Source organism: Glycomyces dulcitolivorans (assembly GCF_003265355.1).
Taxonomy (GTDB): domain Bacteria; phylum Actinomycetota; class Actinomycetes; order Mycobacteriales; family Micromonosporaceae; genus Glycomyces; species Glycomyces dulcitolivorans.
On sequence record NZ_QFRW01000331.1, the window covers coordinates 1 to 56,889 of the forward strand.

Sequence of the window (56,889 nt, forward strand, 5' to 3'; positions counted from 1 at the left end):
AGCAGGGGCCGGTCGCCGATGCCGAGCTCGTCGCGGACGGCGCGCGGCTCGCCGGTGGCGCGGCGCGGCGGGGCGGCGACGGGGGCGAGGCGGGCGTCCTTGGCGCCCAAGGCGACCAGGTGCTCGTGGAGGTCGGAGGAGGCGGCGAGGGCGACGTCGACGCCGCGGGCCAGGCGCTTCTCGATCTCGTCGGAGACGCGGCGCTTGACACCAGAGGTGATGAGCTGGTTGTGCCAGGTGGTGACGAGCGCGGCCCCCTGCGGGCGGGCGGCGAGGGCGGTCAAGCCGGCGGTGAGGCCGTGGGCGTGGACGACGTCGACGCCGCGGCCGGTGATGCCGCGCAGGGCGTTGCGGGCGGCCCACCAGGCGAGCGGCAGTTCGGGCGAGGGCTTGGCGGTGATGGGCGCGGGGGCGAAGCGGGCGCCGCGGGCGCGGAAGCCGAAGCGCTCCTCGGTCTCGGGCGGGCCGACGACCAGGACGGCGTCGCCGCGTGCGACCAGGCCCTCGGCGACCGAGGCGACGTGGGTCCCGATGCCGCCGGTCGAGGGGCCGAGCACCAAGGCGATACGGCGGTGGCTCACTGGTCTGCTCCGTCTTCGTCGGGTTGCTGTGCTTCTGACGACCGTATTCTGCCAGCGCGTCGCAGGACCGGGCGCACGACACCTGAACCGCCGATGAGGGCGCCGACACCGAGGTAGACGACGCCGGTGGCGGCGCCGACGACGACGCCTTGGATGAGTGCGGCGTAAATCGTGTCGGCGTGGCCCCACAGGACGATGAGCTCACGGGCGGCGAGAACGGCGACGACCGAGGCGATGACTGCGGCGAGGGCGGCCCTGGGGATGCCGCGGAGGCTGGCGGCGCCGGTGTGGCGGGCGATCGCGGCGGTGAGGGCGAGGCCGATGACGGTCATGCCGATCGACCAGGCGATCGCGAGCGCGAGCGTCCGGTCTTCGAGGGGCATGGCCTGGGAGAGCAGGATCGCGGCAGCGGCGGCGGCCGCCCATCCGACCGAGGTGGCTCCGGCGGCGTACTTGTTGCGGCCGATGGCGTACAGGCCGCGGGAGTAGATCGCGAACATCGAGTAGCCGAAGAGACCGAAGGCGAGGCCGGTGAGGGTCTCCTGGAGGTGGATGTCGGCGTTGTCGTTGCCGCCGGCGGCGACCGAGGCGAGGACGGTCGAGATGGGCTCGGCCAGTCCGGCGAGGGCGGCGACGCCCAGGCCCGACAGCAGCAGAACCGCGCGGCCGGTCTGGGCCAGGCGCCACTGGTAGCGGTCGTGCTCGCCGAGGGAGAACGCTTCGGCGAGAACGGGGTAGGCGGCGGTCGCGAGGGGGACGGCGAGCACGGCCCACGGCAGTAGGAAGAACGTCTGGGAGACGGTGAAGATGGCCACGGGGCCGTCGCCGGCGTTGTTGGCCAGGCGCATGAGCAGGGCCTGGCACAGCTGCTGGGCGCCGACGGTGATGGCCCCGGCGATGGCCAGGGACTTCAGGCCGGAAGCGACATGGGTCTCCATGCGCCAGGTCAGACGGATCTTCAGGCGCAGGCCGCGCAGGGGGAAGATCAGGCAGCCGGCGAGGGCGAGGACGCCGGCGGTGGTGCCGAGGCCGAGGAGGAGGATCTCGCCTTGGCCGAGCCCTTCGGCCTTGTTGGCGCGCCCCGAGCTGAGGCCGTAGGCGACGTAGACCGCGGCCATGACGACGCTGGAGAGCAGCGGTGCGAGTGCGGGCCAGGCGAAGCGGCGGTGGGACTGGAGGACGCCGGTGAGCACGACCGCGACACCGTAGAGCGGCAGCTGCGGGGCGAACAGGACCAGCAGTTCGGTGGCGACGTCGATCGTGGCCGGGGTGACCCGGTCACCGGCGATGAGGCCGATGAGCGGTCCGGCAAAGACGGCCACGGCCAGACCCACCGGGACCAGGATCGTCAGGGCCCAGGTCAGCAGCGCCGAGGCGATCCGGCTGACCTGCGCGGGGTCGTGCCGGGCGAGCGGAGCGGCCAGCAGCGGGATCACCAGGGCCGAGAGCGCGCCTCCGGCGACCAGTTCGAAGATGATGTTGGGGATGTTGTTGGCGGTCTGGTAGGCGGTTGCGAGCGTGAAGTAGCCGACTGCCCAGGTGAAGACCATCGTGCGGCCGAATCCGGCCAGGCGGGAGGCGACGGTGATCGCACCGATGACCGAGGCGGCACGACCGACTTCGCGTCGGGTCTCGGTCAAGACTTCGTCCGACCCAGCTCGTCCAGCTGTCGCAGTACGGGCGTCTCGGCGATGACCTTGGTGAAGCTGACCTTCTCGGAGGCGGCGATGAGTGCCGCGACGCCCGCGAGGGCGACGTGGCGCCCGATCATGCCGGTGCGGGCGATGTAGGCGAGGCCGAGAAGGGCGCCGAGGGCGTTGGCGCCGCCGTCGCCGAGCATGGTCTTGCCGTCGAGGTCTTCGGCCATGGCCGCACCGGCGGCCGCCGAGACGGCGAGCGCGGTGTTGGCCCCGCCCGCGGCGGTGGCGCGGCGGGACTTCGGTCCGGTCGGGCGCGAGAGCGGCGCGGAGAGGAGGGTGACGACCTTGAGGGCGCGGCCGGGGCGCAGGTCGAAGAGGTTGACGACGTTCGCGGCGCCGGCGATGACGCCGCCGCCGACGCCGACGTTCCACACGCGGCGGATCCAGTGGCGGCGCCGGTCGGTCAGCTCGCCGTTCTGGAGGTCGATGAGGGCCGCGGAGGCGAGGCCGGCCCCGGAGATGCCGAGGATCTTGACCAGGCCGGCGGAGACGCGTCCTTTGAGGAGGGCGCCGACGTGGCCTTTGAAGCCTTTGGCCTTCTCGCCCTTGGCGTCGGCGATGTCGTCGTAGAGCCCGACGGCGCCGGCGGTGAGCCCCGCGGCGGCCGCGGCGGCGGCGTAGGCCGGGGAGTTCGCCCCGAGGACGGCTCCGACGGTGGCGCCGGCGGTGATGCCGGGGCCTTCGGCCAGGCTCACGGTGTCGCCCTTGTGGTTGATCCGTTCCAGGTCGGCGGCCCACTTGGAGCGTCGGATGATGCCGATGGCGGCGATGGTGCCGCCCGCCGCGACCCCTCCGAGGAACGCCCTACCGACGGTGCGCGTCAACTGGCTCATGGGCGCGATACTAGGCGGCGTCGGGAAGCAGGCCGGAAGCGCCCTCCCCGATGCCGAGGTGGTCCACGGTGCCGGAGTTGACGAAGTCGCCGAGCGCGGCGACCGCGGCGATCTGCCCCTGGGTGAACTGGGCGTTGTCGACGGTGGCGACGGTCCCGGCGTCGTCGGAGCGGATGGTGGCGATGGGGTTGCCGTCGCCGGTGGAGGTCATGGCGCCGTACACGGTCGGGGCGTCGGCCGCGAACTCGTTGGTGGTGGTGACCATGCCGGTGTTGCGCGCCTCGGCGTCGGAGTCGGTGGCGCCGGACCCGGCGAGGACGAGGACGCCGTCGGCCAGGCCGGTGGGGGCGGTCTCGACGGTGAGCATCGACAGGTCGCTGAGCGCGGTGGTGACGGTGGTGATGTCCCCGGGCGTGATGGCCACGGCGGTCCCGGCGACCTTGCCGGTGGTGACGGCGGCCAGGACGTAGCTCATGGCCTGGACCCCGTCGTAGGTGACCGGGGTGGTGACGGTCGCGGGAGTGGCGGTGTCGACGAGGTCGACGAGCTGGTCGGCGTTGGCCGGGTCGAAGAAGTCGTCGAGGACCGAGACGCGGCCCGAGACGGTGGCCCCGGCGTAGCCGAGCATCTCGACGGCGCCGTCGACGGCGTCGGTGGTGGCCCCGGGCAGGACCACGACGAGGATGTTCTTGCCGGTCAGGCGGTTCTGGAGGTACGCGGGGGCGACCTCGGCGGCGAACTCCTGCTCGTCGCCGAGCTGGTCTTCGAGGCGCGTGACCTCGGCGCGCAGCTGCTCGTTGGAGTCGCGCAGGCCCTGGCTGGTGGACTCCAGCGCCTCCATGGCGGGGCCGTTGAGCGCGGCCGTGCCGAGGATGAGGCCCACGGTGAGGGCGAGGAAGACCGCGGTGAGGCTCACCAGGTGGTAGCGGAAGTTGATCACGAGAACAGCCTTTGGATCTGGAAGAGCAGCCCGTCCCACCAGTCGGCGACGACGTCCACGAAGGAGCGGCCGACGGTGGAGATGGCGACGGCGGTGGCCATGGCGGCGAGGCCGGAGACGATGAGCAGCAGGAGGGCGGAGATCGACATGTCCTGGCGGTACAGGCGCGAGACGCCCTTGGCGTCGACGAGCTTGCCGCCCACGCGAAGTCGCGTCAGGAACGTCGAGGCCATGCCGCCGCGCCCCTTGTCGAGGAACTCGACCATGGTGACGTGGGTGCCGACGGCGCAGATGAGCTCGGCGCCCTTCTCGTCGGCCATGAGCATCGCGATGTCCTCGGAGGTGGCGGCGGCCGGGAACGGGATCGCGGGGACGCCGAGCTTGTTCATGCGCTCCATGCCGGGGGCGCGCCCGTCGGCGTAGGCGTGGACGACGATCTCGGCGCCGCAGCGCAGGGCGTCGTCGGAGACCGAGTCCATGTCGCCGACGATCATGTCGGGGGTGTAGCCGGCTTCCAGGAGCGCGTCGGCGCCGCCGTCGACGCCCACGATCACGGGCTTGAACTCGCGGATGTAGGGCCGCAGGACATCGATGTCCTCTTTGTAGTTGTAGCCGCGGATGACGATGAGGGCGTGGCGGCCGTTGAAGGAGGTCTTCACCTCGGGGACGCCCACGCCGTCGAGCAGGAGGTCCCGCTCGCGCTTGAGGTACTCCATGGTGTTGGCGGCGAAGGCCTCCAACTGGATGGACAGGCCCTCTTTGGCGGCCTCCATGGCCTCGGCGACGGAGTCGGGCGTCAGGACGACACCCTCGGCGATTACCTCGTTGCCGAGATATATCTTTCCGTCCTCGACGGCGACGGACTTGCCCTCGCGGACCCTGTCGAAGATCGCGTCGCCGACGTCGTCGATGAGGACGATCCCGGCCTTGACGAGCACTTCAGGGCCGAGGTTGGGGTAGCGCCCGGAGATCGACCGGGAGGCGTTGACGACCACCGCCACGCCGGTGCCCACGAGGGTGTCGGCGGCGACCCGGTCGAGGTCGACGTGGTCGATTATGGCGACGTCGCCGGGTTCGAGCCGGCCGCACAGCCGCTTGGTACGGCGGTCGAGGCGGGCGGTGCCGACCAACCGTCCGTCGGCGGGGTCGCCCCCCTGGTTCCGCCCGGGCAAACGCAAGCTAGGTACACGCATCGTGCATCATCATGCCATCCAGTTGCCGCGCCCCGGACGACGGCGCGCCGCATGGACGCGCGGGGCGGGGACGCGGTTCGGTCTGGGCCGCTCGGCCTCAGGACTTCATCTTCGCAGCTTCGGCCAGGAGCTCTTCGGCGTGGGCGACGCCCAGGTGGGAGTCGGGCATGCCCGCGAGCATGCGAGCAAGCTCACGCGCCCGGGCCGCATCGTCCACCACGCGGACACCTGAGACGGTGACCGCGCCCGAGGTGTCCTTGGAGACGACCAGGTGGCGGTCGGCGAACGCGGCGACCTGCGGCAGGTGGGTGACGACCAGGACCTGGTGGCGGCGGGCGAGCTTGGCCAGGCAGCGGCCGATCTCGATGGCCGCGCCGCCGCCGACGCCGGCGTCGACCTCGTCGAAGACCAGGACCGGCGGGCCGCCGATCTCGGCGAAGACGACCTCGATCGCGAGCATCACGCGGGAGAGCTCGCCGCCGGAGGCGCCCTTGTGCAGGGCCGCGGGGAGCGAGCCGGGGTGGGGGCGCAGGAGCAGTTCGACCTCGTCGGCGCCGTCCTCGGTGGCGCCCGAGACCGCGGTCTCGACGGCGAGGTCGACGCTGCCGCGTCCGGCCGGGCGCGGTTCGACGGCGGCCACGACCTCGGCGTGCGGCATGGCCAGGCCCTTGAGCTCGGTCGAGACCGACTCGGAGAAGCGGGCGGCCGCGGCGCGGCGCGAGGCGCGCAGCTGGGTGGCGAGGTCGGCGGCGCGGGCGGTGAGCTCGGCGTGCTGGGATTCGAGTTCGGCGACGCGCTCGTCGGAGACGTCGAGCTCCCCGAGGCGCTTGCTCGCGTTCTCGGCCCAGGCCAGGACGCCGGGGAGGTCCTCGGCGTACTTGCGGTACAGGGTCTTGAGGGCGGCCTGGCGCTGGTAGATCTCTTCGAGGCGGCGCGGGTCGGCCGTGAGGTCGTCGAGGTAGGACGAGAGGTCCACGGCCGCTTCGGCGAGGAGGGCGCCGGCTTCGGCGAGGCGCTCGGCGAACTCGGCGAGCTTGGGGTCGGAGTGGGCGTCGTGCTCCAGGGCGCGCGCGGCGGCGCCGACGGTGTCGGTGGCCCCGCCCTCGCCGGTGGCCGGGTCGCCGCTGATCGCGCCGTGCGCGGTGGCGGCGGCCAGGCGCAGGGCCTCGGCGTTCTCCAGGCGCAGGGCCTCCTCGGCGAGTTCGGACTCCTCGCCGTCCTGGGGGTCGACGGCGGTGATCTCGTCGAGGCCCAGGCGCAGCAGGTCGGCTTCGCGGGCCATCTCGCGGGCGCTGGTGCGCAGGCGGGACAGCTCGGCGGCGCAGGCGCCGAGTTCGTGGAAGACGGCGCGGTAGGCGTCGAGGACCTTGCCGTGGTCGGCGCCGGCGAAGCGGTCGAGGGCGGCGCGCTGCTCGGCGGGCTGGAGCAGGCGCATCTGGTCGGACTGGCCGTGGACCGAGATGGCGAGTTCGCCGAGTTCGGCCAGGACGCCGACGGGCGCCGAGCGGCCGCCGACCCAGGCCTTGGACCGGCCCTCGGAGGACACGGAGCGGGCCAGGAGCAGTTCGCCGTCCTCCAGGTCGGCTCCGGCCTCGATGGCGCGCTCGCGAAGTTCGAGCGCGGCCTCGGCCACGGCGAAGCGGCCCTCCACAAGGGCCCGATCGGCACCGAGGGGGGCACGGGAGGCACGACCGCCGAACAGCAGACCCAGACCGGCCACGACCATGGTCTTGCCGGCGCCGGTCTCACCGGTGATGCAGGTCAGGCCGGGATCGAGCGGCAGGGTGGCGTCAGCGATCACGCCCAGGTTCTGGATGCGAAGCTCCTCCAACACGCTTCAGAGCCTAGCCTGCCCGACCGACAATCGGCCGTTCAGTAGGAGAAGGTGCGAGCTAGATTCGCCCGTGGCGCCAACCGTCAACGGGCAGAGACAGTTTCGACACCAGGCGGGAGGCGAAGGGCTGACCGGACATGCGCACCAGGCGCACCGGGCGCTCGGAGCGGCGGATGGTCACGGTGGAGCCGGCCGTCAGGCGGGTGAGCTCCTTGCCGTCGGCGATGAGCGCGCCCTCGGTGCCGACCGACTCCACGCCGATGCGGATCAGCGAGGAGGAGTGGACGACCATGGGCTTGGCGAACAGCGCGTGGGCGTTCATGGGGACGACGACCAGGGCGTCCACATCGGGCCAGACCACCGGGCCGCCGGCCGACATCGCGTGCGCGGTCGAGCCGGTCGGGGAGGCGACGGCGACGCCGTCGCAGCCGTAGCGGGAGATGCGGGTGCCGTCGATCTCGATGAACAGTTCGAGCATCCGGGCCGGTTCGGCCTTCTCCACGGCGATGTCGTTGAACGCCCATGACCGGTGCAGCTCGCCGTCGGTGCCGATCGCCTCGACCGAGAGCGCGGTGCGCTCCTCGACCGAGTAGTCGCCTTCGAGCAGGCGGGAGACGACCGTTTCGAGTTCGCCGGTCTCGGCTTCGGCGAGGAAGCCGACCTTGCCGAAGTTGACTCCCAGGAGCGGGATGTCGGCTTCGGCGGCGAGGCGGGCCGAGCGCAGGACGGTGCCGTCGCCGCCGAGGGCGAGGACGAGGTCGGCGGTGGCGGAGGTCTCCTCGCCGGGGCCGCACGCTTCGTCGATGATGAGGGCGTCGGGGCGGCGGAGGGTGCGCATCTCCCCGGTGAGGATGCGGACGGCGACGCCGGCGGAGCGGAGTGCGGCGGCGAGCTTCTCGGCGAGTTCGGCGACGTCCTCGCGGAGCGGGTGCGTCACGACCAAGACGCGGCCGGGCTTTTCCTGCGACCCCACTCGCGCTCCTTCACAGACGGCTACAGGGCCTCGAACTGTACACCGCACGCGAACACGGGCGGTATCGGTGAGCATACCGAAGAGAACGCTTTCCGATCGCGGTTCCGGCCCGAACGGCTGAAGTTCGCCTTCGCTTGGGAGACAGGCCGCTCACCGCTCTGGAGAATGCGGTTTCCTTGGGGCACAATGTGTCCCCAATGCCAACCAACCGCATTGGAGCGCCCATGGCGACACGACGCCAACTTCTCGGATACTCGGCCCTCACCGCGGCCGCCGCGGCCGGGCTCGCCACCGTCGGGCCCAAGGCCGCCGCCGCGAACGGCGCGACGGTCCCGGCCCTGGTGATCGGCACCGGCTACGGCGCGGCCGTCTCGGCCCTGCGCCTGGCCGAGGCCGGCATCCCCGTCACCATGCTGGAGATGGGCCGGCTGTGGAGCGAGCCGGGCGAGGACGGCAAGGTCTTCTGCTCGATCACCGCCCCCGACAAGCGGAGCATGTGGTTCCGCGAACGCACCGAGGCGCCCCTGGCGAGCTTCCTGTGGCTCGACGTGGTCAACCGCGCCATCGAGCCCTACCCGGGCGTGCTCGACCGCGTCGACCACGGCGACATGGCCGTCTACGTCGGCCGCGGCGTCGGCGGCGGCTCGCTGGTCAACGGCGGCATGGCCGTCGTCCCCCGCCGCGACTACTTCGCCGAGGTCCTCCCCGGCGTCGACGCCGACGCGATGTACGACCGGTACTTCCCGCTGGCCCAGACCGAGCTGCACGCCACCTCGATCGACCCGGCGTACTACGCCGAGTCGGAGTACTACCGGTTCAGCCGCGAGGCGGCGGCCCAGGCCGAGCAGGCCGGGTTCAAGACGGTGTTCGTGCCCGGGGTCTACGACTTCGAGTACATGAGGCGCGAGGAGGCCGGGGACGAGCCGGCCTCGGCCCTGGCCTCGGAGGTCATCTACGGCAACAACCACGGCAAGATGAGCCTGCCCAAGACGTACCTGGCGAAGGCGCTGGGGACCGGCCTGGTCACGATCGCGGCCCGCCACGAGGTGCGCCGCATCGAGCAGGACGCGGACGGGAACTACCTGGTCACCGTCGATCACCGCGACGACGCCAACGAGCTCATCGAGACCAAGCGGATCACCGCCGAGCGCCTGTTCCTGGGCGCGGGGAGCCTGGGGACGACCGAGCTGCTGCTGCGCGCCCGCGACACCGGCGACCTGCCCGACCTCGACGACGCGATCGGCCAGGGCTGGGGACCCAACGGCAACGTCATGACCGCCCGCGCCAACCACGCGTGGGAGCCCACCGGCTGCAAGCAGTCCACGATCCCGGTCACGGGCATCGACGCCTGGGACGACAAGCGCGTCTTCGCCGAGATCGCCCCGATGCCCGCCGGGCTGGAGACGTTCGTGAGCCTGTACCTGGCGATCACCGACAACCCCGAGCGCGGGCACTTCACCTACGACGCCGCGGCCGACCGGGCCCTGCTGCACTGGACCGCGGCGCAGTCGGCCACGGGCACCGCGAAGGCGAAGTCCCTGTTCGACGCCATCAACCGCGTCCACGGCACCACGTACCGGCGCGACCTGTTCGGCGGCAACCGGGCCTTCGCCGACGACTTCTGCTACCACCCGCTCGGCGGGGCGGTCCTGGGCGAGGTGACCGACGAGTTCGGGCGCCTCAACGGCTACGACCGCCTCTACGTCACCGACTCGGCGCTCATCCCCGGCTCGATCGGCGTGAACCCGCTGGTGACGATCACGGCCCTGGCCGAGCGCAACCTGGAGGCGATCATCGCCGCCGATCTGTCCTAAGCGGACTGGGGACCGGCGGCGACCACGGCGTCGACCGTCTCGCGGGCGACGGGTTCGCCGCCGGTCTGCATGCGGCAGAAGAACTCCACGTTCCCTTTGGGGCCGGGGAGGGGGCTGGCGGCGACGGCGGTAGTGGTCCAGCCGAGGCGGGCGGCGGCCTCGACGACGTTCCAGACGGCCCCGGCGCGCTGCGCGGGGTCGGCGACGACGCCCCCGGCGCCGACCTGGCCCTTGCCGACCTCGAACTGGGGCTTGACCATCGGGAGCATGAGCCCGGTGGGCTTGGTGCAGGCGGCGAGGGCGGGCAGGACGAGTTCGAGGGAGATGAACGACAGGTCCCCAACCGTCAGGTCCACCGGGCCGCCGAGCTGCTCGGGGGTGAGGTGGCGGACGTTGGTGCGGTCGTGGACGACCACGCGCTCGTCGGTCTGGAGCTTCCAGGCGAGCTGGCCGTAGCCGACGTCGACGGCGAGGACCTCGGCGGCGCCGCGGCGCAGCAGGACGTCGGTGAAGCCGCCGGTGGAGGCGCCCGCGTCGAGGACGCGCAGGCCCGCGGGATCGACGCCGAACGCGTCGAGGGCCCCGATGAGCTTGTGGGCGCCGCGGGAGACGTAGTCGTCGGTGTCGCCGACCAGGCGGATCGAGTCGTCACCGGTGACGCTGGTGGCGGCCTTGGTGGCGGGGATGCCCCGCAGGTGGATGCGCCCGGCGGCGATGAGTTCGCGGGCGTGCTCGCGGGAGCGGGCGATCTTGCGGCGCACGAGTTCGGCGTCGAGTCGGTAGCGCGTCGGCATGGCGCGGTCGCAGGCTTTCTAAGGATTCGTGGTCAGGCGTCGTCGACGTTGCTGAGGATCTCCGAGAGGCGCTGCTGGACGCCTTCGAAGACGGCCACGTGCTCGGTGACGGGCAGGTCCGGGAGCGCTTCGAGGCGCCCGAGGGCGGCTTCGACCTCGGCCTCGACGTCGTCGGTGTCGCCGTGCGGTTGCAGGCGGGCCGCGACGGCCCCCGGGTTCGGTGCGTCGGTCATGCGTGCCCTTCGTCGTCGTCGCTGGTCGGCGGGGCGGCGGCGGGGGTCTCGGGTGCGGGGGCCTCGGCGGGGGCGGGCTCGGCCCGCTTGGCGGCGGCGTCGGACGCCTCCGCGAGCTTCGCCGCGGTGGCGGCGGCCTCGGCTTCGGCGAGGCGCACGCGGAGCTCGCGGATCTGCTCCTCGGAGTGCTCCAGGCGCAGGTTGAGGTCGTCGAGGTCGGCCTGGGTGGCGACGCCCATGCGGGTGAGGCCGTTGTCGAACTCGGCGCGGATGAGGCGGCGCACGTCGTGGACGGTGCGGCCGCCGTGCTCGCGGAGCCGCTCGGCTCCCGAGCGGGCGCTCTCGGAGCCCGAGCGCAGGTCCTCGCGGACCTTGCCGGCGAATTCACGGGCGCGGCGGGCGGGCTCGCCTGCCAAGCCGAAGACGGTGTCGAAGTTGGCGCGGGCGCTTCCGGACATGTGGTCCCACTCCTTTCGGGGTCTGCCAGGTTCCCGGGACGGGGTCGTCTGCCTCCAACGGTACTGCCAAGCTACCTGTGACCGGTCGCGACCGACGTGTCGTACTGGTCGGTAACATACTGGGGGGCGCATTGCCGCGCCCGCGCCGACGAAACAGGAGGGCCCCATGGCCACCATCGACGAATGCCGGACCGCCCTGGAGCAGTTCGCGGACAACCTCGCTTCGAACCCGAAGACGGTCAAGAAGCTCACCGGGTTCGAGCGCGGCCTCGCCGCCGACATCAAGGACCTGGACGTCTCGTTCAACGGCCGCTTCGAGGGGGGCAAGCTCGTCGGCATCACCGACGGCGACAACCCCGACGCCGAGATCCGCATGATCGTCGGCTCCGACGACCTCCTCAAGCTCGTCGCGGGCGAGCTCGACTTCATGAAGGCGTTCACCGGCGGCCAGGTGAAGATCAAGGCGCCCATGATGGACCTGATGAAGCTCCGCCAGGTTCTGTAGGGCCGCATCGCCCTCCGGGGGAACGCGACCGCTCTGCGGCGTAGGGTGCGCGGGCGCGGGCCGTGAGGCCCGCCCCGCCCCCTGCGGCCCGCGGACGGTCAAATGCGTCCCGGTCGGACGCAACAGCATTCAGGCCACGTTGTAATCTCTGCGCAGCCGACCATGCAGCCGAGCGGGTCGAGCTTCGTATGCACTATCGGGAGGACCGCATGGCCACTGTTGACGAAGTCCGCAACGTGTTGGAGAAGCTGGCGGGCAAGGTCGCCAGGAAATCCGACGAGCTCAACCTTGAAGACGACTTCGAACGCACGCTGGCCGTCGAAGTCACCGACCTGGGCCAGGCGTTCAGCGCCAAGCTCGCCGGCGGCAAGCTGACGGACCTGCTCGACGGGGACGCCCCCGACGCCGAGGTCCGCATCATCATCGGCTCGGACGACCTGATCGCCCTGTCCAAGAAGGAACTCAAGCCCGCCAAGGCGTTCCTGACCGGCAAGATCAAGGTCAAGGCGTCCGTCAAGGACCTCGCCAAGCTGCGCAAGGCCCTCAAGGTCGACTAGTCCCCCAGGGCCTGCCGGCCTCAAGAGACGACAAAGCCCGGACCACGGCAGTCCGGGCTTTTCGCTTGCCTTGGAACGGGTTCGGGTCAGTCGGCCAGGAGCTTGTCGGCGGCCTCGCCGACCGGGACGGGGGCGCGCGTCGGGTCGTAGCCGGTCATGTCGGCTGCGGCCCAGCTCAACTCGCACAGGGCCCGCCACGCGTCCAGCTCGCCGCCGGAGCCGCTGAGGCGGATCACGCCGCCGTCGAGGGCCGCGGTCCAGCCGCCGCACTCGATGCGGTCGACCGCGTCGTTCCAGTCCGGTTCCGGGTGCGGCTCGGTCAGTGCCGCGAGGCTCCAGCCGAGGTAGGTCGGGCGCTCCTCGGGCGGCAGGCGCAGCGCCAGGCGCGGCGAGACCACCCCGGTGAACACCAGCAGCGAGTCGAGCCCGGCCCGGTTGGCGCCGGCGATGTCCGAGTCGGGGCGGTCGCCGACCATGATCGCGCGGGCGCCTGGCTTGCGCGCCATGGCGAGCCGGTAGATCGGCTGCTCGGGCTTGCCGGCCACGAAGTCCGGGCCGTGCCCGAGCGCGGTCTGCACCGCGCCCACCAGAGCGCCCATGCCCGGCAGCGGACCGTCCGGAGTGGGCAGTGTCGCGTCGAGATTCGCCGCGGCCCAGTAGGCGCCGCCGCGGACGGCGATCGTGGTGTCCGCGAGCGAGCGCCACGTGGTCTGCGGCGTGTACCCGAAGGCCACCGCGCCGGCGGCCTTCGGGTCTTCGACGGGGACGAGCCCGGCCTCGACGACCGCGGTGCGCAGTGCGTCGGAGCCGGTCACGAGGACCTTGCCGCCCTTGCCGATCCGGTCGAGGATGCCCGAGGCCACCACCTGCGCTGAGGTGAGGACCTGGTCGGCCTCGGCGGGGATGTCCATGCCGCGCAGGGACTCCGCCACCGTCTCGGGGCTGCGGGAGGCGTTGTTGGTGACGAACACCGGGTCGCAGTCGAGGCCCGGAAGGGCCGCGAGGGTCGCGGCCGCTTCCGGGATGGGCTCGTGCAGCAGGTACACGACGCCGTCGAGGTCGAGCAGCGCCAGGTCATAGGCGCTCGCGAGTGCCTCAGCGGCGCCTTTCAATCGGGTCATCGGACTCCTCAGCGTCGGGGTTCGCCTGGTCGGCCGCCGGCTCGGACCGCTCCCGCTCCTCGCGCGGGGCCTCGGGCTCGTCGCCCTCGGCTTCGTCCTCGCCGTCTTCGTCCTCGTCGTCCTCTTCGTCTTCGAGGTCGTCGTCTTCCTCGTCGTCCTCGTCGTCGTCGTAGTCATCGTCGTCAAGGTCGTCGCGGTCGTCCTGGTCGCGGACGTCGAGGTCGTCGTCTTCTTCGTCCTCGTCGTCGTCGAGGTCGTCTTCGTCGTCCTCGTACTCGTCGTCGAGCTCGTCCTCGATCTCCTCGAAGTCGATGCCCTCCAACTGGAGGAGGCGCTCGGCGGCGCCGGTCTCGCCCTCGGCGTCGGCGGCGACGGCCTGGGAGAGCCACTCGCGGGCCTCGTCCTCGCGGCCGTCGGCCAGCAGGCCCTCGGCGTAGGCGTAGCGCAGGCGCGCGACCCACGGCTCGGCCTTGGGCGAGTTGAGCGCCCCGACCTTGAGCATCGCGGTCGCGGCCTCGCCCATGCCCATGTCCCGGCGGGCGCCGGAGGCGACGATGAGCAGCTCGACGCGGACCTCGGGGTCGACGCTCTCGTCGGAGCCGAACTCGCGGTACAGGTCGATCGCGCGCTCGGGGTGCCCAAGGGCGCGTTCGCAGTCGGCGATGAGCGCGACGTGGTCGTGGGTGCCGCCCAGGCGCTGCGCGGCGCGCAGCTCGTTGACGGCCAGCTGCCACTCCTCGGCGCCGTACGCGGCCACACCGGTCACCTCGCGCACGATCGCCACGCGGGACGCCTTGCGGCGGGCGTAGCGGGCCTGCTCCAGGGCGCCCTCGATGTCGTCCTCGGCCAGGAGCGCGGCGGCGGCGAGGAGGCGGTTGCCCACGGCCTCGGCCAGCTGCTTGTTCAGGCTGCGCAGCCCGTCCTTGGTCTCCTTGTCGAGCTGGTCGAAGCCGTACTCGATGCCCTCGGGCAGGTTCGGGGCCTCGTCGGACTCGCCGAGGCGGATCGGACCCTCGTGGCCGGCCTCGCGCTCCTCAAGGGGGCGCAGGTTGTCCTTGCCGCGACGCTCCTTGCCGTCGCGGCCGAAGCGGTCGTCCCGGTCGTCGCGGTTGCCCTCGTAGCGGCGGGGGCCGCGGTCGTCGCGGTTGCCGTAGCCGCCGCGGCTGCCACCGCGGTCGTCACGGAAGCCGCCGCCGCGGTTGTCGCCGTCGCGGCGCGGACGGTCGTCGCGGTTGCCTTCGAAACGGCGGGGGCCGCGGTCGTCACGGTTGAAACCACCGCGGCTGCCGCCCCGGTCGTCGCGGTTGAAGCCGCCGCCGCGGTTGTCGCCGTCGCGGCGCGGGCCGCGGTCGTCGCGGAAGTCGCGGCGGGGACGGTCGTCCCGGTCGAACGTGCGCGGGCCGCGGTCGTCGCGGTTGCCTTCGTAGCGACGGGGACCGCGGTCGTCGCGGTTGAACCCGCGGTTGCCACCGCGGTCGTCGCCGTCGCGGCGCGGGCCGCGGTCGTCGCGGTTGCCTTCGTAGCGGCGAGGTCCGCGGTCGTCGCGGTTGAAACCACCACGGCTGCCGCCCCGGTCATCGCGGTTGAACCCGCCACGCTGGCCGCCGCGGTCGTCGCGGTTGAAGCCGCCGCCCCGGTTGTCGCCGTCGCGGCGCGGGCCGCGGTCGTCGCGGTTGCCGAAGCTGCGCTGGCCGCCCCGGTCGTCGCGGTTGCCCTCGTAGCGACGGGGTCCGCGGTCGTCACGGTTGAAACCACCGCGGTCGCCGCCGCGGTCGTCGCGGTTGAACCCGCGGTTGAACCCGCGGTTGCCGCCACGGTCGTCGCCGTCGCGGCGCGGCCGGTCGTCCCGGTTGCCCTCGTAGCGACGGGGACCGCGGTCGTCACGGTTGAAACCACCGCGGTTGCCACCGCGATCGTCGCGGTTGAACCCGCCACGCTGGCCGCCCCGGTCGTCGCGGTTGCCCTCGTAGCGGCGAGGTCCGCGGTCGTCACGGTTGAAACCACCGCGGTCGCCGCCGCGGTCGTCGCGGTTGAACCCGCGGTTGCCGCCACGGTCGTCGCCGTCGCGGCGCGGCCGGTCGTCCCGGTCCTCGTACCGCCGCGGACGGTCGTCGCGGCCTTCACTGCGGCCGTAGCCGCCCCGGTTCCCGCCTCGATCATCGCGACGGTCGGAACCGCCCCGGTTCGAACGGTCGCCGTAGCCGCCGCCCTCGCGACGGCCGTAGCCGCCTCGTCGGTCTTCTCCACCCTTGCGGGCGCGGCCGTCTTCAGCCACTTGCTTCTCCCCCTCGATTCACCGCGACAAAACCAATCAAGTGTAGGCCTCAGCCGATGACCTCGACCCCGGCGACGGTCTTCTTGCCGCGCCGGATCACTCCATATTTGCCGTGAAGCAGGTCAGAGGGGTCGATAACGGCCGCAGGGTCGGTGACGCGGACGTTGTTCAGGTACGCCCCGCCCTCTTTGGCGGCGCGGCGCGCCTCGCCGAGGCTGGCGACGACGCCGGCCTCCTTCATCGCCTCGGCGACGGTGACGTCGGGCTTGTGGATCTCGGCGAGGCCAGCCTCCACGAGCGCGGCGCGCAGGGTCGGCTCGGGCAGCTCGGCGAGCTCACCGCGGCCGAACAGGGCCTGGGAGGCGGCGATGACGTTCGCGGTCTCCTCCGCGCCGTGCAGGAGCGTCGTCAGCTCCTCGGCGAGGGCCTTCTGCGCCAGGCGCGCGGCGGGCTTCTCGGCGGTCGCGGCCGCAAGCTCCTCGATCTCCTCGTGCGACTTGAACGAGAAGTACTTGAGGTAGCGGACCACGTCGGCGTCGCCGGAGTTGAGCCAGAACTGGTAGAACGCGTACGGGCTGGTCAGCTCGGGGTCGAGCCAGACCGCGCCGCCCTCGGTCTTGCCGAACTTGGTGCCGTCGGCCTTGGTCACGAGGGGGGTGACGAAGGCGTGGACGTGCGCGCCGGTGCGGCGGCGGATGTAGTCGACGCCCGCGGTGATGTTGCCCCACTGGTCCGACCCTCCGAACTGGAGGGTGCAGCCGTGGCGCTGATTGAGCTCGAAGTAGTCGTGGGACTGGAGGAGCTGGTAGGAGAACTCGGTGAAAGAGATCCCGGCGTCCAGGCGGGCCTTGACGACCTCCCGGGCGAGCATCTTCGAGATCGGGAAGTGCTTGCCGACGTCGCGCAGGAAGTCGACGACGCTCAGTTCAGAGGTCCAGTCGAGGTTGTTGACCGGGATCGCGGCGTTGTCGCCGTCGTAGGAGACGAACGGGGAGACCTGGGCGCGGATCTTCTCGACCCAGCCGGCGACGACCTCCGGCGGATTGAGGGTCCGCTCCCCCGCCTCCTTGGGGTCGCCGATCTGGCCGGTGGCGCCGCCGACGAGCAGCAGCGGGCGCAGCCCGGCCTGCTGGAGGCGGCGGGCGGTGAGCACCTGCATCAGGTGGCCGACGTGCAGGCTGACGGCGGTGGGATCGAAGCCCACATAGAACGTGAGCTGCCCGGCGTCGATGGACTCGCGAAGGGAGTCGATGCCGGTGGAGTCCTGGATGAGGCCGCGCCATGCGAAATCGTCGAGAATATGCACGCCCTCATTGTGCCCTAGCGGCCGAAACGCTTTTCGCGGTGCGCTCGCGCGGGTGGCGGGGCCTACGCCGGGGAGCGGCTCCCGGTCTCCCCGAGTGCGAGCCCGGCCTCGATGAGGACGCGCAGCTCGACCGAGGCGGCGGTCTTGGCGGCCTGCTTGGTCGGGCCTTGGCCTTCGACGGCGACGTGCTCGCTGGCGGCGCGCAGGAAGCCCTCGCCGCGGCAGGTGAAGACCCGCTCGTGGGAGGGGCCGTCGACGCTGAAGTCCCAGGCCAGGCCTTCGATGATGCCGCGGGCGGCGTAGATCTGGACGGCTTCGGCGGGGTTGACCGCGGCGTCGACCAGGAGCTTGCGCTGGACGTCGGCGCGGGGCTTGACCTCGATGTCGGAGGAGAGGTCCGGCAGGCCCGCGAGCATCGCGACGAGCGCCAGCGCGGCCTGGTTGCGGGCGTCCTTCTTGTTGCGCTGCAAGCGTTTGGGCGATTCGATGCGGGTGTCGTCGAAGGTGAGGGCGACTTGGGCGCCGAAGAGGGGGCCTTCGTAGCCGGGTTCGGGTTCGACGGTCCAGTGGACGTTGGTCTCGTTGCTGACGGGGCCGCCGAGGCGGTCCTGGAGGTAGACGTTGGCGACGGACTGGGCCTGCTGGGGTTCGCGGGCGAGGCGGCGGTTCATGCGTTCGCGCAGGGGCGCGAAGTCGGCGGGGCCGTAGAGGTAGACGGTGGCGAATTCGCGGAGTTGGAGTTCGCGGTCGTCGAGGCGGCGGGCGGTGTCGGCGGCGAGGCCGGGCGGGGCGTCGCCGCGTTCGACGGCGAACTGGAGGACGCGGGCGAACTGCTTGTAGGGGAGGGCGGCGAAGTCGGCGGCCTGGATCTGGCGGGCGGTCTCGGCTTGGGCGCGCTGTTTGAAGTACTCGGCTTTGGCGCGGCGTTCGGCTTCGAGGTGCTCGTTGACGTGGTCGGCGATCTGGGCGAGTTCGGCGGAGGTGTAGGGGCTGGGGTGGCCGAGGGCGGCGGCGAGGAGGATGCGCTGGGTGACCAGGTCGGGGTAGCGGCGGATGGGGCTGGTGGCGTGGGTGTAGACGGGGAGTTGGAGGCCGTGGTGGCCGTGGACGGTGGGGCCGTAGGTGGCGGCGCGGGAGACCATCTTCATGCGCGAGCGGAGCATCTCGAAGGCGGCGCCGTCGCCTGCGGCGGCGACGGCGTCGAGTTCGTCGCGCAGTTCGGCGGGGTCGCCGGCGACGGCGGCGAGGCGGTGGTTGCGGAAGAGGACGGGGAGGTCTTCGCGGACGGCCCAGGCGGCGATCTGGGAGTTCGCGGCGATCATGAACTCCTGGACGATGATGTAGCCGGAGTTGCGTTCCGCGGAGTCGATGCGGACGATCTGGCCTTCTTCGTTGGTGGCGAAGCCGGAGAGCAGGTCGTAGAAGGCGAGGGCGCCGGCGTTGCGGCGGGCGGCGAGCATGGTCTGGGCGAAGCGCAGGGCCAGGGCGAGGGTGTCGTGGAGGGGGTGGGTTCGGTCGCCTGAGGCGGCGGCGGCTTCGGCGTGGGTCATGATCCAGGAGCGGGTGAGGCGGCCGGGGCCGAGTTCGGCGTCGACGACGCGTCCGGCGGGGTCGATGCGGAGGTGGACGGCGAAGGTGTCGCAGGGGCGGTCGGGGGTGAGGGTGGCGGCCTCGACGACGGGGGCGGGGAGCATGTGGCGGGTGTGGTCGGCGCGGTAGCGGGTGTGGACCCGTTGGCGCGCTTCGGTGTCGACGGGTCCGCCGACGGGGACGTGGTCGGCGGCGCGGGCGATGTGGATCCAGACGTCGAAGCCGTCGCCGGCCGGTTCGATCCAGACCGCGTCGTCGCGGTCGACTGTGGTCGCGGCGTCGATCATGATGCCGCATTCCGCCGGGTTGTGGTCGACCAACTGCGCTCCTTCAAGTCCTGCGCCATCGTAGCGGGAGCGACACGCTGCGAGTGCATATGCACGGGGCCGGGCGTTCACTTGGCGAACACCCGGCCCTGATGCGTCTAGTGGGTCAGGGGCGCAGGTCCCAGGTTTCGAGGCGGCCGCACATGCCCCACTTGCCGACGGCGTCGCCGGCGGAGCCGACGTGGGCGTCGCACAGGTGGGCCGATTCGGCTCGGGCGAGGGCGTCGAGGTGGGCGCCGGTGGCGTCGGCCTGGGCCTTGGGTCCGTCGGCCCAGAGCCCTCGCCACGTGTCGGTGCGGTCGGCGACGATGCGGGCGGCGCGGTCCCACAGCGGCTGCATGGCATCGGCGCCTTCCTTCTCGACGCGTTCGCGCAGGGCGAGGTAGCCCTCGACGGCGAGGTCGCGGCGCTTGCGGGTGGCTTCGCCGCGTTCGGGCTCGGTGAGGCCGGGGGCGGCGGGTGCGGTCGCGGCGGCGTTGTAGGCCTTCGGGTCGGCGAGGACGTCTTCGGGGAAGGTGAAAACGGCGTCGCCGGCCTCGGGGATGCCCGCGTTGGACATGACCACGACGAGCTGGAGGTCCCCGGAGCCGTTGACGAGGCGGTGGACCGTGCCGGGGGTGAACCACAGGACGGTGCCGCGGGCGAGGTCGCGCCGCTCGTAGCCGTCGCCGGAGAGCGTCTCGACCGCGCCGGTCCCGGCGGTGACGACGTAGCCCTCGGTGGAGGCGGTGTGCAGGTGCGGGGAGCCGCCGGCCTGGCCGTCGACGGCCGGCCAGTCGTAGACGGTGACGAGGGAGACGGCGGTGCCGCCGGGGAATCCGGCCACGGCTAGTCGAGTTTCGCGAGTTCGGCGGCGGCGAGCGCGGCGGTCTTGGCGGCGCCGTCGACTCCGGTGTCACCGTTGACGATCGCGACGGCGTGGCGCAGGGTCACGGTGTCGCCGGGGGCCATCGGCAGCTCGGTGTCGAAGAAGGGGGCGGGGCAGACCGCGGCGAAGGGCGTCGAGCGGACGAACCACTTGACGGGGGCGCCGGGGTTGGCGGGGTGGTCGGTGAAGACGAGGGTGGAGGCGGCGTCGACGGAGTCGTGCGCGCCGCGGAAGGCCATCCAGTCGCCGCGGACGCCCATGAGCTCGTCGCCGCCTTCGCCGTCGGCGGTGTAGACGCGGCCTTCGGTGAAGGAGCGCGGTCCGCGCCAGAAGAAGCCGCCGTAGCCGGCGTTCTCGCGCCCTTCGGTGGTGGGGCTGCCCATGACGACGGTGTCCTTGGTGTCGTTGGTGAACGCGGTCGAGAACGACAGTACCCAGGTGTCGTCGGACAGGACGGTGATCGCGAAGGCGCGGGTCTCGGAGAAGAAGTGGCGCCCGTCCTCGGTGATCCAGTCGAGGCGCTCGACGGCCTTGACGCCGGTCTCGTCGGCGGTGAGCTGCGTGAACTCCTGGTGGACCATGGCGCCGTCGTTCTTCTCGTCGACGTAGCCGAGGTCGCGGCGGAAGGTGCGCCCGCCCCAGAAGTTCTCGGGTCCGGCGTTGGGCAGGGAGAGGGCGATGCCCTTGTGCCACACGTGGTCGTGGGGGCGGTAGAGGCTGACCTGGCGTCCGGCGAGGTCGCGGAGGGGCTCGAAGTAGGGGCGGGGGGATTCGAACTGGTCGTTGTCGGGTCGGTAGACGTAGCGCAGGATCTCCAGGTCGCCCTTGGTGATCGAGAGCGCGGTGCCGTTGTCGTCGAGTTGCAGCGTCATCGATGTCTCTCCGGTGTGGTCGGTACGGTCGGTCACTTGAGGTCGGGCCAGGGGGTGCCTGAGCCGTCCATGCGCTGGTAGAACGGGGAGGTGGGGTCGATGTCGCCGGCCCGGACGCGCTTGCCGGTGAACGCCGAGGCGTAGATGGCGGCGAGCAGTTCGAGGGTGCGGCGGGCGTCTTCGAGGGTGACGGGCGGGGTGCCTCGGCCGTCGAGGGCGTCGGCGATGCGCTTGAACTGGGCGCCGTGGCCCGAGCCCTGGCCGCGCGGTTCGCCGGCCCAGGCGCGCTGGACGTCGTCGGCGGCCGATTCGATGGGGTGGATCTTCCAGTTGTCGTCGCCGTAGCCGTAGAGGTGGTCGAGTTCGACGGTGGCGGTGTCGAAGTCGAGGCGGATCTGGGAGACCTCGCGGGGGGACAGCAGCGAGTTGGTGATGACGACCGAGGCGCCGGAGGCGAGGGTGACGATCGCGTGCGAGACGTCCTCGGTGTTGGTCTGGCGGCGGTGGCGGTGCGCGGTGGCGACCACTTCGGACCAGGGGCCGACGATGGACAGGAGCGTGTCGATCTGGTGGATGCCGTGGCCCATGGTCGGGCCCCCGCCCTCGGTCTCCCAGCGGCCGCGCCATTCGACGGCGAAGTACTCCTCGGGCCGGAACCAGAGGGTGTCGCATTTGGCGACGGCGAGGCGGCCGAGGACGCCGGAGGCCATCATGTTGCGCACGCGTTCGGCCGCGGAGCCGAAGCGGTGCTGGGAGATGACGGCGAAGTCGGCGCTGGAGGCGGCCGCGGCGGCGGCGACCCGGTCGAACTCCTCCAGGCTGAGCGCCGGGGGCTTCTCGCAGACGACGCCGACGCCGGCTTCGAGGGCGGCGATCGCGCCGGGCGCGTGGGCGACCGGCGGGGTGCACAGGTCGACCAGGTCGAGCTCCTCGTTCGCGAGGAGCTCCTCGATCGAGGCGTAGCCGGCCGCGACGCCGAACTTGTCCTTGAACGCGTCCAGACGCGCCGTGTCGGGGTCGACGGCGGCGACGAGTTCGATGCGGCCGGAGACGTGTTTGCGCAGTTCGTCGGCGTGCAGGTGGGCGATGCCGCCGGTGCCGACGATGGCGAGGCGGTAGGTGGAGGACACAGGGGGCTCCTTCAGCACGGAGGTTCGGTAAACGTTTTCCAGCGTCGCTGGCAATACTAGCGGACAGCGCGCTCGACAGTGACCTGGGTCGCCAGCGCGCGGGCCCCGGGCTCGATGCGGCGCTCGCCGGTCACCTCGACCGTGACGCCCGCGGTGGTGTCGGCCGCGGAGCGGGCCGGGCGCAGTTCGAGCGCCCCGGATTCGACGGTCCACTGGCCGTCGAGGCCGATGAGCGCGGCCAGGTCGACCGGGACGGCGAAGTGCGCGGTCGCGGCCTCGCCGGGGTCGAGGTCGAGTCGGGCGAAGCCGACCAGGCGCTGAACGGGGCGGACGGTGGTGGCGACGGGGTCGTGGAGGTAGAGCTGGACGACCTCGGTGCCGGCGCGCTCGCCGGTGTTGGCGACGCGGACGGCGACCTCGATCCGCCCGTCGGGGGCGGTCTCGGGGCCGGAGAGCAGCTGCGGTGCGTCCCAGGCGAACTCGGTGTAGGTCAGGCCGTGGCCGAAGGCGTACCGGGCGGTGGGGTCGACCGAGGAGACCTCGGAGCGGCGGGCCAGCTGGGGGCCGAGGTAGGTCGCGGGCGGGGAGTCGCGGCGGGCCGGGATGCCCACGGGCAGGCGGCCCTCGGGCGCGGCGGCGCCGGTGAGGATCGCGCTGATGGCGTCGGCGCCCTCTTCGCCGGGCAGGAACGCCTGGACGATGGCGGCGGCGCGTTCGGGGGCGGTGCCGAGGGCGTAGGGGCGCCCGGAGATGACGACGACGACGGTGGGGGTGCCGGAGTCGAGGACGGCTTCGAGGAGTTCGCTCTGGCGTCCGGGGAGCGCGTGGTCGGGGGCGTCGCAGCCTTCGCCGGAGGTGCCGCGCCCGAAGAGGCTGGAGCGGTCGCCGACGGCGATGACGGCGAGGTCGGCGGCCGCTGCGGCGTTGGCGGCGGCGGCGATCTCGGTGTCGGTGGCCTCCAGGACCCAGCCGCCGGGCACGTGCTCGATCACGCTGCCGGGCAGGTCGATCGCGAGGCGGTCGGCGAGGGTGGCGATGGCGACGCCGGTGTCGACCTCGGGGTAGGGCTCGCCCGATTCGGGGTCGTACCGCATGTGGTGGTTGGGGAAGGAGTAGCAGCCGAGCATGGCGGCGGGGTCGGCGGCGACGGGGCCGAGGAGGGCGAGGCGCGCGGGGGCCTCGGTCAGCGGGAGGGTGCCGTCGTTGGCGAGCAGCACGATCGACTTGCGGGCGACCTCGGCGGCGAGCGCGCGGGCCTCGGGCGGGTCGAGGTCCACAGTGCCCGATGCGGCGGGGAGTTCGTCGAGCAGGCCGAGTTCGATCTTCTGGGTCAGGACGCGCTCGACGGCGCGGTCGAGGGTCTTCTCCTCGACGGACCCGTCGGCGACGGCCGCGCGGAGCGGTTCGCCGAAGCAGTCGGCGCCGGGCAGTTCGACGTCGACGCCGGCGTTCAGGGCCAGCGCGGCGGCGGCGGAGCGGTCGGCGGCGATGCCGTGCAGGGAGTTGAGGAAGTTGACGGCGAAGTAGTCGCCGACGATGGTGCCCTCGAAGCCCCACTCCTCGCGGAGGATGCCGGTGAGCAGGCGGGTGTTGGCGTGGGAGGGGACGCCGTCGTTGGCGGCGTAGGAGGGCATGACGGACTTGGCGCGGCCCAGGCGCACGGCCATCTCGAAGGGGGTCAGGTAGGTCTCGGCGAACTGCCTGGGGCCCAGGTAGACCGGGCCGAAGTTGCGGGCGGCGTGGGAGGCGGAGTACCCGGCGAAGTGCTTGAGGGTGGCGACGACGCCCGCGTCCTGGAGGCCGGTGACGTAGGCGGTGCCGAGGACGCCGGTGAGGTAGGGGTCCTCGCCGATGGTCTCTTCGGTTCGGCCCCAGCGGGAGTCGGCCACGACGTCGAGGACGGGGGCGAGTCCCTGGTGGATGCCGACCGAGCGCATGGCGGTGGCGATCTGGCGGGCCATGGCGGCGACCAGGTCGGGGTCGAAGGTGGCGCCCCAGGCGAGGGCGGTGGGGAAGACGGTGGCGCCGTAGGCCATGAAGCCGGCGAGGCATTCGTCGTGGGCGAGGGCGGCGATGCCGAAGCGGCTGGTGGAGCGGATGCGGGCCTGGAGTTCGGCGAGTCGGGCGGCGCCGGCGGCGGGGTCGACGCGGGCCGAGCCGAAGGGGCGGGTGAGCTGGCCGAGGCCGTGGGCGAGGGGGTCGGACTCGGCGGCGGCGCCGGTCTGCTCGCTCTGGTGGGGGGCCATGTCGCCGGCGTCGGCCTCGACTCCGCGCCACAGGCTCGACAGCTGCGCGCACTTCTCTTCGAGGGTCATCCGCTTGACCAGCCCGGCGGCCCGTTCGGCCGCCTCCACAGGGGTGTCGGTGTCCATGCTGCTCCGCTCAAACGGCCCGGCGTGCGCCGAGGCTGCCGGTTCCGGGCCGATAGTTTCTGAAACTTTTCTGATCGTTTTCGATACAGGTTCGCACACCATAACATTGATGAAGCCTCAGTTCTAGCGTCAATCTGACGTTGGGATGCGTTTGCCCAGCACCCTGTTTGAGGACTTCCTACCGAAACTTTCGGGCGCGCTCCGGGAGCCGGGGAGGCGCGCTATAGGATGTGCAGGCGAACCGTTGTCACCGGACCAGGAGAAGACCCTTGAGCGAAGCCGAACACGGGCGGATCACCATCCGCGCCATCGCCGACGAGGCCGGCGTCAGCGTGCCGACGGTGTCACGGGTCATCAACGGCCGCTCCGACGTCGCCCCCGAGACCCGCCGCCGCGTCGAGGAGCTGCTGAACGAGCGCGGGTACCAGCGGCGCCGCTCGACCCGGACGCCCAGCCGCGCCCGCCTGGTCGACCTGGTGTTCAACGAGCTCGACAGCCCCTGGGCCGTGGAGATCATCCGCGGCGTCGAGGACGCGGCCCACGCGGCCGGAGTCGGTACCGTCGTCTCCGCCGTCCACCGGCGCCGGGCCTCGACCGAGCAGTGGCTCGACAACCTCCGCACCCGCGCCTCCGACGGCGTCATCCTGGTCGTCTCCCAGCTCGCGTCCCCGATCCTGGAGCAGCTGCGCCACCTGGGCGTCCCGATGGTGGTCCTCGACCCCTCCGGCGGGCCCACGATGGACGCCCCCGCGATCGGCGCGACGAACTGGGCCGGCGGCCTGGCCGCGACCGAGCACCTGATCTCCCTGGGCCACCGCAGGATCGGCTTCATCCACGGCCCCAAGCAGGTCCTGTGCTCGCGCGCCCGCTTCGACGGCTACCGCGCCGCCCTGGAGGCCGCCGACATCGTGTTCGACCCGGCCCTGGTCTACGACGGCGACTTCTACCACCAGTCCGGCTTCGACGCCGCCAACTCCCTGGTGCGCCTGGAGGAGCCGCCGACGGCGATCTTCGCCTCCTCCGACCAGATGGCCTTCGGCGCCTACGAGGCGATCCGCCAGGCCGGGCTCCGCATCCCCGAGCACGTCTCCATCGTCGGCTTCGACGACCTGCCCGAGTCGCGCTGGACCTCCCCGCCCCTGACCACGGTCCGCCAGCCCCTGGCCGAGATGGGCGCCCTCGCCGCCCGCACCGTCCTGGAGATGGCCGCGGGCAACGAGATCGACTCCCCGCGCCTGGAACTGGCGACGGAACTGGTCGTGCGCGAGTCCACGACCGCCGTCAAGTAGACCGAAACGCAGGCGGCCCCCGGCGCGATGCCGGGGGCCGTCGTCGTGTTCGGCGACCTCAGGCGTTGGGGGCGACGTCGGTGCCGGCGCCGCGGCGGCGGGGCTTGACGACCTCGCGGACCTCCTCCGGCACGGCGTCCAGGCCGAGCGGGACCAGGCCGGCGTCGGCGATGAGGGCGAGGTCGTCCTTGGCGGCCTGGCCCTCGCTGGTGAGGTAGTCGCCCAGGAAGATCGAGTTGACGACCTGGAGGGCCGTGGCCTGGAGGGTGCGCAGGTGCACTTCGCGCCCGGCGGCGAGGCGGACCTCGGCGGCGGGGTTGGCGAGGCGGACCATCGCCAGGATGCGCAGGCACCGGCGCGGGTCCAGGTCCCACTTGGCCTCCATGGGCGTGCCCTCGAAGGGCAGCAGGAAGTTGACCGGGATCGAGTCGACGTCCAGGCCGCGCAGGCCCAGGGCGACCGAGACGAGGTCGGCGTCGGACTCCCCCATCCCGGCGATCAGGCCCGAGCACGGGGAGAGGCCGGCGCCGTGGGCGGCGTTGACGGTGTCGACGCGGTCGGCGAAGGTGTGGGTCGAGCAGATCTCGGCGTACGTGTCCTCGGAGGTGTTGAGGTTGTGGTTGTACGCGTCGGCGCCGAGGTCGGCGAGGCGCTCGGCCTGGCCGTCCTTGAGCAGGCCCAGGCACGCGCACACCTCGACGCCGGGGGCGGCGCCCTTGACCGCGGCGATGGTCTTGCCGACCCGCTCGACGTCCATATCGGTCGGACCGCGCCCGCTGGCGACCAGGCACACGCGCGAGGCCCCGCCCGCGACGCCCGCGGCCGCGGCGTCGGCGGCCTGCTCGGGGGTGAGCCAGGTGTACTTGAGGACGTCGGCCTTGGAGCCCAGGCGCTGGGAGCAGTAGTTGCAGTCCTCGGGACACAGGCCGCTCTTGAGGTTGACGAGGTAGTTGAGCTTGACCGTGTTCCCGAAGTGGCGGAAGCGCAGTCGCGCGGCGGCGGCGACCACGTCCATCAGCTCGGCGTCGCCGCTCGCGAGGACGGCCTCCAGGTCGGCCGCCTCGGGGACGGTGCCGGAATCGGCGGCGGCGGAGAGTCGTGCGAGGGCGTCCTGGAGTGCGGTCATGGCAAGATCTTGCCACAGCCGGGGGTTGCGGGACTTTCCGATGGTGCGGGTGGTATCGGGCGGAATGCCCTCCCGACATCACGCTCAGGCCGGAGCGTCGCGATCCGCCTACACTTGCTACAGTGGGTGGTCGGTGCTGCGAAGGACGCGGCGGGCTGGTGGAGATCCCCCCTGCTCGCGTCTCCAATTGTGAACCGCCCGAACCATCCGGAGAGAATCAACCGTGCCGATCGCACCTGGACAGCCGGCGTTGATCGCCGTGGCAGTCGCGACCCTCTGGGCCCAGCCCTCCGCCGCCGGGCCCGAGGACCGGCTCGCACTGGGCGTGCCGTCCGCCATCCGCGAATGGGTCGCCCGGCTCACCAACGACATCCGCGCCAACGGCCTCAAGGGACGCGTGCGCACCCAGTGCCTCCTCGGCACCCGCGTCGACGTCGAGCAGGTCGCCGACGGCTGGGCGAAGGTCACCTGCCCGTCGCAGGAGACCACCGGCTGGGTCCCCCTCGACCAGCTCGTGCACCCCGCCGACTCCAGCACCGGCGGCACCGAGTACCTCGTCAGCGCCACCGCCACGGCGGTGCGCGACGAGCCCGGCGGGGACGTGTCGATCCCCGGGGTGACCCTGGGGACGCGCCTGCGGGTCGTGGGCGAGGCGTACCGGGGCTGGGTGCCCGTGGCCCTGCCGGGGCCGCAGCAGCCCGGCTGGGTGCCCCAGCGCGACCTCACGGCCGAGCCTGCCGCGGACCTGTCGGCGCCCTCGACGGCGATGGTCGCCGCGGGCCTGGACGCGGTCAAGCTCGCCCAGCAGCTGCTGGAGATCCCCTACCTGCACGGCGGCGTCAGCGCCTACGGCATCGACTCCCCCGGGCTGGTGTGGATCGTCTACCGCCAGTTGGGGATCGACGTGCCGCGCTTCAACGAGGCGCTCATCGAGTCGGGCGAGGGCGTGGCCTTCGAGGACCTGCACCCGGGCGACCTGGTGTTCCTCGAACACGGCGGCGACCCGAAGACCCCGGCGATCATGGCCGAGCGCAGCCAGTCCGACCTGCCCGAGGTGATCTTCTCCTCGCCGGTCTACGGCAAGGTCGTGGCCGAGTCGCTCAAGGACTCCGAGCTGGCGCGCATCACCGCGTGCCGGCGCCTGCCCGTCAGGGCCTAGACGCACGAGAACGGCCCGCCTCCGTGACGATGGAGGCGGGCCGTTCCGTGTTTCGCTAGAGCTTCTCGGCGCCCGCGGTGGCCGGGACGTGCTGCTCGGCCTCGGCCTCGGCGAACAGCTCCTTCCAGGTCTTGCCCTCGCGGCGCAGGATGATCGCGTTGGCGACGACGACCAGGGTCAGGACGCCGGCGATGACGCCCAGGGAGAGCGCGGTCGGGATCTCGGGGATCGAGTCGATGTGCTCGCCGCCGTTGATGAACGGCAGCTGGTTCTCGTGCAGGCCGTGCAGGACGAGCTTGACGCCGATCCAGCCCAGGATCGCGGCCAGGCCCAGCGAGAGGCCCTTGAGCGACTTGAGCAGGGCCGCCAGCAGGAAGTACAGCTGGCGCAGGCCCATGAGCGCGAAGATCGTGGCGGTGAAGACCAGGTAGGGCTCCTGGGTCAGGCCGAAGATCGCCGGGATCGAGTCGAGGGCGAACAGGATGTCGGTCGAGCCGATCGCGAGCATCGCCAGCAGCAGCGGCGTGACGTACTTGACGCCGTTGATGCGGGTCGAGAGCTTGCCGCCGTCGTAGTCGGGGGCCACGCGCAGGCGCGACTCGGCGAAGCGCATGAACCCGTTCTGCGGCATGTCCTCGTCGTGGCCGCCCTTGTCGCGCAGCTGGCCCCACGCGGTCCAGATGAGGATCGCGCCGAAGATGAGGAAGACCCAGCTGAAGCGCTCGATGAGGACCGAGCCGACCGCGATGAACCCGCCGCGCAGGATGATCGACAGGACGATGCCCACCAGCAGCACCCGGGACTGGAGCGCGTCGGGGACCTTGAAGGACTGGATGATCAGCAGGAAGACGAAGAGGTTGTCGACCGAGAGCGCCAGTTCGGTGAGGTAGCCGGCGTAGAACTCGCCGCCGAACTGGGGGCCTTCAGTGATGAGGATGAGCGCGCCGAACAGCAGTGCCGCGCCGACGTAGACGCCGGCCCACGTCGCCGATTCCTTCGTGGAGAGTTTGTGGGGGTTGCGGACCGCCATCACCAGGTCGAACACGACGACTGAGGCGAGACCGATCATGGTCAGCGCCCAGGCCCAGGCCGGGAGTTCCAATGTGTTGCCTTCCTTGACATCTGGAGGGTCACATGGTCTCTCCCGATCCTGACGGACCAGCGTCACCGGGGACCGATGGCGGTCCCGTGCATTGACGACGACGCTAACAGCGCTTGGCGCTGCGGGATACTCCCCACATACCTGATTTTGAACAGACGCGACTATTCTGCCTGCCGGAATCCGACTTGTCACCAGTCAGATTTGTGACTTCTCTCTCGACAGTACCGCGGGTGCACGGAGTGTGAGGAATCCTGTGGGAGGCTCCGCGCATGGTTCTGGAAGTCGCTGAAATCAAGATCACCCCCGGCCAGGAGGACGCCTTCAAGGAGGCGTACCGCACCGCCCGCACCTTCGTCGAGGTCTCCCCCGGTCTGCGCTCGATGCGCATGACCCAGGGCGTGGAGAACCCGGGCCGCTTCGTGCTCCTCATCGAGTGGGACTCCGTCGAGGCCCACGAGCAGGGCTTCCGCGAGACCGACCGGTTCCCCAAGTGGCGCGAGGCGATCGGCCCGTTCTTCGCAGCACCGCCGTTCGTCGAGCACGTCGCCGACATCGACTAAAAGTATAGTCAACGATACTCTTTCAAGATACAGTATACTCTTGTAGAGTACCGTTTTCTATACTCTTCAGGAGGCGTGGATGGAGTTCTTCGGCCGCGAGCGCGAGCTCGCCCAGCTCCGGCGCACCTGGGACGCCGTCGAGGACGGCGGCACCGGGCAGTGCCTGATCATCCGCGGCCGCCGCCGCGTCGGCAAGTCGCGGCTCATCGAGGAGTTCCTGCGCCGCACCGACGCGCCCTCGGCGTACTTCACCGCCTCCGGGATCCCCCCGGCGCTGGAGCTCTACGACTTCACGCAGGTCGTCCTCGCCTCCGACCTCCCCGAGGCCGACGTCTTCGAGACCCCGCCGCCCACCTGGCACAGCGCCATGCAGCTGCTGGCGCAGATCCTCCCCGCCGACCGCCCCAGCATCGTCGTCCTCGACGAGCTCCCGTACCTCACCGAGCAGGTGCCCGGCTTCGAAGGCACGCTCCAGACGGTGTGGGACCGGGTCATGTCCCGCAAGCCGGTGCTGCTCCTGCTGGTGGGCTCGGACCTGTCGATCATGAACGCGCTCAACACCTATGAGCGCCCGTTCTACCAGCGCGGCAACCCGTTCCTCATCGAGCCGCTGACCCCGGCCGACGTGCAGGACATGACCGGACTGTCGCCCGCGCAGGCGATCGACGCGCACCTGGTCACCGGCGGGATGCCGCGCCTGTGCCTCCAGTGGCCGAAGGGGGCGAACCTGGACGGGTTCCTCCAGTCGGCACTGGCCGACCCGGTCGGCCCGTTCATCACCCTGGGCGAACTCACGCTCGCCGGAGAGTTCCCGCCCGAAGCCCATGCCCCCCATGTGCTCGCGTCGATCGCGTCGGGCGAGCGGACGTTCACCTCGATCCTCGGCGACGTCGACATCAGCCGCATGACCCTCTCGCGCGCGCTCGCGATCCTGGTGGAGAAGGGCATCGTGGCGGCCGAGACGCCGCTGTCGGCCAAGCCCTCCAAGGAGACCCGCTACCGGATCACCGATTCCTACCTGCGGTTCTGGCTGGGCCTGGTGCGCCCGTTGCTGGGCGTGATCGAGCGCGGCAGGTCCGACCGCGCCCAGCGACGCATCGAGGCGAGCTGGCCTTCGTGGCGCGGCCGGGTGGTCGAGCCCCTGGTCCGCGAGTCACTGGCCCGGCTGGTGCCGGTCGAGGGCGCCGACTGGTGCGACCCGGACGCGGCGGTGGAGGTCGGCGGCTACTGGACGCGGTCGAACGACGTGGAGATCGACCTCGTCGGCGCCGACCGGCGCCCGGTCGCCAAGCGCGTCGGGTACCTGGGGTCGGTCAAATGGCACGAGACCGCCCCGTTGGCGCGCAAGGACTTCACGGCGCTGGCCGCCGCGGCGACCCGGGTGCCCGGGGCCGGCGCGGAGACGCCGCTGATCGGCGTCTCGCGCGCCCGCTCGGAGACCGGCCCGTGGTCGGCGGTGTTCTGCGCCGAGGACCTGGTGAACGCCTGGCGGTAGGCGCTCAGCCGCCGGCCTGCTCGATCTCGCGCAGCTCGCGCTTGAGGTCGGCGATCTCGTCGCGGTAGGCCGCGGCCAGTTCGAAGCGCAGTTCGCGTGCGGCCGTGAGCATCTGCTCGTTGCGTTCGTCGATCTGCTGGAGGATCTCCGAGCGGACCTTGCCCGCGCCCTTGGTGTTCGCGGCTTTGCCGCGGACGGGGCGTTCGGCGGCGACGAGCTTCGCGGTCTCGGCCGCGGAGTCGTAGAGGTCCTCCATGATGTCGCCGATGCGCTTGCGCAGCGGCTGCGGGTCGATGCCGTGCGCGGTGTTGTAGGCGACCTGCTTCTCGCGGCGCCGGTCGGTCTCGTCGAGCGCGGCCTTCATGGAGTCGGTGAGGTTGTCGGCGTACATGAGCACGGTGCCCGAGACGTTGCGGGCGGCTCGGCCGATGGTCTGAATCAGCGAGGTCGCCGAGCGCAGGAACCCCTCCTTGTCGGCGTCGAGGATCGCCACGAGCGAGACCTCGGGCAGGTCGAGGCCCTCGCGGAGGAGGTTGATGCCGACCAGGACGTCGTAGTCGCCGCGGCGCAGCTCCCCGAGCAGTTCGATGCGGCGCAGGGTCTCGACCTCGGAGTGCAGGTAGCGGACGCGGATGCCGTTGTCGAGGAAGTAGTCGGTGAGGTCCTCGGCCATCTTCTTGGTGAGGGTGGTGACCAGGACGCGCTCGTCCTTCTTGGCCCGCTCGCGGATCTCGTGCATGAGGTCGTCGATCTGGCCCTTGGTGGGCCGGACCTCCACGTGCGGGTCGATCAGGCCGGTGGGGCGGATGACCTGCTCGACGAACTTGCCGTTCGTCTCGGCCATCTCCCATTTGCCGGGGGTGGCCGAGAGGTACACGCTCTGGCCGACCCGCTCGCGGAACTCGTCGAACCGCAGGGGCCGGTTGTCCTGGGCGCTGGGGAGGCGGAAGCCGTGGTCGACGAGGTTGCGCTTGCGGGAGGCGTCGCCTTCGGACATGGCGCCGATCTGGGGGACGGTCTGGTGGGACTCGTCGATGATCGTGACGAAGTCGGAGGGGAAGTAGTCCAGGAGCGTGTGCGGCGGCGACCCGGCCGGGCGGCCGTCGATGTGCCGCGAGTAGTTCTCGATGCCGTTGCAGGTGCCGGTCTGCTTCATGTTCTCCAGGTCGAAGACGGTGCGCATGCGCAGCCGCTGGGCCTCCAGGAGCTTGCCCTGGCCTTCGAGTTCGGCCAGGCGCTCTTCGAGTTCGACCTCGATGTCGCCGATGGCGCGCTTCATGCGGGCGTCGCCGGTGGCGTAGTGGGAGCCGGGGAAGATCAGGACCCGGTCGACCTCGCGGATGACGTCGCCGGTGATGGGGTGCAGGTAGTAGAGCCGGTCGATCTCCTCGCCGAACATCTCGATGCGGATCGCGAGCTCTTCGTAGGCGGGGATGATCTCGATGGTGTCGCCGCGGACGCGGAAGGTGCCGCGGGTGAAGGCGATGTCGTTGCGGGCGTACTGGACGTCGACGAGGCGGCGCAGCAGCTTGTCGCGGTCCCACTCCTGGCCGACGGCGACCTCGGTGGCCTGTTCGAGGTACTCGGCGGGGGTGGCCAGGCCGTAGATCGCCGAGACGGTGGCGACGACGACCACGTCGCGCCGCGTCAGCAGCGAGTAGGTGGCGCGGTGGCGCAGGCGCTCGACCTCCTCGTTGATCGAGGCGTCCTTCTCGATGTAGGTGTCGGTCTGGGCGACGTACGCCTCGGGCTGGTAGTAGTCGTAGTAGGAGACGTAGTACTCGACGGCGTTGTTGGGCAGCAGCTCGCGGAACTCCTTGGCCAGCTGCGCGGCGAGGGTCTTGTTGTGGGCCATGACCAGGGCCGGGCGCTGGAGCTTCTCGATCAGCCACGCCGAGGTCGCGGACTTGCCGGTGCCGGTGGCGCCCAGCAGCACGGTGTCCCTCTCGCCCGAGCCCACCCGTTCGGCCAGCTGCGCGATCGCGGTCGGCTGGTCTCCGGAGGGCTGGTACTCGCTGACCACCTCGAAGCGCCCGTCGGCGCGGGGAATATCGAATGCCACGGCCCAACGGTAACCCCGGGGTCCGACACTCTCGGGCTCCGGCGGTGACTTTTCCGGTTCCGACTCGTTGGTCCCTGCGTGAGCTCCACTACCTCGATTCCATTCAAATCGGCCCTGATGTGGGTCGTCGCCATCATCGCCGCGGTCGCCGTGGCCGGCTGGTTCGCCGTCTCGTGCAGCCCCGGCAACTCGCAGGCCGAGCGGCCCGTCAGCGACGAGGAGGCCGCGCTGCTGGCGGGCATGCGCCAGAAGAACCACGAGGCCGCGCCGGTCGCGCTGCGGATGAGCCTGCCGGTCGAGGGTGAGACGCTCACCGTCGACGGCTACCTGGACTGGCAGGTCCCCATGGCCTACGCGCGCGTCCCCGACGGGGCCGGCGGGTACGAACTCGTCCAGGCCGTCCCGGGGCTGATCGCCACCAGCGCCGACGACGAGCCCGCGTTCGCCGAGGTCCGCGTCCCCGAGGACGGCTGGACGACCCGGGCGATGCTCTCGGGCGCCGGTACGCAGCTGGAGACGACCCTGGACATCCTGGTGTCCTCCCTGTTCACGCTGACCGCCGAGGCGGCCGACGACCCGGCGAAGCTCGCCGAGGACGCGGTCTGGCGCGAGGAGGGCATCATCGACGGGGAAGCGGTCGACTCGTTCCGCGCCCCGATCATGGTCGAGACCGATGAGCAGGCCAGCGAGAGCGCGGCCCCCGAGGCGGCCCCGGAGGCCCTGTACTCGCTCGACGGCGACGGGAACCTGCGCCGCTTCCAGGTCAACACCGGCGCCGAGAACCTCTCGGCGGTCGACTTCCTGCGCGAGGTGTCCTTCGACGCCGCCGGCCTGGTCCCCGTCGACCTGCTCGGCGGTCCGCAGATCGCCCCCGAGGCGGTCGACGAGGACCTGGCCGGGACGATCGCGGACCTGCGCGCGAAGAACTGGTCCGAGTCCGCCGAGGTCGCCCTCAGCGTCCCGGTCGGCGACGACCAGGTCGCGACCGGTACCGGGTCGGTCGACTGGCGGACCATGACCGCGTACCTGCACCTGAGCGACGCGAACGGGCAGCGGCTGCTGCTGGCGCGCCCCGGCGGGTTCGCGACCCTCGCGGTCGAGGACGGCGAGCTGCCCGAGACGCCGCCGACCGAGGGCTGGGAGATCCACGAGCTCACCGACGAGGACGTCTCGTCGAGTTTCGGAGCGGTCGAATCGCTGGTGTACCGGCTGCTCGAGATGGCCGCCGAGGAGAGCGACGACGAGGACGCGATCGCCGAGCAGGCCTGGCTGCTGCGCACCGACGGGACCGAGGACGAGCCGGTGTCGATCGTCGAGTTCCCCGTCAACGGCGACGCCGCGGCCGAACCGGGCCGCTCGGCGTACCGCTACCACGTCGCCGACGAGCGCCTGACCGAAGTGGAGATGATGACCTACTACGGGGTCGCCAGCGCCGACGTCGACTACGAGGACTACCCGATGGTGCCGGTCCCGGCCGCCGTCGAGGAGCGGATCGGCTGAGCCGCAAGGACAACGCCGCGGGCCCGGTCGATCGACCGGGCCCGTCGTGCGTCAGGCGTCAGACGGCGCGCTGCGCCTCCAGGCGGCTGAGGGTCGCGAACAGGTGCGTGCGGGCCTCCTCGGGCAGCTCGCGGTTCTCCACCCAGTCGAGGAGGATCTTGTAGGCGGCGCGGACGCGCAGCAGGACCAGTTCGGCCGCGGCGGTGATGCGCCGGATCCACGGGGCCTCGGCGGAGCCGACGATCTGCCACAGCACCTCGACCGCGGCGGTCCGGTTGACCGGCGCCCAGGCCCGGACGGCTTCGAGGCGCACCCCGAAGCTGACCTCGGCGTCGGTGGCGAGGGCCTTGATGGACTCCTCGGAGTCGCGCGGGGCCAGCGGCTTGAGCGCGACGGCCGCGCGCAGGCGGCATTCGGCGTCGACGGCGGAGCGGGCGATGACCAGGACGGCGAGGCGCTGCTGGGTCTCGTCGGCGATCAGCCGTGCGGCCGTGAGGCGCGCGAAGGGGTCGTTGCCGCCGTCGAGGGCGAACAGGAACAGGGCCTCGACCGCGGCCGCGGGTTCGCAGCGGCGGTACTCCTCGGCCATGGCGAGCCGGTGGCCCTGGTCGCGGTAGCGGTCCTGGATGGTGTTGCGCAGCGTCCACCGCGAGACCTCGTCGGCGCCGGGGCCGTGGGCCAGGTCGTGGACGGCGCGGTCGCGGTCCTCGCTGTTCTGCTTGGCGTCGAGGATCGCGGCGCGCGCGTCGCGCTGGACGTCGCGCGGGTCCTTGATCTTCGTGTCGATGTGCCGGCATTCGGACCGGGCGTTCTTGCGGCCGAGGCCGATGCGGCCGAGCACGCCGGCCGCGGGGCGGCGCTTGGCGTGGCGCGAGCCCGGCCGGGGGCCGGGGGTCGATGGATTGAGTGGTGAATCCATTGTGGTGGGAATGCTTTCTCTACTCGATCAAGCTGATTGACATCGGCGTGCGAACTGCCGCAGCTCGCCGCCGAGATGGGATGGGTGTCGTCGAACGACTCGTCGAACGCGACTGTTCAGCGTATCAGAATCGGGCACCGGGCATCATACCTGCAATTCCGTCAACTTACTGATACGTCGAGTGACATACGGGGCGACCGGAGACGACTCCGGGCCCGCGGCGTCGCCGCGGGCCCGGTATGTCTCTATTGGACGGTTGTCAGCAGAGCGGCGCGTGCCACCCGTGCTCGGCGGCCCAGGCGTTCGCGCGCGGCCAGCCCTCCGCGTCGAACCAGGGCTCCTTGGCCTCGGCGTAGTCGGTGACCGAGTCGGCGCTGGCGGCGAGCACGCCCTTGGCCTGGGCGTAGTCGGCCCGCGCCTGGGCGTCGGCGCGCAGCCAGTCGCGGAACAGCAGCGCGAACCGCTGGCCGGGCGTGTCGATCGAGCGGAAGTGGATGTGCGCGACGTTGCCGGGATCGGCGTAGCCGTACAGGCGCTTCTCCCACTGGGCGAGGTCCGGGTGCTCCGGTTTGGGCGAGTCGAAGCCCACCCCGCCGTAGAACCCGGCGTCGCCGAGCGCTTCGGCGAAGGCGTCCACGACGTGCAGGGACACGACGGTCACCTGGATGTCGACGACGTCCTTGGCGGGCAGGTTCGCCACGGCCGTGGAGCCGACGTGGTCGATGCGGACCGCGCTGGGGCCCATGACGCGGCGCAGGCGCGCGGCCAGGTGCTCGAAGCGGCGGAACCAGGCCGGGTCGGACTCGACGAACTGGAGCTTCTCGGGCCGGCGCTCGGCGTGCCCGTGCTGGAGGTTCTCGGCGAACGGCTTGATCCGCTCGTCCCACAGCAGCGCGACGCGCCGCTCCAGCTCGTGGACGTCGTCGCCGTTGGACAGGACCACGTCGCACACTTCGCGGCGGTCGGCGTCGGAGGCCTGGGCGTCGATCCTTCGGAGGGCGTCGGCGCGGTCGAGACCGCGCGCGGCGAGCCGTTCGAGCCGGAGCTCTCGCGGCGCTTCCACGTCGATGTTGAGGTGGAAGCCGGGCGCCTGGCCGGTTTCGGCCAGGAGCGGGATGTCTTGGACGACGATGGCGTCCTCGGGCAGGGAATCGGTGATCTCGCGGGCCCGGGCGCGGACGCGCGGGTGGACGATCGCTTCGAGCTCGGCCCTGGCGGGCGGCGAGTTGAAGACGATCGAGGCGAGTTTCGCGCGGTCGAGCGCGCCCTCCGGGGTCAAGACCTCGGGGCCGAAGCGTGAGACGACTGCGGCCAGGCCCTCCGTATCGGGGGCCACGACTTCGCGGGAGAGGGCGTCGGCGTCGATGACGCTCGCCCCGAGCTGCGACAGCTTCTGCGCGACCGTGCTCTTACCGGCTCCGATGCCACCGGTCAATGCGACTTTAAGCACAACTAAAACACTACCCGCCCCAGGCGAACAGCCTGGGACGGGCAGTGGTCGTTCAGTTGAAAGAGTGACGCCAGAAGGTGCTAGTTGCCGGCGAGCTTCTCGCGGAGAGCCGCGAGCGCCTCGTCGGTGGCCAGCGTGCCCTGGGGCTCCGCCGGGGCCGACTTCTTCTCGGAAGTGGCCTTCTTGGCACCCTTCTCACCCTTGGGGGCGGCTTCGCCCTCGGCGGGCTTGGCCGGAGCCTCGGTGATGACGCGCTCGGCGATCTGCTTGCCGTGCTCGTCCCAGCGGGCGCGGGCCTCGGCGTACTGCCGCTCCCACTCCTCGCGGGCCTCGTCGAAGCCCTCCATCCACTCGCCGGTCTCGGAGTCGAAACCGTCGGGGTAGATGTAGTTGCCCTGGTCGTCGTACTGCGCGGCCATGCCGTACAGCGTCGGGTCGAACTGCTCCTCGTTCTCGACGTAGGCCTCGTTGGCCTGCTTGAGCGACAGGGAGATCCGGCGGCGGTCCAGGTCGATGTCGATGACCTTGACCATGGCGTCGGAGCCGACCTTGACGACCTGCTCGGGCACCTCCACGTGGCGCTCGGCCAGCTCGGAGATGTGCACGAGGCCCTCGATGCCGTCCTCGACGCGCACGAACGCACCGAAGGGAACCAGCTTGGTGACCTTGCCGGGCACGATCTGACCGATCGCGTGGGTGCGCGCGAACTGGCGCCACGGGTCTTCCTGGGTCGCCTTCAGCGACAGGGAGACGCGCTCGCGGTCCAGGTCCACTTCCAGGACCTCGACCTCGACCGGCTGACCGACCTCGACGACCTCGGACGGGTGGTCGATGTGCTTCCAGGACAGCTCGGACACGTGGACCAGGCCGTCGACCCCGCCGAGGTCGACGAAGGCGCCGAAGTTCACGATCGAGGAGACCGTGCCCTTGCGGACCTGGCCCTTCGCGAGCTGGTGCAGGAACTCGGTGCGGACCTCGGACTGGGTCTGCTCAAGCCAGGCGCGGCGCGACAGGACCACGTTGTTGCGGTTCTTGTCGAGCTCGATGATCTTGGCTTCGAGCTCGCGGCCCACGTACGGCTGGAGGTCGCGCACGCGGCGCATCTCCACCAGCGACGCGGGCAGGAAGCCCCGGAGGCCGATGTCGAGGATGAGACCGCCCTTGACCACTTCGATGACCGAGCCGCGGACGACGCCGTCCTCGTCCTTGATCTTCTCGATGGTCCCCCAGGCGCGCTCGTACTGGGCGCGCTTCTTGGAGAGGATCAGACGGCCTTCCTTGTCCTCCTTCTGGAGGACGAGGGCCTCAACGTGATCGCCCACAGACACTACGTCTTCAGGGTCGACGTCGTGCTTGATCGACAGCTCGCGCGAGGGGATGACGCCCTCGGTCTTGTAGCCGATGTCGAGCAGGACTTCATCCCGGTCGACCTTGACGACGGTACCTTCGACGATATCGCCGTCATTGAAGTATTTGATGGTCGCGTCGATCGCGGCGAGGAGCTCCTCGTCGGACAGATTCTCGTCGACCGTGCTGTTCTCAGCGTTGCTCGAGGTGGCCTCGATGCTGCTCGTCATGTGGGCTGGTGCTCCGGATACGTATCAATCGTGGGCTCGCGCACGCACCCTGGCCGGACGCGCGCACTCGCGGTTCAGTCCCGGGCCGCCCTTGCCGCCGGCGGCGTCCTGCTCCATTCTGAGGACGCGGACAAGCCCAGGCCAGTCCAGGTTACCGTGCGCGATAATCCCGCGCCAGTCCGGGCCTGGGGCTGGTGTCGACAACCACCCCTAATGGGCGGCCGATTCCCATGAGGCGCCGAACCCGGCCGACACCGTCAGCGGCACCGCGAGCGTGGCGGCGTCGGACATCTGCTCCCTGACGAGCGCTTCGAGGCGCTTCGCCTCACCCGGCGCGACCTCGCAGACGAGCTCGTCGTGGACCTGGAGGAGCACCCGCGAGTCGAGCTTGGCCTCGCGCAGGGCGCGGTCGACGCCGAGCATCGCGGTCTTCATGATGTCGGCCGCGCTGCCCTGGATCGGGGCGTTGAGGGCCGCGCGCTCGGCGATCTCCCGCAGCTGCCGGTTGTCCGAGGTCAGGTCCGGGAAGTAGCGCCTGCGGCCCATGATCGTCTCGGTGTACCCGGTCTTGCGGGCCTCCTCGACGACGCGGTGCAGGTAGTCGCGGACCTTCCCGAAGCGCGCGAAGTAGTCGTCCGAGAGCTGCTGGGCCTCCTCGTTGGAGATCCCCAGCTGCTGGGAGAGCCCGTACGTGGACAGGCCGTACGCCAGGCCGTAGGACATGGCCTTGATCTTGCGGCGGTGCTCGGCCGTGACCTCGCCGAGGGCGACGCCGAAGACCTTCGCGGCGACCGCCGAGTGGATGTCCTCCCCGGCGATGAACGCCTCGATCAGGCCCTCGTCGCCCGTCAGGCTCGCCATGATGCGCATCTCGATCTGGCTGTAGTCGATGGTCATGAGCGACTCGAACCCGTCGGAGACGACGAACCCGGCCCGGATGGCGCGCCCGGCCTCGGAGCGCACGGGGATGTTCTGGAGGTTCGGGTCGGCCGAGGACAGGCGCCCGGTGGCGGCCACGGTCTGGTGGAACGTGGTGTGGATGCGCCCGTCGGTCTGGATGGTCGCGCGCAGCGTCGCGACGATCTGCTTGAGCTTCTCGACGTCGCGGTAGCGCAGCAGCTGCTCCAGCAGCGGGTGCCCGGTCTTGGCCAGGAGCTGCTGGAGCGCTTCGGCGTTGGTGGTGTAGCCGGTCTTGGTGCGCTTGGTCTTGGGCATCTTCAGCTCGTCGAAGAGGATCTCCTGGAGCTGCTTGGGCGAGCCGACGTTGAACTGGCGGCCCACGATCTCGTGGGCGCGGTCGGTGGCGTCCTTGGACTGGGCGGCGAACCCGGACTCGATGTCGGCGAAGTGGCCCTCGTCGGCGGCGATCCCGACGATCTCCATGCGCGCGAGCACCCCGATGACCGGGAACTCCAGCTCGTCGGCCAGCGTCGCCTGGTGACGCTGCTCCAGCCGCTCGGCCTGCACGGCGGCGAGTTCGCCGACGACCGCGGCGGCGGCGCAGTCGGCCTCCACGCGCGCGGTGGCGTCGTCCCCGGCGGCCAGGGAGGCGTCGCTGAACAGCGCGCCATCGTCGGCCGGCGAGGCCGCTGTGGCGAGTTCGCGGCCCAGGTACTGCATCGCGAGGTCGCCGAGCGCGTACGAGCGCTGCTCGGGCTTGAGGAGGTACGCGGCGATCATGGTGTCGGCCTTGAGCCCGGCCGGCTCGGGCCAGCCCGCGGCGTCGGCGCCCCACCAGAACGCCTTCGCGTCGTGCACGAGTTTCGCCTTGGAGGCGTTCGACAGCCATGCGGCCCAGGACTGCTCGTCCTCGGCGTCCAGCTGCGAGGGCTCGAACCACAGCGCCTGGCCGCCCTCGGCCAGGGCGATCGTGTCGAACGAGCCGGCGCCGGAGGCGAACTGGCCGGTGAAAGCGATCGCGACGTCCCCCGTGCGGGCGTCGAGCCAGGCGGCGAGGCCGCCGGGTTCGAGCGCGGCGGACTCGATCTGGGCGGTCTCGGCGGCGGGCGCGGGCGCGGCGCCGAGGGCCTTGTCGGGGAGGTTGGCGTTGAGGCGCTCGCCGAGGGCGCGGAACTGGAGGGCGTCGAAGAGGCTGTTGGTCTCGGCGACGTCCCAGCCCTCCCATTCGAGGTCGGCGATCGTCTTGTCGAGTTCGACGTCGGTGACCAGGGCGTTGAGGCGGTGGTTGCGCAGGACGTCGTCGAGGTGGTCGCGCAGGCTCTGCCCGGCCTTGCCGGTGATCTCGTCGGCCTTGGCGACCAGGCCGTCGAGGGACCCGTACTTGACGATCCACTTGGCGGCGGTCTTGGGGCCGACGCCGGGGATGCCGGGGAGGTTGTCGGCCTTCTCCCCCACCAGGGCCGCGAGGTCCCGGTAGTGGCCGGGGGTGACGCCGTACTTCTCCTCGACGGCGGCGGGCGTGTAGCGGGCGAGCTCGGTGACGCCCTTGACCGGGTAGAGGAGGGTGACCGAGTCGTTGACCAGCTGGATCGCGTCCCGGTCGCCCGAGGAGATGAGGGTCGAGAGCCCGGCGGCCTCGCTCTGGGTGGCGAGGGTGGCGATGATGTCGTCGGCCTCGAAGGTGGGCTTGGTCAGCCACTTGATGCCGAAGGCGTCCAGGAGCTGCTGGATGATCGGGATCTGGCTCTTGAACTCCTCGGGGGTCTCCCCGCGCCCGTCCTTGTAGGCGGGGTACTCGTCGGTGCGGAACGAGTGGCGGGAGAGGTCGAAGGCGACCGCGATGTGGGTGGGCTCCTCGGCCTTGAGCAGGTTGATGAGCATCGAGGCGAAGCCGTACACGGCGTTCGTGACTTGGCCGTCGTCGGTGGCGAACTTCTCCGCCGGCAGGGCGAAGAACGCGCGGTAGGCCATCGAGTGGCCGTCGATCAGCAGCAGGCGGGATTGGGAAGCGGTCACGTCCCTGAGCCTATCGAGTGGGTCCGACAGGATCGGGGCAAGTCCGCGACGGCGCGGCTCGCCTTTGCGAAAAGGCCCGCGACCGGTCGGTCGCGGGCCTTCGATGCTCGGGGTCGCCTACTCGGCTTCCTGGGCTTCCTTCTGCTCGGCCTCGGCGATGACGCGCTCGGCGACGGCCCTCATGGAGAGCCGGTGGTCCATCGCGGCGCGCTGGATCCAGCGGAACGCGTCGGGCTCGGCCATGCCGTACTGGGTCATCAGCAGGCCCTTGGCGCGGTCGACGAGCTTGCGGACCTCCAGGCGCTCGGTGAGGTTCGCGACCTCCTTCTCCAGGGCGGTCATCTCGGCGAAGCGCGTGAGGGACAGCTCGATGGCCGGGACCAGGTCGGACTTCTGGAAGGGCTTCACCAGGTAGGCCATGGCACCGGCGGAGGTGGCGCGGCTGATCAGGTCGCGCTGGGAGAAGGCGGTGAGGATCACGACCGGCGCGATGCGCGCGGAGACGATCTTCTCGGCGGCCTGGAGTCCGTCCATGATCGGCATCTGGATGTCGCAGATCACCAGGTCGGGCTGGTGCTCCTCGGCGAGGCGCACGGCGGCTTCACCGTCGGCGGCCTCGGCTACGACCTCATAGCCTTCCTCGGTGAGCATCTCGGCCAGGTCGAGGCGGATGAGCCCCTCGTCTTCGGCGATGAGCACGCGCTTGCGCGGCTCCTCGGCGGCCTTGCTCGTCATGCGGGTCCGTACCTTTCATGCGCGTCTGGACGGTGCGGCGTGCGGAATCGTGGCACGTCCGGACGCTAGCTTAGCCGCCGCGTGTTACGTCCGCACGTTCCTATGCCGAGCGTTTCGGACGCCAGGGCCGAAACGTGAGCCGCGCTACCCCTCGCCCGGCTGCGCGGGCACCGGATGATCCGCGTCGGCGTGACGATCAGGTCGACCCGGAAGTCGTGCGCCTCCTCGGGAATCGCCTCGTCCACGACCTGGAGATCGTGGACGGTGGTGGCGATGACCGTGCGCTCGTCGATGAGCCCGGCCTCGGTGAGCATGCCGTACTCGATGTCGGCGTACGGACTCCCTTTGCCGACCCGGGCGCCCTCGCGGTTGACGGCGACGGCCCCGGAGACGACCAGGTCGAGCCGCTGCATGGCCTCGACCCCGACCAGCAGGCTGTGCGCCTCGGCCGCGTCCCGGGTCGCGGCCTCGTCGGGCGTGTAGCTGGGCAGCAGCGAATTCAAAAGATAGAACGGCTGCTCCAGCGCGAGTTTCGGCACCGCCATATAGGTCGCCTTCGACGCGTCCAACGCGAGCGCCCGCACCTGGTGCTGGGCCCGGTCGGGATTCACCTTGGCGGCCTTGGCAGTCCGCCACTGATCGGTCGAAGCGAGCAGCCGCGCCGCCTCCTCGGCCCCCTCGAAGATCGGAACCCGCCCCCGCGGGTCCCCGTCGACGGCTCCTTGACGCTCCAACAACGCCCACACGCGGTGTCGAATCTCATCCTTCGCTTGCGCCGACGACATTCCGGTCTCCTCAACGCCCAGGGTTTACCGCTCCAGGCTCCCACACGAGCCGCCCCCGGGTCACCCGCCGCCCCTGCCATTTTCGATCCGACAGTCGCATGTGGCGCATGGACATGCGATGACGGGAAGGCGCTAGGCGAGACGAAGAATGGTCTCCTCGATCTCGGCACCTCGCGCGGTCGCGTAGGAGACGTCGGTGCCGACCGCCTGAAAGCCCGCCTTCTTGAGCACTGCAAGCGATGCGGTGTTGTCACTGGCCGCCCGGGCGTGGATCGGCCGGACCTCGACGATCTCCAGGAGCTGCTTGAGCGCCCGCGTCGCCACGTCCTTTCCCCAGACGGAGCGGTCGATCCAGTAGGTGACCTCGGTGTCGCCTTCGATGACGAAGCTGGAGACGCTGCCGACGAGCCGGCCGTCGTACGTGACCGCACGCATGGTGACGTCCGCAGCGGCCCGGATCTTCGCCATGTGCGCGTCGAACGCCTCCCGATCGTCGGGGTCCTTCGCGGTGAACGCCGCCATCCGCACCGACTCCGGATCGCGCATCAACTCGAACAGCACGTCGAGATCAGCGTCCTCGACCGGCCGCAGTCCCACATCCGCCACAGCGGCCCCTCCCTTGATCATCTCCGTCGGACCGGAACCGTAACAGCGGCCTCCGACAGTCCCGGCCGACTCCGCTCGCGGCCGGAGCAGGTGCGGAAATCGGGTTGTCGACAAGCTCAGTCGGGTGTGAGGCTCTCGGGATGGAGATGCACCCAGGGCAGCTCGCGGTCTCGGCGGCCGCGGTCCAGGAACTCGTCGACGCGCAGTTTCCGCAGTGGCGGGGCCTGCGCGTGGCGATGGTGGACTCGCAGGGGACGGTGAACACCATCGCCCGGATCGGCGAGCACCTGACGGCGCGGTTCCCGCTGCAACCGGGCGATCCGCAGGAGGTACGGCGCTGGCTGGAGGCCGAGGCCGCCGCGACCGCTGAACTGGTGGGGCGGACGCGGTTCGCAACTCCCGAACCGGTCGCGATCGGGGAACCGGGGGCGGGGTATCCGCTGCCGTGGTCGGTGCAGACCTGGGTCCCCGGAGTGGATGCGACCGTTGCGGATCCGGGCGAATCGGTGGGGTTCGCGCAGGACTTGGCGGCGTTCATCCTCGAAGTGCGGGCGATCCCGACCCAGGGCCGAACCTTCAGCGGCGGCGGCCGCGGCGGGACGCTGCGCGACCATGCGGAGTGGATGGCGACGTCCCTTGAGGCCAGTCACGGACTCCTCGACGTACCGCTCATGCGAGGCCTGTGGTCGGAAATGGTCGACCTGCCCCGCGGCGACGCACCTGACGTCATGAACCACTGCGACCTGATTCCCGGCAACGTCCTCGTCCGCGAAGGCCGTCTCACCGGGATCCTGGACGCAGGCGGTCTCCAGCCGGCCGATCCGGCGCTCGACCTTGTCAGCGCCTGGCATCTCCTGGAGGAGACGCCACGACAGGTCCTCCGAGAAGCCCTCGAATGCGACGCCCTGGAATGGACCCGAGGCCGCGCCTGGGCGTTCCAACAAGCGCTAGGCGCCGCCTGGTACTACCAAGACTCCAACCCGGGCATGAGCCGCTGGGCCCAGCGAACCCTCAACCGCATCGCCACCGACGCAACCTCGACCGCCTCCTGAAGAGCGGGGCGCTGGTCGGCGCGGGCCGCTCAAAGCCGGCCGACGGCGTGGTGCATCCCATGCAGCACAATGGAGGGCCTGGTTCGGGTGGTCAGGAGGCGGCGCGGCCCACCGGCATGGTCTCGGGTGCAGTGCGGTGCCGTGCTCGGTAGGCGGTCACGATGTCGTCGGCGACGTCGTCTCCGGCTTTGAGGCGGACCAGGTAGGGAACGAGCCAGTGCAGGTCCGCGGCATCGAACTCCTCGGCGAAGACCGGGTTGAGTCCGGTCCCGGCGTCGTCGAGCACGCGGGCGAGCGGGACCTGCCCGCCGGCGTTGACCACGTGCGGGCCGATCGAAAAGGAGACGAGCGAGTCCGCGCCGGCCGGATAGACGGCGATTTCGACCGGGTGCGGGTAGGGGCCGGGCGGGGTGCGCGCGACCACGAGGAAGCGCAGAGGAGCGGGTTGCTTCTTGGGCATCGGGCCATTCGATCATGCACACCGACTCGGCCGATGCCGCGGCATCGCTCCAGGAGGCGCCCCAGTGGCGGGGTGTTCAGCCGGCGATGGCGGCCTGGGCGTTGGCGAGGTAGCCCTCGATCTCCTGCTCCCAGGCGTAGACCTCGGTCTCGCGGTCGATGAGCCGTTCGGTGTACATGCGGGCCCACCGTGATTCGGCGTCGCGGAGGCCCGCCTCGTCGGCGCAGCCGGCGAAGTCCCGGGCCATGGTGAACTCGAAGGCCACCGGGTCCTCGGTGTCTTCGGCGGCTTCGGAAAGCGGCGGGAGGTCGTCTTCCATGCCCTCGTAGGAGGCGCCGCTGCCGTAGAGCTGTCCGACGTACCACGGGATCGGCAGGTAGCCGATGCTGTCGAACTCCCACCGGCCGTACCCGCGCGTCTCGACGCAGTCGAAGAAGTCCTGCTCCTGGTCGGCGAGCTGCGCGGACAGTTCCTCGTACAGCTCCCCGTCGCCGACCCACGTCAGCGGACTCTCCAGGTCGGGACGGGTCCAGAAGGAACCGTGCTCGTACTCAAGGTGGACCGGGTCGCCGTAGACGGTCTCGATGGTCGCCAGTTCGCAGCCGCCGAACGGCGGCTCCTCCACCGGCTCGTCGTGGTTCCCGGCGTTCATGGACGCCTGGTAGGCCGCGCGTTCAGGCCCGAGGAAGGCGTCGAGCCACTCCTGCTGGTAGTCCTCGCCCAAGGCCTTCCACTCCTCGTACTCCTCGTACTCGGTCGGATCGCTCCATCCCAGGTCGGCGCCGGCGAAGTCGAGGTAGGCCAGGTCCTCGCGCATGGCCCGGGCCGCGTCGGTGTCGGTCGCATTCACCCAGTACCCGAATGCGAACTGCTCGGCCTGCTCGGCGGTGGGGATGCGCGCATACGGCGAGGCGAAGCCCTCGAAACGGTTGGGAACTCGCATGCCGTGCATGAGGTTGCGGTCGTGGACGGTGAAACCGAGGTCCTGCATGCACATGGCCGCGACGCGGGACTCGGCTTGGGTGAGCTCCCAGGCGAGTTCGGATCCGCGCTCCAGGCTCTGCTCGATCCGGGCGACGTCGGCATCGGTCACCGTCGTGGGTTCGGGGCCGCACGCGGCCAGGACCAGTGGGGCGGCGAGGAGGGGAATCGCGAGGCGGCGCAAGCGGTCACCGTTCTCTCTGAGGGGCGGGAGCGATCGACTCCCACCGTACTGAACGGGCGCTCTGGTCCGATGCCGACCGGCGCTGGCGATGTCCGAGGCGCGCATCGACCCCGACAGCCGCTTCGAGGCGGTCACGACGCTTTACGCACGCATGCGCTGATCGGTTCGGGGCCAGCGCCACGGCCGGCCCAACTGGCGGGCTTCCTATGATCGGGCTATGCGATCGATGACGGTGGAGGCCGACGACCAGACCCGCTTGCACGTCGCGGTGACCGGGAGCGGGCCCGGTGTGGTCGTCTTGTCGGGCGGTCCCGGTTGCGTCCACTACCTCGAAGACGAGGCGATCGCGCCCGGCGGCATGCAGGCGTGGTATCCCGAGCCGCGCGGCGTGGGCCGCTCTGGAGGCGGCCCTCACGGGATGGACCAGGCCGTCGCCGATCTTGAGGCGGTCAGACGTGCTGCGGGGCTTGACAGTTGGGTGGTGCTCGGGCATTCGTGGGGCGCCGATCTGGCGGTGCGCTATGCCCTGGACCATCCATCACGCACCCGCGGGGTCGTCGCGGTGGCCGGTCACGGCTTTCACAAGGACCGCAGCTGGTCCCAGGTCTACGAATCGCTGAAGGACACCGAGCCCGCGATCGAGATCCAGTGGGATCCGGCGGTTCACAAGGCCCTGATGGCGTCGTTCCTGGAGTGGATCCATGAACCGGACCTGTTCCGGCGTCTGGCGGACTGCACGGTCCCGATGACCGTCATCGCTGCCGCAAAAGACATCCGCCCCTCGTGGCCGCTGCGCCAACTCGCGGCCCTGGTGCCGCGAGCGATGTTCCGGGAGATCCCCGACGTGCCGCACGACTTCTGGTCGACGCACCCGCAGGTCTGGATCGACACCGTGACCGAGGCCTGTCGCAGCCACGGATGAATCGGTTCTTGTACGTCTCGTGTACCGGGCTTATACGGGCGGGTTCCTAGGCTGATGACCGACGTCGGGCACGGTGCCGTCCTGGCTCCCGACGCGGACCTGAAGGAGAACCCTCACATGCGACTTCGCCGCGCGCTCATCGGTGTCCTGGTGACCTTGATGGCCACCATCGGGGTCACCGCGATCGCCTCGCCGGCCTCGGCCGCTCCGAGCCTGTGCAATGCGCTGGGCTACCCCAGTGGCCGCGAGGTCCACATCGACAATGCGAACAACGGGGGTGGCGCGTTCGTGTCCGCCACGCTGTGCTGGAAGGCCCGCGGCAACGGGTACTACGACACGTTCGTCGACTGGACCGTCACCGACACCGAGGCCAACGGGGCCGGGGCGACCATCCGGATGGAGTGGACCGGGACCGACGGCGACACCCACTACGACGTCCCGCCGTCGAGCCAGCGCGCCTGGAGCGCATGGGACACCGCCGACGGCGACTGGACCAAGGGGAACATCAAGAACCTCTACGTCAGGGCCTGCCTGACGAACACCAATAGCGAAGGCCACCACTGCGGTTCGAAGTACTGATCCCGATCTCCCCGCCCCGGGGCTCGCTCGGTCGCCGAGCGGAGCGCCTCGGCCCCTGCCGGATTCCGGCAGGGGCCGAGGCGTGCAGCGGGCGTTGTTCGTGAACCCTCCCGAGGGCGGTGGGGCTCTATGATCCGTAGCGACCCCCTTGTGCCCCCTTGGAAAGGCCCCTCGTGCAGCAGACCTTCGATGCGTTCGTCCTCTGGACGATCGAGCACCTTGCGATGACCGGTGATCCGATGGGATTCGGGACGTGGGTGCTCGTCCTGCTCTCGGCCGCGGTGTTCGTGACGTGCGCGTATTTCGCCGTCCTCGCGAGCGCCAAGCGGATGTTCAAGGGCAGCGGGCCGCGGGACTGGGTCAACATGGCCGTCAGTGCGGTGGTGGCGATCCTGTTCGCGCTGCCGGTGCTGCTGTCGCTCCAGGTGGGCGTGCGGCCGGCGTTGGCGGCCGCGAGTGTGAAGATCGTGCACATGGCGGTGCTCGTCCCGGCGGCGGTGGTCGCGCTGGGCGCCTCGCTGGTCGTCCTGGCCGTGGTTCCGAGCTGGCGGGCCGATAAGGCGAAGACGCGGGCGGGACTGGAGCTGGCCGGGCTCTACACCGGCGCGATGCTCGCGGGGCTGCTGTTCTTCCAGCTCTACTCGTATTACGGCCTGCACGTCGAGGTGTTCGTGCTCGTCGACTGGCTGCTGTGGCTCGTCCTTCTCGCCGTTTATCTCGTGGGCGTGCTGTCGTTGATCGCGATGGCGTACTTCGGTGTGCGCGCCATGCTCAACGGGTTCTGGCTCGACGACCTGCACCCGCGCCTGGCGGGGGTCTACAAGACCGCGTTCGGGCTGCTGTTCCTGGCTTCGGTGTGGTTGCTGCACCGGGCGTTCGACGCGGTGAAGGCCGAGTACGGCGGCGAGGTGGACGCGGTCTCCTGGGAGGACGTGGCGGCGGTGCTTCCGGCGACTTCCGAGGTCTTCGCGGCCGGCGTGCTCATCGTGTACGGGCTGGTGTCCGCGTTCGTCGAGATTCCCGGCGCCGAGAACCTGCGCACCGGCGAGTAGGCGCGGTGGCGGTCGGGGCTCAGTCCTCGGCCTGCGCCAGGAACGCGGCCAGTTCCGTCCGGAGGTCGCGTGACCGGGTGGCGCTTCGAGTGCCCATGAGGTCGACCGCCTCCCAGGCGAGCCGCCAGTCCTCCTCGGTCGCGTGGTCGGTCAGGGCCTTGAGGTCGGCGTGCTCGCGGATGCCCTGGTAGGCCTGTTCGGCGGCGAAGGCGTCCATCTCCTCGAAGTGGTCGGGGAGGGGCTGCCTGCCGGTCTCGCCGAACGACAGGAGGGTCATGGCGATGAGGTGCCCGGTGCGGGCGACGCTGAACGTCTGCCCGGGGAGGATCTCCAGTTCCTCTGCGGCGGCGGTGATCTCGGATTCGATGCCGGAGGCGGCGAACACGAGGTCGACGTCGAGGTCGCGGTCGCCGGTGTCGTCGACGAGGCGGGCTCCGGCGACGAGGCCGTTGGGGTGGTGCTCGATTTCGAGGTTCGCGGGGTCGGCGGGGACGCCGCGCTCGTGGTCCCAGTTCTTGACCGACATCTGGTCGGTGACGCTGAGCAGGCGCAGGCCCATCTCTTCGAGTCCGTCGAGGATGCCGTGCGCGATCTCCTCCTTCTTGACCGAGAGGATCACGCTCGCGTGGGTCATGTACACGGGCTCGATGCGCGCCGAGACCGCCAGGCTCCCGGCCAGCGCCCACGGCGCTTCGAGCGCGTCGAAGGCGGTGGCGAGGCGGGCGTAGGAGCGTTCGAGGTCGTTCGCCATGGCCTCTTTCGCCGCTTCGGGGCCCGCGGCGTCGGCGTCGTGGACGCCGGCCTCGCTCGTCCAGTCCGCGACGGCGCGCTGCAACTCCCCCTCGCCGAGGTCCGGGCGTTCGCGCAGCACCTTCATGCGGTACATGCGCAGACGGGTCTCGTCCATCTCCCGGGCCAACCGCAGCCGGTCCTCCGGCGTGAGTGATGCCATGCTCCAAGGATAATTCGCGCCGGACCGAATCCGAACCCCCAGGACCTCGCGGTCGCTTCCATGTCCGAACTCAGGCCGGAACCCGACGGCACACCGCCAGACGTGACCGGGGCACGGCGGCGATCAGCGATCACTACTCGAGAGCTACGAGTGCCGCCGCTGTGTGCATCGCAGTGCTCAGCGTGGCGCTGTTCATCCTCCTCGGGTTCCCGGACGCTTCCGGTCGGCCGGCCGCACGAGTGCTCACGTGGATCTTCGGCGGGCTCGTGCTGCTGGCGCTGCCGTCATCCGGGGCGTACTTCCGGCATTCCCAGGGGTTACCGTGGGGCGCATGTCCACGAGCGTTCCCACCCCGGCCGAGATCGCCGCGTTGCCGAAGTCCGAGTTCGCGTTTCCCGGTCCGCTGCGCGACCGGTTGGTGGCGGCGATCCTCACCGGGGCCAAGACCTCCACGACCGGTCTGGTGGTCGACTACGAGCACGAGGGCGAGGCCCTTCCCGAGGTCGGCGAGCGCGCGGTCGTCGTCGACTCCGGTGAGCGGCCCGTCGCGGTCATCGAGACCACCGAAGTGCGGGTCGTGCCGCTGTCGGAGGTCGACCTGGAGCACGTGATCGACGAGGGCGAAGGCGACCGCGGCATCGCCTCATGGCGCGCGAACCACGAGTCGTTCTGGCACAGCGAGGAGATGCGGGAGGCGCTGGGCGATCCGGAGTACACCGTCGACGACACGACGTTGACGGTGCTGCAACGGTTCCGGCTGGTGGCCGTCCTGCGCTAGACGATGCTGCCCCGGATCATTCCGAGGCCGCTCCAGGTGTCTGGTGCCTCGCGAGCTCCCAGGGGTCGTGGGCGCTGAAGGCCGTGACCTCGTCGCCGTGGTCGCGCAGCAGTTCGCGCAGGCGCGCCTGGGTGCCGAGGCGCAGGTCGTGGTGCACCTCGGACCGCGTCTGCACGACGTCGAGCAGCGGATGCGGATGCCCTTGGGGCTCAAGCTCTTTGTGGTAGTAGTAGGCGTCGCCGCAGTGCAGGAGCCACCGGTCGGCGTCGCGCACCGCGATCCCCATGTGCCCGGCCGTGTGCCCGCCCAGCGGGACCAGCCGGAACTGCGGTCCGAGGCCTTCGGGTCGCATCGCGGTGAAGCCGAACCAGTCGTCTCCCGGGGTCGGCTCGTAGGTCGCCCACTTCGGTTCGTGCACCCAGTGGCGCTCCCGGTAGCGGTACCCGCTCTCGCCCGAGAGCGCCGCCTTCAGTTCGGCCTCCATCACATGGACTCGCGCCCAAGGGAAGTCGGGCAGGCCACCGCAGTGGTCGACGTCGAGGTGGGTGACGATGACGTGCGCGACGTCTTCGGGGCGGAGGCCGAGCCGTTCGATCTGCCGGATCGCGGCCTCGTCCTCGTCCAGAGCCGGCTGTGTTTGGGCGACCCATTCGGCGCCGAGGCTGCCGTCGGGGTCGGCGATGTCGCCGAGGCCCAGGCCGGTCTCGACCAGGACGAGGCCGTCGTCGGTCTCGACGAGGAGGCAGTGGTTGACGGCGGGCGCGGGTGCGGGCCCGTCGTAGGTGGCTTCGAGGAGTCGCATCGAACCGCAGTTCAGGTGGTGGATGGTCATGTCGGGTAGCCTGTCACTTCAAGTGCACTTGAGGTCAAGTCCCGGAGGAGTCCTGTTGCGCGACGATCTGTTGGACATCGGCGAGGTCGCGACCCTCACCGGTCTCGCGCCATCGGCGCTGCGGTACTACGAGGAGCAGGGGCTGGTCGCCTCCGAGGCGCGGCACGGTCTGCGGCGGCGGTTCAGCCGGGAGATGGTTGACCGCCTGAGGCTGATCGCGTGCGCCAGGCGCGCGGGGTTCGCCGTCAAGGAGATCGCACGCTCGCTCGACATGGGCCTCGACAGCGCGGGCTTGCGGGACCGCTTGGCCGCCAAGGCGGATCGCTTGGACGCGGACATCGCCGACATGATGCGGGTCAGGGACGGCCTGCGCCACGCCGTGAAGTGCGAGCACGAGCCGTTCACGTCCTGCCCCGAGTTCAAGGCGATCCTCAACGGCTGACACGAGCGGCCGGTGTCCCGCATGCGGGACACCGGCGCCGAATAGCTACTTCCCTTGGGCCGTCAGGTCTCCCCGGTTCGCCCGGCAGATCGGCGCCGGAGCCCGATCGCGCTCCGGCCCACGCCGGCCAGGACGCTATCCCGCGTACTCACCGAGGAATTCCAGCGCCGCCGGCCGCAGTGCCTGCGAACCCCATGAGCCCCACTGGCCGGTGAAGCCGTGATGCGACCATGCCAGGTCCAGCTCCGTGACCGGGACGTCGGCCGCCTTGAGCGCCTGCGCGAGCGCCGCGCCCTGGTCGAGTGACACGAGCCGGTCCACTCCGCCCTGGACGATCATCGTCGCAGGCGCCTCGGAGTCCACATGGGTCAGCGGTGAGGCCGTCTCGTAGCGGCCGGGTTCCTCGTCCAGGCTCGCGCCGAGGAACGCGGTGAGGTAGCCCTCGGCGCTGGCGGGCATGTCCGAGTCGGCCGCGAGCGCGGTGAGGTCGGTGGGGGCGAACCAGGCCGACACCGAGGACACCGGTGCTTCCTCGACGGCGCATGAGGGCGTGAATGCCGGGTCGCCGACGGTGTAGGCGGCCATCAGCGAGAGGTGCCCGCCCGCGGAGTCGCCGACGAGCGAGACCGCGGCGGGATCGGCGCCGAACGTCGCCGCGTTGGCGCGCACCCATCCGAGTGCGCACTTGACGTCGCCCACCGCGTCCTGCCAGCGCGGCGGGGAGGCGAGCCGGTAGTCGATCGAGAAGACCGCGTAGCCCTGGTCGGACAGCCACTGCTGCCAAGGGGCGCTTTCGGATCGCGAACCTCCGGACCAGCCGCCGCCGTGCACGTAGATGATCGCGGGCGCCGGGCCGGAGGCGCCGGCGGGCTCGTAGACATCGACTTGGAGGTCCTGACCGTCCACTGTCGTATAGGTCTCGGTCGCGTCCGGCGTCGCCTGCGGCACGGCGGCGAAGTACTCGCCCCAGGACACGTCGGCGTCGCGACTCGCGGTGCCCCATGGGACGGCGCACATGAGTGAGGCCGCGATCCCCGCGAGTGCTCCGGCGGTCGCAAGGGCCCGGCGGCGGGTCCGCCATGCGTATGCGGCGGTGGCGATCCCGATGAGGCCGAACACGATCAGCGTGCCGGTCAGCCAGGGGACGAGCATCGCGACCGTGCTCACCGCGTCCTCGGCGGGACCGAGCGGGATCGAACCGCCGAAGAACGCGAGTCCGATCAGGACGGTCAATGCGGCGATGGCCCAGGCGAGTCCGCGCCCGAGGCCGCCGATCAGGCGGCGACCCAGTGTTCTGCGCGGTTCGGTTGCAACGTCGTTCATCATGTCTCCCTCAGCGTTGCGCACACTGTGCGCTTCATGAGAACACTGTACGCATCCGGTTGGGCGCTGCGCAAGAGGGGGTCGCGTTTTCGCATCGAACCGCTTGGAGCGCACGGAAAACGAGCGGCGCGAAAGCGCCGCCCGTCCTGGTGGTCGAGGTCAGGGCCTGCGGTCGAGCCGGACTTGAAGCCCGTCCAAGATGAGGTCGAGCCCGAACGCGAAGGCGTCCTCGCGGTAGACGGCCGGGTCGTCGTACACCTCGGCGGCGGCCGTCTCGTTCAGGTGGTCCTGCGTCTCCCGCAGTCCCGCAACGAGTTCGGCCTCGGACTTGCCGCTGCGGTCGACCAGGTCCAGCCACGCGGCCTCACTGGTCGCGGTGCCGACCACGTAGGCGGTGACCGCGCTCATCGCCTGATCGGCCTCCAGCGGTTCGAACCCGCCAGCGGCGAACACGTCGAGCATCCGCTGCGAGACCAGGGCGAGATTGGGCCCCAGGTAGGCCAGGCCCACCTGCCCGAGCACGCCGGTCACCCACTTGTGGCGCAACGCCATCGCACGCAGGCTCCGCGCCGCGGCCGCGACCCCGCCGCGCCAGCCGTCCCGTCCGTCCGGCTCGGGCACCGCCACCTCGCCGTACACCTCGTCCACGACCAGTTCGACGAGCTCGTCCTTGTTGGCGACGTGCCGGTACATCGAGGTCGCGCCCGCGTCGAGCCGCTTCCCCAGCGAGCGCATGCTCAACGCCGCCAAGCCCTCCGCGTCCAGCAGCTCCAGCGCGGCGGCCACGATCCGCTCGCGGCTGAGCCCGGCGGGCTTCGCAGCGGCCTCACGCGCCCATACGGACGGGATCGACGGTTCGGCCATGGCAACCTCCTGCAAGTCCCGGCGAGGATAGCGCACACCGTGCGCACCGGGCGCCGCTCGGGGGTCCGCAGCTTGCACCGACCGCCCGGCACACGCTCGCCCGGGTCAGCGCGCGTGGGCGGCGCGGAGCTCGCGGATGAGGGCGCGGACCGGCAGTGTCCGGGCGAGGGCGGGGGTGGTGACGTAGCCCAGGTGCCGGGTCGGGGCGGTCGAACCCAGATCGGTGACGCTCACGCCCTCGGGCGGCGCGGCGAGCGTCAGGTGCGGCATCACGGCCATGCCGATGCCCGCGGCCACCATGGACAGTACGACGCTGTCGTCCTCGACCATGATGCGGCGCTCGGGGAGCCAGTCCTGCTCGGTCCACCACCGCCGGGTGTAGCTTGAGCAGTTCTCGGACCAGTCGAGCAGCGGCAGCCGGCGCGGGTCGGCCGCTTTGGCGGGGGCGGCGAGCAGGTACCGCTCCTCGTAGAGCCGGTTGAAGATCAGGCCGTCCGGGACGGTCGAGGTCGGCGGGACGGTGGTGATCCCCAGGTCGGCGTTGGCGTCGAGCACTTCTCCGGCGCTGCCGCGGCCGACGTCGCGGACGATGCTCACCTGCGGGTGGAGCCCGGGATGCAGGGCGGCGAGCCGGTCGAGGACCTCGGGCAGCAGCCCGGCCGCCGCGGAGCGGAACGCGGCGATCCTGACCGTCCCGGTGACCGTCCGCTCGGCCGCGCCGCGGGTCTCGGAACCCATCGAGTCGAGGAGGCGGAGGATGTGCCGGGCCTGCGTGCTCGCCCGGAGTCCGGCGTCGGTGGCGCGGGCGCCCTGGCGTCCGCGTTCGAACAGCACCGCCCCGAGTTTGCGCTCGCTCCCCCGCACCGCGTGCGAAACGGCCGACTGGGTCATGCCCAGCCTCGCGCCCGCGCGGGTGAAGCTCTGCTCCTCGGCCACGGCGACCAGGACGCGCAGTTCGTTGGGGGAAAGGTCGCTCACCGGGCGAACCTAGCCCCTCGCGCGCCCTCGCGGCAACCGCGGGACGCCGACACGGCTTCCATGAGCACCGCTCATGCAAGCGCCGGTTCCATCCGCGCGGACCTCTGTATACGGCTCCGGACCGCGGGTAGACATGCGGCATGACCGATCGCATGACGTACATCCACCTCGTCAACCGGCCCGGCGGCTTCCCCTCGGCCGGCGACTTCGCCTTCCTGGACGCTCCCCTGCCGAGGGTCCAACCGGGCACCGCCCTGGTCGAGAACCTGTACGTGTCGGTCGACCCGTACATGCGCCAGCTCATGGACGACGGCTGGGACCTGCACGCGCCCTTGGAGGGCCGGTCGCTCGGTCGGGTCGTCGCCTCCGCAGAAGACCGGCTGGCGGTCGGCGACGTCGTCCGGCACCGCAACGCCTGGCGCACCCACGCGCTGGTCCGCCCCGAGGACGTCCAGCCGGTGCTCGAATCCCCGGGCGTCCCGCTCAGCGCGCACCTGGGCCTCCTCGGCAACGGCACGGGCCTGACCGCGTACGTCGGCCTCACCCGGATCGCGGACCTGCGTCCCGGTGAGACCGTGTACATCTCGGCCGCCGCGGGCGGCGTCGGCACCGCGGCAGGGCAGATCGCGCGCCTGCTCGGCGCCGGGCGCGTCATCGGCAGCGCCGGCTCCCCCGCGAAGGTCCGCCACCTCGTCGACGACCTCGGTTTCGACGCCGCCTTCGACTACCACGACGGCCCGGTCGGCGACCGGCTGGCGAAGGCCGCGCCCGAGGGCATCGACGTCTACCTGGACAACGTCGGCGGCGACCACCTTGAAGGTGCGATCGCGAACCTGCGCGAGTTCGGGCGCATCGCCTGGTGCGGAGCGATCTCCGGCTACAACGGCGAACCGTCGCAGCTGCGCAACTTCGACGAGGTCATGGGCAAGAGCCTCAGGGTCCAGGGGTTCATGGTGCGGCACCACCTGGACGCTCGCGAGGAGATGGAATCGCGGCTCGTACCGCTCCTCCAGCGCGGGGAGATCGTCAGCGACGAGACGATCGTGGACGGCTTCGAGAACACCGTGTCGGCGTTCCTCGGCATGCTCCGCGGCGAGAACACCGGCAAGATGCTGGTGCGCCTCCGGTAGGGGCGTGGCGAGATCGCTCTGGAGCGGGCCGGGTTCGGTCCGAGCAGCAGATCTCGATACCGGGTCAATCCAACGCGGCGGCGAGGAGGACTTCGGCGGCCGTGCGGGCCTGGGCGGCGGCGTCCGGGGTTCCGGAGATCGCGGCGGTGGTCTGGGCTCCCTCGGCGAGGATCGCGAGCTGGGGAGCCAGGGACGCGGGCGCTCCGGCCTCGCGCACCAGCTGTGCCACGTACGCCCCGAACGCCTCCTTCTGCTCGCGCACGGTCCGCTGGACCTGCTCGGAGCCGCCGCTCAGCTCGCCGTAGACGTTGATGAACGCGCACCCGCGGAAGTCCGGTTCGCGGAACCACGCGTCGAGGAAGTCGAAGACCGCGAGCAGTTTTCCGCGTGCCGTCCCCGCCCGCTCTGCGGTCGCGGCGATGCCGGCGTTCCAGACCTCGCGTCGGCACTCCAGCACGGCCACGACGAGGTCGTCCTTGGAGGGGAACAGCTTGTAGATGCGCTTGAGCGAGACGCCGGCCTCGGTGCGGACGGCGTCCATCCCGACGGCCTGCACGCCGCGGGCGTAGAAGAGCCGGTCGGCGGCGTCGACCACCTGTGCCCGGGCTGCGGTGTCGTCGATCATATGGGAACCCCTTGCGATGAGAACGATCGTTCTCTAGAGTAGTCCACATCAGCGGAGAACGATCGTTCTCCTTCGGGAAGGATGAAGATCATGGGCACCGTCACCGTCGGCACCGAGAACAGCACCCCGATCGAGCTCTACTACGAGGACCAGGGCTCGGGCCGGCCGGTCGTCCTCAT

At 71.0% G+C, this 56,889-nt stretch carries 52 protein-coding genes (1 of these 52 only partly in view); 16 read left to right on the forward strand and 36 right to left on the reverse strand.

Annotation, left to right across the window (positions count from 1 at the left end):
- From DI269_RS26200 to DI269_RS26230, 7 genes are all read right to left on the reverse strand, one after another.
- The coding region (locus DI269_RS26200; RefSeq protein WP_198667769.1) for a glycosyltransferase at window positions 1-581 on the reverse strand (581 nt) is incomplete at its 3' end.
- Complete coding sequence (murJ, locus tag DI269_RS26205; protein ID WP_112141543.1) at window positions 578-2,221, reverse strand: murein biosynthesis integral membrane protein MurJ; 1,644 nt, start codon at window positions 2,219-2,221, stop codon at window positions 578-580. The genes murJ and DI269_RS26200, both read right to left, overlap by 4 nt.
- Window positions 2,218-3,114 carry a hypothetical protein gene (locus DI269_RS26210; RefSeq protein ID WP_112141545.1) on the reverse strand — a complete coding sequence of 299 codons (897 nt, stop codon included), beginning with the start codon at window positions 3,112-3,114 and terminating at the stop codon, window positions 2,218-2,220. Before DI269_RS26210 ends, murJ begins: the two co-directional genes overlap by 4 nt.
- Before the next feature lie 10 nt (window positions 3,115-3,124).
- Window positions 3,125-4,054, reverse strand: a complete 930-nt coding sequence (locus tag DI269_RS26215) for a copper transporter (protein ID WP_157975226.1) — start codon at window positions 4,052-4,054, stop codon at window positions 3,125-3,127.
- The gene (gene steA / locus DI269_RS26220) at window positions 4,051-5,247 is read right to left on the reverse strand and encodes a putative cytokinetic ring protein SteA (protein ID WP_112141549.1); all 1,197 of its coding nucleotides are present in this window, start codon (window positions 5,245-5,247) and stop codon (window positions 4,051-4,053) included. The genes DI269_RS26215 and steA overlap by 4 nt, the downstream gene beginning before the upstream one ends.
- Window positions 5,248-5,344: 97 nt before the next feature.
- On the reverse strand, window positions 5,345-7,081 hold the full coding sequence (gene recN, locus DI269_RS26225) for a DNA repair protein RecN (protein ID WP_112141551.1): 1,737 nt from the start codon (window positions 7,079-7,081) through the stop codon (window positions 5,345-5,347).
- A 58-nt stretch (window positions 7,082-7,139) separates the two neighbouring features.
- Window positions 7,140-8,054, reverse strand: coding sequence for an NAD kinase (locus tag DI269_RS26230; RefSeq protein WP_232822911.1), 915 nt, complete (start codon window positions 8,052-8,054; stop codon window positions 7,140-7,142).
- 224 nt (window positions 8,055-8,278) lie between these two features.
- On the opposite strand from DI269_RS26230, the gene DI269_RS26235 reads away from it, so the two are divergent.
- Entirely contained in the window at window positions 8,279-9,868 is a 1,590-nt protein-coding gene (locus tag DI269_RS26235) for a GMC oxidoreductase (protein ID WP_112141554.1), read from the forward strand.
- On the opposite strand, the gene DI269_RS26240 is transcribed toward DI269_RS26235, so the two are convergent.
- The 3 genes from DI269_RS26240 to DI269_RS26250 are packed head-to-tail and all read right to left on the reverse strand — an operon-like array spanning window position 9,865 to window position 11,353.
- A complete protein-coding gene (locus tag DI269_RS26240) occupies window positions 9,865-10,662 on the reverse strand; it encodes a TlyA family RNA methyltransferase (RefSeq protein ID WP_112141556.1) in 798 nt (265 codons plus the stop codon). The two genes, DI269_RS26235 and DI269_RS26240, sit on opposite strands and share 4 nt — an antisense overlap.
- A gap of 32 nt (window positions 10,663-10,694) precedes the next feature.
- The gene (locus DI269_RS26245; protein ID WP_112141558.1) at window positions 10,695-10,895 is read right to left on the reverse strand and encodes a hypothetical protein; all 201 of its coding nucleotides are present in this window, start codon (window positions 10,893-10,895) and stop codon (window positions 10,695-10,697) included.
- A complete protein-coding gene (locus DI269_RS26250) occupies window positions 10,892-11,353 on the reverse strand; it encodes a hypothetical protein (RefSeq protein ID WP_112141560.1) in 462 nt (153 codons plus the stop codon). The genes DI269_RS26245 and DI269_RS26250 overlap by 4 nt, the downstream gene beginning before the upstream one ends.
- A 166-nt stretch (window positions 11,354-11,519) precedes the next feature.
- Between DI269_RS26250 and DI269_RS26255 the strand changes: the two genes are divergently transcribed.
- Both DI269_RS26255 and DI269_RS26260 read left to right on the forward strand, forming a co-directional pair.
- Entirely contained in the window at window positions 11,520-11,858 is a 339-nt protein-coding gene (locus DI269_RS26255; protein WP_112141562.1) for an SCP2 sterol-binding domain-containing protein, read from the forward strand.
- Between the two features lie 209 nt (window positions 11,859-12,067).
- A complete protein-coding gene (locus tag DI269_RS26260; protein WP_112141656.1) occupies window positions 12,068-12,415 on the forward strand; it encodes an SCP2 sterol-binding domain-containing protein in 348 nt (115 codons plus the stop codon).
- Between the two features lie 86 nt (window positions 12,416-12,501).
- On the opposite strand, the gene DI269_RS26265 is transcribed toward DI269_RS26260, so the two are convergent.
- The 8 genes from DI269_RS26265 to DI269_RS26295 form a co-directional block, all read right to left on the reverse strand.
- Complete coding sequence (locus DI269_RS26265) at window positions 12,502-13,536, reverse strand: HAD-IIA family hydrolase (protein ID WP_157975227.1); 1,035 nt, start codon at window positions 13,534-13,536, stop codon at window positions 12,502-12,504.
- Window positions 13,511-15,811, reverse strand: a complete 2,301-nt coding sequence (locus tag DI269_RS27370; protein WP_157975228.1) for a tetratricopeptide repeat protein — start codon at window positions 15,809-15,811, stop codon at window positions 13,511-13,513. The genes DI269_RS26265 and DI269_RS27370 overlap by 26 nt, the downstream gene beginning before the upstream one ends.
- A gap of 49 nt (window positions 15,812-15,860) precedes the next feature.
- Window positions 15,861-17,117, reverse strand: coding sequence for a tyrosine--tRNA ligase (tyrS, locus tag DI269_RS26270; protein WP_112141566.1), 1,257 nt, complete (start codon window positions 17,115-17,117; stop codon window positions 15,861-15,863).
- A gap of 62 nt (window positions 17,118-17,179) precedes the next feature.
- The gene (locus tag DI269_RS26275; RefSeq protein WP_112141568.1) at window positions 17,180-19,027 is read right to left on the reverse strand and encodes an RNB domain-containing ribonuclease; all 1,848 of its coding nucleotides are present in this window, start codon (window positions 19,025-19,027) and stop codon (window positions 17,180-17,182) included.
- Between the two features lie 112 nt (window positions 19,028-19,139).
- Window positions 19,140-19,859: a cupin domain-containing protein gene (locus tag DI269_RS26280; RefSeq protein WP_112141570.1), complete on the reverse strand. Its 720-nt coding sequence runs from the start codon at window positions 19,857-19,859 to the stop codon at window positions 19,140-19,142.
- A 2-nt stretch (window positions 19,860-19,861) separates the two neighbouring features.
- The gene (locus DI269_RS26285; protein WP_112141572.1) at window positions 19,862-20,773 is read right to left on the reverse strand and encodes a DUF6807 domain-containing protein; all 912 of its coding nucleotides are present in this window, start codon (window positions 20,771-20,773) and stop codon (window positions 19,862-19,864) included.
- A gap of 32 nt (window positions 20,774-20,805) precedes the next feature.
- Entirely contained in the window at window positions 20,806-21,903 is a 1,098-nt protein-coding gene (locus tag DI269_RS26290) for a Gfo/Idh/MocA family protein (RefSeq protein WP_198667770.1), read from the reverse strand.
- A 56-nt stretch (window positions 21,904-21,959) separates the two neighbouring features.
- Window positions 21,960-24,275, reverse strand: a complete 2,316-nt coding sequence (locus DI269_RS26295) for a beta-glucosidase family protein (protein WP_198667771.1) — start codon at window positions 24,273-24,275, stop codon at window positions 21,960-21,962.
- 269 nt (window positions 24,276-24,544) lie between these two features.
- On the opposite strand from DI269_RS26295, the gene DI269_RS26300 reads away from it, so the two are divergent.
- Window positions 24,545-25,564: a LacI family DNA-binding transcriptional regulator gene (locus DI269_RS26300; RefSeq protein ID WP_112141578.1), complete on the forward strand. Its 1,020-nt coding sequence runs from the start codon at window positions 24,545-24,547 to the stop codon at window positions 25,562-25,564.
- 58 nt (window positions 25,565-25,622) lie between these two features.
- On the opposite strand, the gene bioB is transcribed toward DI269_RS26300, so the two are convergent.
- Window positions 25,623-26,690 (reverse strand): biotin synthase BioB, encoded by a 1,068-nt coding sequence (gene bioB / locus DI269_RS26305; protein WP_112141580.1) that lies wholly within the window; start codon window positions 26,688-26,690, stop codon window positions 25,623-25,625.
- Window positions 26,691-26,949: 259 nt separating this feature from the next.
- Here bioB and DI269_RS26310 point away from each other — a divergent pair, with 259 nt between their 5' ends.
- Entirely contained in the window at window positions 26,950-27,849 is a 900-nt protein-coding gene (locus tag DI269_RS26310; RefSeq protein WP_198667772.1) for a C40 family peptidase, read from the forward strand.
- A 55-nt stretch (window positions 27,850-27,904) separates the two neighbouring features.
- Here the strand turns inward: DI269_RS26310 and DI269_RS26315 are convergent, their stop codons facing one another.
- Complete coding sequence (locus DI269_RS26315; protein ID WP_232822912.1) at window positions 27,905-28,951, reverse strand: TerC/Alx family metal homeostasis membrane protein; 1,047 nt, start codon at window positions 28,949-28,951, stop codon at window positions 27,905-27,907.
- 269 nt (window positions 28,952-29,220) lie between these two features.
- Between DI269_RS26315 and DI269_RS26320 the strand changes: the two genes are divergently transcribed.
- Complete coding sequence (locus tag DI269_RS26320) at window positions 29,221-29,511, forward strand: antibiotic biosynthesis monooxygenase family protein (protein WP_112141584.1); 291 nt, start codon at window positions 29,221-29,223, stop codon at window positions 29,509-29,511.
- A gap of 79 nt (window positions 29,512-29,590) precedes the next feature.
- Window positions 29,591-31,006, forward strand: coding sequence for an ATP-binding protein (locus tag DI269_RS26325; RefSeq protein ID WP_112141586.1), 1,416 nt, complete (start codon window positions 29,591-29,593; stop codon window positions 31,004-31,006).
- Window positions 31,007-31,010: 4 nt separating this feature from the next.
- On the opposite strand, the gene uvrB is transcribed toward DI269_RS26325, so the two are convergent.
- A complete protein-coding gene (gene uvrB / locus DI269_RS26330; protein ID WP_112141588.1) occupies window positions 31,011-33,068 on the reverse strand; it encodes an excinuclease ABC subunit UvrB in 2,058 nt (685 codons plus the stop codon).
- A gap of 78 nt (window positions 33,069-33,146) precedes the next feature.
- Here uvrB and DI269_RS26335 point away from each other — a divergent pair, with 78 nt between their 5' ends.
- Window positions 33,147-34,568: a hypothetical protein gene (locus DI269_RS26335; RefSeq protein WP_157975230.1), complete on the forward strand. Its 1,422-nt coding sequence runs from the start codon at window positions 33,147-33,149 to the stop codon at window positions 34,566-34,568.
- Between the two features lie 58 nt (window positions 34,569-34,626).
- On the opposite strand, the gene DI269_RS26340 is transcribed toward DI269_RS26335, so the two are convergent.
- From DI269_RS26340 to DI269_RS26370, 7 genes are all read right to left on the reverse strand, one after another.
- The gene (locus DI269_RS26340; RefSeq protein WP_112141592.1) at window positions 34,627-35,487 is read right to left on the reverse strand and encodes a hypothetical protein; all 861 of its coding nucleotides are present in this window, start codon (window positions 35,485-35,487) and stop codon (window positions 34,627-34,629) included.
- A 259-nt stretch (window positions 35,488-35,746) separates the two neighbouring features.
- Entirely contained in the window at window positions 35,747-36,937 is a 1,191-nt protein-coding gene (gene coaE / locus DI269_RS26345; protein WP_112141594.1) for a dephospho-CoA kinase, read from the reverse strand.
- 80 nt (window positions 36,938-37,017) lie between these two features.
- Window positions 37,018-38,514, reverse strand: a complete 1,497-nt coding sequence (gene rpsA, locus DI269_RS26350) for a 30S ribosomal protein S1 (protein ID WP_112141596.1) — start codon at window positions 38,512-38,514, stop codon at window positions 37,018-37,020.
- Window positions 38,515-38,724: 210 nt separating this feature from the next.
- Window positions 38,725-41,430 (reverse strand): DNA polymerase I, encoded by a 2,706-nt coding sequence (polA, locus tag DI269_RS26355; RefSeq protein WP_112141598.1) that lies wholly within the window; start codon window positions 41,428-41,430, stop codon window positions 38,725-38,727.
- A gap of 117 nt (window positions 41,431-41,547) precedes the next feature.
- Window positions 41,548-42,165 carry an ANTAR domain-containing response regulator gene (locus DI269_RS26360; RefSeq protein ID WP_112141600.1) on the reverse strand — a complete coding sequence of 206 codons (618 nt, stop codon included), beginning with the start codon at window positions 42,163-42,165 and terminating at the stop codon, window positions 41,548-41,550.
- 65 nt (window positions 42,166-42,230) lie between these two features.
- Window positions 42,231-42,950 carry a 5-formyltetrahydrofolate cyclo-ligase gene (locus tag DI269_RS26365; protein WP_112141602.1) on the reverse strand — a complete coding sequence of 240 codons (720 nt, stop codon included), beginning with the start codon at window positions 42,948-42,950 and terminating at the stop codon, window positions 42,231-42,233.
- 132 nt (window positions 42,951-43,082) lie between these two features.
- Window positions 43,083-43,556, reverse strand: a complete 474-nt coding sequence (locus DI269_RS26370) for a GNAT family N-acetyltransferase (protein WP_112141604.1) — start codon at window positions 43,554-43,556, stop codon at window positions 43,083-43,085.
- Between the two features lie 146 nt (window positions 43,557-43,702).
- Between DI269_RS26370 and DI269_RS26375 the strand changes: the two genes are divergently transcribed.
- Window positions 43,703-44,608, forward strand: coding sequence for an aminoglycoside phosphotransferase family protein (locus DI269_RS26375; RefSeq protein WP_112141660.1), 906 nt, complete (start codon window positions 43,703-43,705; stop codon window positions 44,606-44,608).
- Between the two features lie 91 nt (window positions 44,609-44,699).
- On the opposite strand, the gene DI269_RS26380 is transcribed toward DI269_RS26375, so the two are convergent.
- Window positions 44,700-45,068, reverse strand: a complete 369-nt coding sequence (locus DI269_RS26380; RefSeq protein ID WP_112141606.1) for a hypothetical protein — start codon at window positions 45,066-45,068, stop codon at window positions 44,700-44,702.
- A 76-nt stretch (window positions 45,069-45,144) separates the two neighbouring features.
- Entirely contained in the window at window positions 45,145-46,233 is a 1,089-nt protein-coding gene (locus DI269_RS26385) for a hypothetical protein (RefSeq protein WP_112141608.1), read from the reverse strand.
- 217 nt (window positions 46,234-46,450) lie between these two features.
- Here DI269_RS26385 and DI269_RS26390 point away from each other — a divergent pair, with 217 nt between their 5' ends.
- From DI269_RS26390 to DI269_RS26400, 3 genes are all read left to right on the forward strand, one after another.
- Window positions 46,451-47,155 carry an alpha/beta fold hydrolase gene (locus tag DI269_RS26390; protein WP_198667774.1) on the forward strand — a complete coding sequence of 235 codons (705 nt, stop codon included), beginning with the start codon at window positions 46,451-46,453 and terminating at the stop codon, window positions 47,153-47,155.
- 117 nt (window positions 47,156-47,272) lie between these two features.
- Window positions 47,273-47,734 (forward strand): hypothetical protein, encoded by a 462-nt coding sequence (locus DI269_RS26395; RefSeq protein ID WP_157975231.1) that lies wholly within the window; start codon window positions 47,273-47,275, stop codon window positions 47,732-47,734.
- A gap of 173 nt (window positions 47,735-47,907) precedes the next feature.
- Window positions 47,908-48,786 carry a hypothetical protein gene (locus DI269_RS26400; RefSeq protein WP_112141611.1) on the forward strand — a complete coding sequence of 293 codons (879 nt, stop codon included), beginning with the start codon at window positions 47,908-47,910 and terminating at the stop codon, window positions 48,784-48,786.
- 19 nt (window positions 48,787-48,805) lie between these two features.
- On the opposite strand, the gene DI269_RS27375 is transcribed toward DI269_RS26400, so the two are convergent.
- On the reverse strand, window positions 48,806-49,738 hold the full coding sequence (locus DI269_RS27375) for a hypothetical protein (protein ID WP_157975232.1): 933 nt from the start codon (window positions 49,736-49,738) through the stop codon (window positions 48,806-48,808).
- A 331-nt stretch (window positions 49,739-50,069) separates the two neighbouring features.
- On the opposite strand from DI269_RS27375, the gene DI269_RS26410 reads away from it, so the two are divergent.
- Window positions 50,070-50,516 carry an ASCH domain-containing protein gene (locus DI269_RS26410; protein WP_112141613.1) on the forward strand — a complete coding sequence of 149 codons (447 nt, stop codon included), beginning with the start codon at window positions 50,070-50,072 and terminating at the stop codon, window positions 50,514-50,516.
- Window positions 50,517-50,532: 16 nt separating this feature from the next.
- On the opposite strand, the gene DI269_RS26415 is transcribed toward DI269_RS26410, so the two are convergent.
- Entirely contained in the window at window positions 50,533-51,348 is an 816-nt protein-coding gene (locus DI269_RS26415) for an MBL fold metallo-hydrolase (protein ID WP_112141615.1), read from the reverse strand.
- Window positions 51,349-51,403: 55 nt separating this feature from the next.
- On the opposite strand from DI269_RS26415, the gene DI269_RS26420 reads away from it, so the two are divergent.
- Window positions 51,404-51,790 (forward strand): MerR family transcriptional regulator, encoded by a 387-nt coding sequence (locus tag DI269_RS26420; protein WP_112141617.1) that lies wholly within the window; start codon window positions 51,404-51,406, stop codon window positions 51,788-51,790.
- Between the two features lie 135 nt (window positions 51,791-51,925).
- Here DI269_RS26420 and DI269_RS26425 read toward each other — a convergent pair whose 3' ends face one another.
- The 3 genes from DI269_RS26425 to DI269_RS26435 form a co-directional block, all read right to left on the reverse strand.
- On the reverse strand, window positions 51,926-53,113 hold the full coding sequence (locus DI269_RS26425; RefSeq protein WP_157975233.1) for an alpha/beta hydrolase: 1,188 nt from the start codon (window positions 53,111-53,113) through the stop codon (window positions 51,926-51,928).
- A gap of 159 nt (window positions 53,114-53,272) precedes the next feature.
- Window positions 53,273-53,977: a TetR/AcrR family transcriptional regulator gene (locus DI269_RS26430; RefSeq protein ID WP_112141621.1), complete on the reverse strand. Its 705-nt coding sequence runs from the start codon at window positions 53,975-53,977 to the stop codon at window positions 53,273-53,275.
- Window positions 53,978-54,082: 105 nt separating this feature from the next.
- On the reverse strand, window positions 54,083-54,955 hold the full coding sequence (locus DI269_RS26435; RefSeq protein WP_112141623.1) for a LysR family transcriptional regulator: 873 nt from the start codon (window positions 54,953-54,955) through the stop codon (window positions 54,083-54,085).
- 140 nt (window positions 54,956-55,095) lie between these two features.
- Here DI269_RS26435 and DI269_RS26440 point away from each other — a divergent pair, with 140 nt between their 5' ends.
- On the forward strand, window positions 55,096-56,085 hold the full coding sequence (locus DI269_RS26440; RefSeq protein WP_112141624.1) for an NADP-dependent oxidoreductase: 990 nt from the start codon (window positions 55,096-55,098) through the stop codon (window positions 56,083-56,085).
- A 64-nt stretch (window positions 56,086-56,149) separates the two neighbouring features.
- Here DI269_RS26440 and DI269_RS26445 read toward each other — a convergent pair whose 3' ends face one another.
- Window positions 56,150-56,710: a TetR/AcrR family transcriptional regulator gene (locus DI269_RS26445; protein WP_112141626.1), complete on the reverse strand. Its 561-nt coding sequence runs from the start codon at window positions 56,708-56,710 to the stop codon at window positions 56,150-56,152.
- 90 nt (window positions 56,711-56,800) lie between these two features.
- On the opposite strand from DI269_RS26445, the gene DI269_RS26450 reads away from it, so the two are divergent.
- A protein-coding gene (locus DI269_RS26450) for an alpha/beta fold hydrolase (protein WP_112141664.1) crosses the window boundary here: on the forward strand, window positions 56,801-56,889 show its beginning. The gene runs 754 nt beyond the window's last position; only the first 89 of its 843 coding nucleotides appear in the window; its start codon is at window positions 56,801-56,803; its stop codon lies beyond the right edge, outside the window.

Coding starts and splice junctions, on each gene's coding strand:
- DI269_RS26210 (WP_112141545.1), bottom strand. CDS start 3,114: ATGAGCCAGTTGACGCGCACCGTCGGTAGGGCGTTCCTCGGAGGGGTC.
- steA (WP_112141549.1), bottom strand. CDS start 5,247: ATGCGTGTACCTAGCTTGCGTTTGCCCGGGCGGAACCAGGGGGGCGAC.
- DI269_RS26235 (WP_112141554.1), top strand. CDS start 8,279: ATGGCGACACGACGCCAACTTCTCGGATACTCGGCCCTCACCGCGGCC.
- DI269_RS26240 (WP_112141556.1), bottom strand. CDS start 10,662: ATGCCGACGCGCTACCGACTCGACGCCGAACTCGTGCGCCGCAAGATC.
- DI269_RS26245 (WP_112141558.1), bottom strand. CDS start 10,895: ATGACCGACGCACCGAACCCGGGGGCCGTCGCGGCCCGCCTGCAACCG.
- DI269_RS26250 (WP_112141560.1), bottom strand. CDS start 11,353: ATGTCCGGAAGCGCCCGCGCCAACTTCGACACCGTCTTCGGCTTGGCA.
- DI269_RS26255 (WP_112141562.1), top strand. CDS start 11,520: ATGGCCACCATCGACGAATGCCGGACCGCCCTGGAGCAGTTCGCGGAC.
- DI269_RS26260 (WP_112141656.1), top strand. CDS start 12,068: ATGGCCACTGTTGACGAAGTCCGCAACGTGTTGGAGAAGCTGGCGGGC.
- DI269_RS26265 (WP_157975227.1), bottom strand. CDS start 13,536: ATGACCCGATTGAAAGGCGCCGCTGAGGCACTCGCGAGCGCCTATGAC.
- DI269_RS26285 (WP_112141572.1), bottom strand. CDS start 20,773: ATGACGCTGCAACTCGACGACAACGGCACCGCGCTCTCGATCACCAAG.
- DI269_RS26295 (WP_198667771.1), bottom strand. CDS start 24,275: ATGGACACCGACACCCCTGTGGAGGCGGCCGAACGGGCCGCCGGGCTG.
- bioB (WP_112141580.1), bottom strand. CDS start 26,690: ATGACCGCACTCCAGGACGCCCTCGCACGACTCTCCGCCGCCGCCGAT.
- DI269_RS26320 (WP_112141584.1), top strand. CDS start 29,221: ATGGTTCTGGAAGTCGCTGAAATCAAGATCACCCCCGGCCAGGAGGAC.
- DI269_RS26325 (WP_112141586.1), top strand. CDS start 29,591: ATGGAGTTCTTCGGCCGCGAGCGCGAGCTCGCCCAGCTCCGGCGCACC.
- DI269_RS26340 (WP_112141592.1), bottom strand. CDS start 35,487: ATGGATTCACCACTCAATCCATCGACCCCCGGCCCCCGGCCGGGCTCG.
- rpsA (WP_112141596.1), bottom strand. CDS start 38,514: ATGACGAGCAGCATCGAGGCCACCTCGAGCAACGCTGAGAACAGCACG.
- DI269_RS26360 (WP_112141600.1), bottom strand. CDS start 42,165: ATGACGAGCAAGGCCGCCGAGGAGCCGCGCAAGCGCGTGCTCATCGCC.
- DI269_RS26365 (WP_112141602.1), bottom strand. CDS start 42,950: ATGTCGTCGGCGCAAGCGAAGGATGAGATTCGACACCGCGTGTGGGCG.
- DI269_RS26375 (WP_112141660.1), top strand. CDS start 43,703: ATGCACCCAGGGCAGCTCGCGGTCTCGGCGGCCGCGGTCCAGGAACTC.
- DI269_RS26380 (WP_112141606.1), bottom strand. CDS start 45,068: ATGCCCAAGAAGCAACCCGCTCCTCTGCGCTTCCTCGTGGTCGCGCGC.
- DI269_RS26390 (WP_198667774.1), top strand. CDS start 46,451: ATGCGATCGATGACGGTGGAGGCCGACGACCAGACCCGCTTGCACGTC.
- DI269_RS26395 (WP_157975231.1), top strand. CDS start 47,273: ATGCGACTTCGCCGCGCGCTCATCGGTGTCCTGGTGACCTTGATGGCC.
- DI269_RS27375 (WP_157975232.1), bottom strand. CDS start 49,738: ATGGCATCACTCACGCCGGAGGACCGGCTGCGGTTGGCCCGGGAGATG.
- DI269_RS26410 (WP_112141613.1), top strand. CDS start 50,070: ATGTCCACGAGCGTTCCCACCCCGGCCGAGATCGCCGCGTTGCCGAAG.
- DI269_RS26415 (WP_112141615.1), bottom strand. CDS start 51,348: ATGACCATCCACCACCTGAACTGCGGTTCGATGCGACTCCTCGAAGCC.
- DI269_RS26425 (WP_157975233.1), bottom strand. CDS start 53,113: ATGAACGACGTTGCAACCGAACCGCGCAGAACACTGGGTCGCCGCCTG.
- DI269_RS26430 (WP_112141621.1), bottom strand. CDS start 53,977: ATGGCCGAACCGTCGATCCCGTCCGTATGGGCGCGTGAGGCCGCTGCG.
- DI269_RS26440 (WP_112141624.1), top strand. CDS start 55,096: ATGACCGATCGCATGACGTACATCCACCTCGTCAACCGGCCCGGCGGC.
- DI269_RS26445 (WP_112141626.1), bottom strand. CDS start 56,710: ATGATCGACGACACCGCAGCCCGGGCACAGGTGGTCGACGCCGCCGAC.